39 protein-coding genes, 2 pseudogenes and 1 other annotated feature are annotated in these 51,557 nt (G+C 45.2%); of the genes and pseudogenes, 3 read left to right on the top strand and 38 right to left on the bottom strand.

The features are described 5' to 3' along the window. Positions 1-255 precede the first annotated feature (255 nt). From KVG29_RS09880 to KVG29_RS09915, 8 genes are all read right to left on the bottom strand, one after another. Positions 256-1,434 (bottom strand): THUMP domain-containing class I SAM-dependent RNA methyltransferase, encoded by a 1,179-nt coding sequence (locus KVG29_RS09880; RefSeq protein WP_252228271.1) that lies wholly within the window; start codon positions 1,432-1,434, stop codon positions 256-258. A 371-nt stretch (positions 1,435-1,805) separates the two neighbouring features. Further along, positions 1,806-3,257, bottom strand: a complete 1,452-nt coding sequence (gene gcvPB, locus KVG29_RS09885; protein ID WP_252228273.1) for an aminomethyl-transferring glycine dehydrogenase subunit GcvPB — start codon at positions 3,255-3,257, stop codon at positions 1,806-1,808. Next, positions 3,254-4,594 carry an aminomethyl-transferring glycine dehydrogenase subunit GcvPA gene (gene gcvPA / locus KVG29_RS09890; RefSeq protein WP_252228274.1) on the bottom strand — a complete coding sequence of 447 codons (1,341 nt, stop codon included), beginning with the start codon at positions 4,592-4,594 and terminating at the stop codon, positions 3,254-3,256. The genes gcvPB and gcvPA overlap by 4 nt, the downstream gene beginning before the upstream one ends. Before the next feature lie 2 nt (positions 4,595-4,596). Further along, entirely contained in the window at positions 4,597-4,980 is a 384-nt protein-coding gene (gene gcvH / locus KVG29_RS09895) for a glycine cleavage system protein GcvH (RefSeq protein ID WP_252228275.1), read from the bottom strand. Positions 4,981-5,160: 180 nt separating this feature from the next. Further along, complete coding sequence (gene gcvT / locus KVG29_RS09900; RefSeq protein WP_252228276.1) at positions 5,161-6,255, bottom strand: glycine cleavage system aminomethyltransferase GcvT; 1,095 nt, start codon at positions 6,253-6,255, stop codon at positions 5,161-5,163. A gap of 88 nt (positions 6,256-6,343) precedes the next feature. Further along, on the bottom strand, positions 6,344-7,555 hold the full coding sequence (locus tag KVG29_RS09905) for an MFS transporter (protein WP_252228277.1): 1,212 nt from the start codon (positions 7,553-7,555) through the stop codon (positions 6,344-6,346). Between the two features lie 192 nt (positions 7,556-7,747). Beyond that, positions 7,748-8,359 carry a hypothetical protein gene (locus tag KVG29_RS09910; RefSeq protein ID WP_252228278.1) on the bottom strand — a complete coding sequence of 204 codons (612 nt, stop codon included), beginning with the start codon at positions 8,357-8,359 and terminating at the stop codon, positions 7,748-7,750. Next, positions 8,356-8,868: an acyl-CoA thioesterase gene (locus KVG29_RS09915; protein ID WP_252228279.1), complete on the bottom strand. Its 513-nt coding sequence runs from the start codon at positions 8,866-8,868 to the stop codon at positions 8,356-8,358. Before KVG29_RS09915 ends, KVG29_RS09910 begins: the two co-directional genes overlap by 4 nt. 313 nt (positions 8,869-9,181) lie before the next feature. Between KVG29_RS09915 and KVG29_RS09920 the strand changes: the two genes are divergently transcribed. Beyond that, a complete protein-coding gene (locus KVG29_RS09920; protein WP_252228281.1) occupies positions 9,182-9,631 on the top strand; it encodes a GNAT family N-acetyltransferase in 450 nt (149 codons plus the stop codon). Positions 9,632-9,640: 9 nt separating this feature from the next. Here KVG29_RS09920 and KVG29_RS09925 read toward each other — a convergent pair whose 3' ends face one another. The 23 genes and pseudogenes from KVG29_RS09925 to KVG29_RS10035 all read right to left on the bottom strand — a co-directional run bounded on the left by KVG29_RS09925 (position 9,641) and on the right by KVG29_RS10035 (position 39,816). Then, a complete protein-coding gene (locus KVG29_RS09925; protein ID WP_420840552.1) occupies positions 9,641-12,304 on the bottom strand; it encodes a homocysteine S-methyltransferase family protein in 2,664 nt (887 codons plus the stop codon). A 75-nt stretch (positions 12,305-12,379) separates the two neighbouring features. Then, positions 12,380-14,170, bottom strand: a complete 1,791-nt coding sequence (locus KVG29_RS09930; protein ID WP_252228283.1) for a bifunctional homocysteine S-methyltransferase/methylenetetrahydrofolate reductase — start codon at positions 14,168-14,170, stop codon at positions 12,380-12,382. A gap of 117 nt (positions 14,171-14,287) precedes the next feature. Further along, entirely contained in the window at positions 14,288-14,806 is a 519-nt protein-coding gene (locus tag KVG29_RS09935) for a hypothetical protein (protein WP_252228285.1), read from the bottom strand. 44 nt (positions 14,807-14,850) lie between these two features. Beyond that, a complete protein-coding gene (locus KVG29_RS09940) occupies positions 14,851-15,939 on the bottom strand; it encodes a protein-glutamate methylesterase/protein-glutamine glutaminase (RefSeq protein ID WP_252228287.1) in 1,089 nt (362 codons plus the stop codon). 1 nt (position 15,940) lies between these two features. Continuing rightward, positions 15,941-16,720, bottom strand: a complete 780-nt coding sequence (locus KVG29_RS09945; RefSeq protein ID WP_338084640.1) for a CheR family methyltransferase — start codon at positions 16,718-16,720, stop codon at positions 15,941-15,943. 134 nt (positions 16,721-16,854) lie between these two features. Further along, a complete protein-coding gene (locus KVG29_RS09950) occupies positions 16,855-18,765 on the bottom strand; it encodes a methyl-accepting chemotaxis protein (RefSeq protein ID WP_252228290.1) in 1,911 nt (636 codons plus the stop codon). A gap of 107 nt (positions 18,766-18,872) precedes the next feature. Then, positions 18,873-21,008 carry a chemotaxis protein CheA gene (locus KVG29_RS09955; RefSeq protein ID WP_252228291.1) on the bottom strand — a complete coding sequence of 712 codons (2,136 nt, stop codon included), beginning with the start codon at positions 21,006-21,008 and terminating at the stop codon, positions 18,873-18,875. 15 nt (positions 21,009-21,023) lie between these two features. Further along, on the bottom strand, positions 21,024-21,449 hold the full coding sequence (locus tag KVG29_RS09960) for a chemotaxis protein CheW (protein WP_252228292.1): 426 nt from the start codon (positions 21,447-21,449) through the stop codon (positions 21,024-21,026). Then, positions 21,434-22,906, bottom strand: a complete 1,473-nt coding sequence (locus KVG29_RS09965; protein WP_252228293.1) for an HD domain-containing phosphohydrolase — start codon at positions 22,904-22,906, stop codon at positions 21,434-21,436. The genes KVG29_RS09960 and KVG29_RS09965 overlap by 16 nt, the downstream gene beginning before the upstream one ends. A 741-nt stretch (positions 22,907-23,647) precedes the next feature. Continuing rightward, positions 23,648-25,054 (bottom strand): cysteine--tRNA ligase, encoded by a 1,407-nt coding sequence (gene cysS / locus KVG29_RS09970; protein WP_252228294.1) that lies wholly within the window; start codon positions 25,052-25,054, stop codon positions 23,648-23,650. Further along, positions 25,041-25,724, bottom strand: a pseudogene (gene cysE, locus KVG29_RS09975) (serine O-acetyltransferase); the annotation flags it as partial. The gene cysS and the pseudogene cysE, both read right to left, overlap by 14 nt. A 44-nt stretch (positions 25,725-25,768) precedes the next feature. Further along, positions 25,769-26,005 (bottom strand) — a binding site (T-box leader). Positions 26,006-26,345: 340 nt separating this feature from the next. Continuing rightward, positions 26,346-27,224, bottom strand: coding sequence for a DUF1002 domain-containing protein (locus tag KVG29_RS09980; protein WP_252228296.1), 879 nt, complete (start codon positions 27,222-27,224; stop codon positions 26,346-26,348). A 183-nt stretch (positions 27,225-27,407) separates the two neighbouring features. Continuing rightward, a complete protein-coding gene (gene ispF, locus KVG29_RS09985; protein ID WP_252228297.1) occupies positions 27,408-27,875 on the bottom strand; it encodes a 2-C-methyl-D-erythritol 2,4-cyclodiphosphate synthase in 468 nt (155 codons plus the stop codon). Beyond that, positions 27,853-28,578 carry a 2-C-methyl-D-erythritol 4-phosphate cytidylyltransferase gene (gene ispD, locus KVG29_RS09990; RefSeq protein ID WP_252228298.1) on the bottom strand — a complete coding sequence of 242 codons (726 nt, stop codon included), beginning with the start codon at positions 28,576-28,578 and terminating at the stop codon, positions 27,853-27,855. The genes ispF and ispD overlap by 23 nt, the downstream gene beginning before the upstream one ends. Positions 28,579-28,798: 220 nt before the next feature. Beyond that, on the bottom strand, positions 28,799-29,896 hold the full coding sequence (locus tag KVG29_RS09995) for a PIN/TRAM domain-containing protein (protein WP_252228299.1): 1,098 nt from the start codon (positions 29,894-29,896) through the stop codon (positions 28,799-28,801). A gap of 158 nt (positions 29,897-30,054) precedes the next feature. Continuing rightward, complete coding sequence (locus KVG29_RS10000; RefSeq protein ID WP_252228300.1) at positions 30,055-30,549, bottom strand: CarD family transcriptional regulator; 495 nt, start codon at positions 30,547-30,549, stop codon at positions 30,055-30,057. Positions 30,550-30,870: 321 nt separating this feature from the next. Continuing rightward, positions 30,871-32,235 (bottom strand): DNA repair protein RadA, encoded by a 1,365-nt coding sequence (gene radA, locus KVG29_RS10005; protein WP_252228301.1) that lies wholly within the window; start codon positions 32,233-32,235, stop codon positions 30,871-30,873. Positions 32,236-32,252: 17 nt separating this feature from the next. After that, positions 32,253-33,671 (bottom strand): TolB family protein, encoded by a 1,419-nt coding sequence (locus KVG29_RS10010; protein ID WP_252228302.1) that lies wholly within the window; start codon positions 33,669-33,671, stop codon positions 32,253-32,255. 55 nt (positions 33,672-33,726) lie between these two features. Further along, on the bottom strand, positions 33,727-34,926 hold the full coding sequence (locus KVG29_RS10015; protein WP_252228303.1) for an MFS transporter: 1,200 nt from the start codon (positions 34,924-34,926) through the stop codon (positions 33,727-33,729). Positions 34,927-35,091: 165 nt separating this feature from the next. After that, the gene (locus tag KVG29_RS10020) at positions 35,092-37,533 is read right to left on the bottom strand and encodes an ATP-dependent Clp protease ATP-binding subunit (protein WP_252228304.1); all 2,442 of its coding nucleotides are present in this window, start codon (positions 37,531-37,533) and stop codon (positions 35,092-35,094) included. A gap of 199 nt (positions 37,534-37,732) precedes the next feature. Continuing rightward, complete coding sequence (locus KVG29_RS10025) at positions 37,733-38,764, bottom strand: protein arginine kinase (protein ID WP_252228305.1); 1,032 nt, start codon at positions 38,762-38,764, stop codon at positions 37,733-37,735. 14 nt (positions 38,765-38,778) lie between these two features. Continuing rightward, positions 38,779-39,285 carry a UvrB/UvrC motif-containing protein gene (locus tag KVG29_RS10030; protein ID WP_252228306.1) on the bottom strand — a complete coding sequence of 169 codons (507 nt, stop codon included), beginning with the start codon at positions 39,283-39,285 and terminating at the stop codon, positions 38,779-38,781. Between the two features lie 66 nt (positions 39,286-39,351). Beyond that, on the bottom strand, positions 39,352-39,816 hold the full coding sequence (locus KVG29_RS10035) for a CtsR family transcriptional regulator (RefSeq protein WP_252228307.1): 465 nt from the start codon (positions 39,814-39,816) through the stop codon (positions 39,352-39,354). Between the two features lie 327 nt (positions 39,817-40,143). Here KVG29_RS10035 and KVG29_RS10040 point away from each other — a divergent pair, with 327 nt between their 5' ends. Together KVG29_RS10040 and KVG29_RS10045 are read left to right on the top strand one after the other, a co-directional pair. Beyond that, a complete protein-coding gene (locus KVG29_RS10040; protein WP_252228308.1) occupies positions 40,144-40,893 on the top strand; it encodes a sugar phosphate isomerase/epimerase family protein in 750 nt (249 codons plus the stop codon). 18 nt (positions 40,894-40,911) lie between these two features. Then, positions 40,912-41,958, top strand: coding sequence for a Gfo/Idh/MocA family protein (locus tag KVG29_RS10045; protein WP_252228309.1), 1,047 nt, complete (start codon positions 40,912-40,914; stop codon positions 41,956-41,958). Positions 41,959-42,208: 250 nt separating this feature from the next. Here the strand turns inward: KVG29_RS10045 and ebgA are convergent, their stop codons facing one another. From ebgA to KVG29_RS10080, 7 genes and pseudogenes are all read right to left on the bottom strand, one after another. After that, positions 42,209-45,340: a beta-galactosidase subunit alpha gene (gene ebgA / locus KVG29_RS10050; protein WP_252228310.1), complete on the bottom strand. Its 3,132-nt coding sequence runs from the start codon at positions 45,338-45,340 to the stop codon at positions 42,209-42,211. 336 nt (positions 45,341-45,676) lie between these two features. Next, a complete protein-coding gene (locus KVG29_RS10055) occupies positions 45,677-45,817 on the bottom strand; it encodes a hypothetical protein (RefSeq protein ID WP_252228311.1) in 141 nt (46 codons plus the stop codon). A 301-nt stretch (positions 45,818-46,118) separates the two neighbouring features. Continuing rightward, positions 46,119-47,000, bottom strand: coding sequence for a carbohydrate ABC transporter permease (locus KVG29_RS10060; protein ID WP_252228312.1), 882 nt, complete (start codon positions 46,998-47,000; stop codon positions 46,119-46,121). Positions 47,001-47,026: 26 nt separating this feature from the next. Beyond that, the gene (locus KVG29_RS10065) at positions 47,027-47,995 is read right to left on the bottom strand and encodes an ABC transporter permease (RefSeq protein WP_252228313.1); all 969 of its coding nucleotides are present in this window, start codon (positions 47,993-47,995) and stop codon (positions 47,027-47,029) included. Positions 47,996-48,112: 117 nt separating this feature from the next. After that, a complete protein-coding gene (locus KVG29_RS10070) occupies positions 48,113-49,849 on the bottom strand; it encodes an extracellular solute-binding protein (protein WP_252228314.1) in 1,737 nt (578 codons plus the stop codon). A 399-nt stretch (positions 49,850-50,248) separates the two neighbouring features. Then, the gene (gene istB / locus KVG29_RS10075; RefSeq protein WP_252228315.1) at positions 50,249-51,019 is read right to left on the bottom strand and encodes an IS21-like element helper ATPase IstB; all 771 of its coding nucleotides are present in this window, start codon (positions 51,017-51,019) and stop codon (positions 50,249-50,251) included. Next, positions 51,016-51,429: pseudogene (locus tag KVG29_RS10080) on the bottom strand (Mu transposase domain-containing protein); the annotation flags it as partial. The gene istB and the pseudogene KVG29_RS10080, both read right to left, overlap by 4 nt. Positions 51,430-51,557 lie beyond the last annotated feature (128 nt).

Here is a 51,557-nt window from a genome sequence, read left to right on the forward strand (position 1 = left end):
TATATCCATTCACAATCACCCCTGCATCTTTCTACAGGGGATATATATTCGACAAAAAATCCAAAAATCCTTTTGGTAATATATGTAATTTAATTACCTGTTTTTGACATGCGGAGACTCGGTTAAATGAACAACCGTGAAAACCATACGGTTCCACACCGCTCAGCAATTTTTACTGCACTTTCTTAAATTCATAATTTTTTCATAAATTCCTTGCCCAGCCATTTACAAGAGCCACGCTAGAATGCCCCAATTTCAATCTTGGGATGTCACACCTGAACCATCCTCAGACTCAGAATGCAGTTCCGGAGGCTTGGGGCCAAAAAACTGATAATAGTGCACCTTTATCCTGCCGTTGTACAGCTTTCTCTTGCGGTCGGCTTTACGCCCAAAAAGGCGTTCAAAGCCTTCATAAGGTGACAGTATATACAGCGACCATGTATCAAGGGGTTTGAAGACCTGCCCCATCTGCCTGTACAGCTCCTCCACCCCTTTTCTGTCGCCCAATCGTTCTCCATAAGGAGGATTCGTTATAATGCATCCGTACTTCCTTTTTGTGCTGAACTTACACAGGGGCTGAGTATGGAAGTCTATATACTCACCAACGCCTGCCAGCTTTGCATTATGCCGTGCCACCTTCAAAACTTTCCCATCTATGTCATAGCCCAGCAGTCTAAAGCGCAAATCGTGGCGTATGGCATCCTGGGCTTCTTCCCTGGCCCGTTTCCAGATATCAGCAGGAATCCATGGCCACTTCTCCGAATCAAAACTCCTATTGAGCCCCGGCGCTATGTTAAGGCCTATCATCGCGGCTTCAATTAAAATAGTACCCGAACCGCAGAACGGATCCACCAGCATCCTGTTGGGATTCCAAAAGCTGAGCTGCACCAGCGCAGCAGCCAACGTCTCCCTCAGCGGCGCTTTGCTTGCCAGCTGGCGGTAACCGCGCTTGTGCAGGCCGGAACCGCTGGTATCTATGGCCAATGTGGCTACATCCTTCAGGAGTGCAACTTCTATGACAAACCTGGGTCCATCCTCTTCAAACCAGCTCTTCTTGTATTTCATTTTCAGCCGATCTACAATGGCCTTCTTCACTATAGCCTGACAGTCAGGAACGCTAAACAGCTTCGATTTCACCGATTTGCCTATAACGGGAAAACAGGCATTTTCAGGCAGCACATCTTCCCAGGGCAGGGCTTTGGTCTGTTCAAACAGCTCCTCAAAAGTTAGGGCTGGAAATTCCCCCATTTTTATAAATACCCTGTCCGCTGACCGCAACCACAGGTTTGCACGGCTAATCCCCAATGCATCAGTCGTAAAAGTAACCTTCCCGTTGTCCACCCTGACACTTTCATAGCCCAGAGCCCTTACCTCCTGGGCTACGACAGCCTCTACTCCAAAAGCAGCCGTCGCAATGGCCTCAAATGTATCCATGCACCATTCTCTCCTGCGTTTCTAATGCTCTATAATTTATTTTTTGGTATTTTCTGTATATTCTTCCCTATATTTCGTACACTCAATGATAATTTTGCTGCAAATTTAATTTGATTAAATATAGCTTGATAAAGCAACGTTTACGTATGCATTTTTTACACGCAGCAATTGAGCATCCGCTTGCATACCGCCAAAATGATGTCTTCTCATTTTTATTTCAACATAGCTGCAGTATTAATCTGCTTGCTTTTGCAGCTACACTTTTGTAAATATTTCGTTTTGAACAGCAAAATAGACTTTCTACACTAAAATCAAGGATATCACCTGCTTCACTCAATGGAAACTTCATCATTCCAATATGCTGCATTCCTTCATGGATTCCACCTCAGCACAGGATTTCGTGCAGCCTTAGCCTCGTCAAGCCGCCTGACGGGCGTGGTGTGGGGCGCACCTTTTACCTTTTCAGGTTGTTCCTCCACTTCCCGCGCAATCTCAATCAAAGCATCGGCAAAGGCATCCAGAGTTTCCTTGCTCTCGGTTTCGGTGGGTTCAATCATCAACGCCTCCTTTACAATAAGCGGGAAGTACATGGTAGGTGGATGAAACCCGAAATCCATAAGCCGCTTGGCGATATCCAAAGCAGACACTCCCTTTTCCTTTTGCCTCTGTGCCGATATGACGAACTCATGCATACACCTACGGTTGTAAGGCACAAGGTAGTGCTCCTTTAGCCGCTCCATGAGATAATTTGCATTCAGCACAGCAGACTCGGATACCCTTTTAAGCCCCTCTGCACCCATGGACATGATATAGGCATAGGCCTTGACCACAACGCCAAAGTTGCCGTAAAACGACTTTACTCTCCCTATGGAGAGAGGCCTGTCATAATCTAAATAATACCTGCCATCTTTAAACCCAACCATCGGCACCGGCAGGAATGGTTCGAGCTCCTTCTTAACGCCCACAGGACCTGAACCAGGTCCGCCACCGCCGTGGGGCGTGCTGAAGGTCTTGTGCAGATTGAGGTGCACTACGTCAAACCCCATATCGCCCGGCCGCGCTATTCCAAGTATAGCGTTCATGTTAGCCCCATCGTAATAGAGAAGGCCTCCGGCCTTGTGGACGATATTAGCTATCTCCAGTATATTCCCCTCAAACAGCCCCAAAGTATTGGGGTTGGTCAGCATCAGCCCTGCCGTGGTATCGTCCACTACAGCTTTAAGCGCTTCTAAATCAACTTCTCCCCTATCGTTGGATTTTACCTCCACCACATCAAAGCCTACCATGGCAGCCGAAGCCGGGTTGGTACCGTGAGCCGAATCGGGCACGATAATCTTATTACGCTTTACATCACCGCGGTGCTGATGATACGCCTTTATTATCATGAGGCCCGTCATCTCGCCGTGTGCCCCGGCAGCCGGCTGAAGCGAAAACCTGTCCATGCCGGTGATCTCCGACAAAAGCCTATCCATCCTGTACAGTATCTCTAGGCATCCTTGAACGGTCTCAGCCGGCTGAAGGGGGTGCACCTGAGTAAACCCTGCCAAAGCGGCCACATCCTCGTTGACCTTGGGATTGTATTTCATGGTACACGATCCCAGGGGATAAAAACCCGAGTCCACGCCGTAATTGAGCTGCGAAAGGCGCGTGAAATGCCGGACAACATCGACCTCGCTGACTTCCGGTAGCCTGGCGTCCTCTTCCCTCAAGCACTCCCTGGGCACCATCTCTTCTAGCGCCAGCTGTGGCACATCACAATGGGGGAGGGAATAAGCTTTGCGCCCGGACTTACTCATCTCAAATATTAGAGGCCTTTCTTTCACAGCCTACCCACCTCCCTGATCAGCGCATCGATTTCTTCCCTGGTTCTCTTCTCGGTTACCGCTACCAGCCACCCACCTTGAAGCTCCGGATAATCTTTCTCCACCGCATAGCCACCAATGATACCGTGATCCAGCAGCGCTCTGTTTAATTCTTCCACCGGGACAGGGACTTTTACCAGAAACTCATCAAAAAACGGCGCTGGAAACATAGAGCTGCAGCCCGCTTCCGAGATCAGCTTTTCAAAAGCGTAATGAGCCTTTCGCATGGAGAGCAAGGCCACCTCTTTTAATCCCTCTCGTCCCAGCACAGACAGATATACGGTTGCCGCCAGAGCATTCAAAGCTTGATTGGAACAGATATTGGATGTGGCCTTTTCCCTCCTGATGTGCTGTTCCCTTGTCTGAAGGGTAAGCACGAAGGCCCTGTTACCTGATAAATCCACCGTCTGCCCCACAATTCTGCCCGGCATCCTGCGCATCAATTTCTGCGTTGTGGCCATAAATCCAAGATATGGGCCACCAAAATTGAGAGGGTTGCCAAGGGACTGACCCTCTCCTACCACAATATCAGCCCCGCAACTCCCCGGGGATTTAAGAACAGCCAGTGAAACCGGATTTACGCTGACAACCAACAGACCACCAAAGTGATGGACCACTTCGGCGATTTCGCCAAGCATCTCTATAATTCCAAAGAAGTTCGGGGTTTGCACCACCACAGCCGCCACATCGTCGGACACCAACCGCTTGAGTTCCTGAATGTCCACCATACCATCGTCATAGCCTACCTCGTGTACCTTTATGCCTCTAAATCGGCTGTAAGTGTAAACCACTTCTCTACTTTGTGGGTGAACAGAACGAGCGATCAATACTTTTTCCCTGCCCGTGGCTTGGCAGGCCATGCAGACCGCCTCAGCCAGTGTCGAGGCCCCATCGTACATGGAAGCATTTGCTACATCCATGCCTGTCAGCTCGCACATCATAGTTTGGTACTCAAAAATCGCCTGCAGCGTCCCTTGGCTTATCTCAGGCTGATATGGCGTATAGGCGGTATAAAATTCCTGGCGTACCAGCACGTGCTTCACCACGCTGGGAATATAGCGGTCGTATGCTCCGGCTCCAAGGAAACATATATACTCATCCACCGTTTTATTCTTGGCCGCAATATCCTTCATGTGGCGCACCAGTTCCATTTCGGATAAGGCTGCAGGGAGGTCAAGGTCATCCTTTAATCGCACCTGACATGGAATGTCCTCATAAAGCTGCTCAATGCTATGTAGCCCCAGCTTTTCAAGCATTTCCCGCCGATCCTGGTCCGTATTGGGAATGTATCTTCCCATCCCTACGCCTCCTCTTCACAAAACCGCTCATAGCCCTCAGCATCCATCAATGAGTCCAGCTCGCCTGGATCTGACATTTCCAATACCAAAATCCAGTTCTCATACGGGTCCTGGTTTATAAGCTCTGGAGAAGCCTCAAGGTTGGTGTTGACTTCTACAACGGTACCTGAAACCGGCGAATACACATCCGATGCCGCTTTCACCGATTCCACCACAGCCACAGCATCCCCTGCCTTGACGGTACGTCCCACCTCTGGCAGGTCAACAAACACTATGTCACCCAGAGAATCCTGGGCATAGTCGGTAATCCCGATTATGGCCCTATTGCCCTCCACTTTTACCCACTCGTGGTCTTTGGAATACTTCAATCCATTTATAACTTTCACCTTAATCAAACCTCCTATTATATAATAATGACCAAAATGCATCCCATAAACGCAATGTGCGGGCACTATGCCTTCGCCGCAAAAAAGTTTAGCCCTCTATGGTCCTTTGGATATAATAAAGCAGACATTTTAGAGGATGCCCATCTATAATTTAACATTTAATGCATACTTGAGCAACTTTTATTTTTTATATTGTTTTGCATAAAAAGGAATTTTAACCACTTCAGCCTTCAAAGCCTTGTTCCTCACAATTACATCTACCTGAGAACCCTGTGCTGCATACAAAACATCAATAAGAGCCAAAGCAATATTCTTTTTTAGGGTTGGAGAAAAGCCGCCCGATGTAATATACCCTATGCTCCTACCCTCCACCTGAACCTCATAGCCCTGCCGCGGAATCCCTTTATCTCTCATTTCCAGGCCCACCAGCTTTCGTGAAATGCCGCTTCCCTTTTGCTCAATCAGCGCCTCCTGCCCTATAAAGTCCGGTTTATCAAGCTTGACAAACCTGTCCAGTCCGGCTTCCAGTGGTGAAATATCAGCAGAAAGTTCATGGCCATAAAGCGGCAATGCGGCCTCCAGCCGCAGCATATCCCTGGCACCCAACCCTGCCGGCATGACATGGAATTCTGCCCCCGCATCCACAATGGTGTTCCACACCTTACAGGCACTATCTGCTGGTATATATATCTCAAACCCATCCTCACCGGTATAACCAGTACGCGAAATCAATGCAGATACACCGGCGATGCTCACACCGTCCACAAACCTGAAGAATTTAATCTTATCAAGCGGGGCATCCACAATTCTTTGCAAAACCTCCTGAGATTTTGGCCCCTGAAGGGCCAGCTGCGCATACTGCTCAGATAGGTCTTCAACCTCCACGTCATGCGGTTTGTGGCTCTCTATCCACTCAACGTCCTTCTCGATGTTGGCAGCATTGACCACAAGCAAATATCGCTCAGCATCGAATTTATAAACCAGTAGGTCATCTACCGTCCCACCATCGGGATAGCACATGGGCGAATAAAGAACCTGAAATTCGCACATACCTGATATATCGTTGGTTATGAGCTGTTGAATGAACTCGGTGGCACCCCTTCCTTTTATCATGACCTCGCCCATATGGGACACATCGAACAGCCCTGCCCGCTGGCGAACTGCCTCATGCTCCTGCAAAATACCCGTATATTGAAGCGGCATCATCCAGCCACCAAACTCGATCATCTTTGCTCCCAAAGATACATGTTTTTCATAGAGCGGCGTCTTTTTCAATTTAATACCTCCTTAAAACGCAAAAAAAATAATTTGCCGGCTTAGCTTTATTGTAGCACAAAATGCATGTCTTAAAAAATTTAAATTTTCAATCGGAATCAACGCTCTGTGCGCTCTGCACATAGCGCTTTTCCTTCTGCTTGTGCCTGTAAATATAAACCCCTACAGCGAACAGCGCGATACCCCAGATGACAAGGGACCTCATTCCCCGTTCCAGACCTATGGCTTGGGAAACCAAACCCGTCATTGCTGGTACAGTCATGCTCCCCAGCGCTGCCGTCATAACAAGCATCCCGGTGATAAATCCTTTTTGTTCAGGATACATACCCCCCGCTATAGCAATAGCGGTAGGAAACAATCCTCCGAAGAAAAACCCTGTAAACCCAAGTCCCGTTATCGTCAAAACCACAAACGGACTAAACAGGGCCACTACCATAGATACAAGGCCTCCCAGCGCGCTTAAAAATATCACCCTATGATATCCCAGCTTCTCGGCTCCTATGCTGCACGCAAACCTGCCTAATGCCAGCCCCAAGTTGTACACAGCAAGAGTCCCCGAAGCAAAAAACACTGGCAGCCTTACCACATCACCCATATACTTGTTTATCCAGGTATTGATGCTGTGCCCAGCCCCTGAATACAAGAACATCACCATGCTCAATAGCCACAAATAACTTGACGTGAACAGCATCCTATACGGCCATGAACCGGCTTGCTTCACATCGCCATCTGAATGCGGAAAAGTCTGAAACACCAGAAACAAGGTAATAATCACGCCTATTGCGGCGTTAATATAGTAAACCACACGCCAGTATTCAGTATAGCTCAAAATTATTCCCGAAACCAAAGGACCTATGAGGCATCCCACGGCAAAAAACATGTTTGCCTTATTGAGCATGCCGCTGGACCTGCCAGGATACATATCCATAATGGTCGAGCTCCCCGCGGCATCAACCGCTCCATGGCCTATGCCGGCAATAAAAGCAAATGCAAGGGCAACAGAAAAGTGGGACAGGCTGCCCACCCCTATAAGCCCAAGAGTAAGGCATAGGGTCCCCAATATTACCACCCATTTAGCGCCAATGCGATCTGTCAGCAGGCCACACAACACAACCAACAGCATCCTACCCATGGCCATGAAACTGGCAAACAAACCTGCCTGTGCAAGGTTAATGCGGTAATTCTCTATCAAGAAAGGCATGGTGGCTCCAAAGACCGTGAAAGTCAGCCCAATGAGAAAAAACGCACCATAAATCGCCAGGGTAATAAACCGCTTACTTATGTCAACTGTGCTTACCAAAATCTGATACCCCCATTTTTCATCATCATATGCTCTCGAAAAGTCTTAGAGCTTTATTTTAGCTTGTTTGCAGGTTCGGTCTTGGGACTTCACCCCATAATTATTCTGCAAGGTTGCCCTACAAAATCAATCGTTGTGCCTATGTTGCTCAGCTACTTTTCGAGAGTGTTCATCATCACCAAAATATTACGACTAGATGATATAAGAGATCAACAATGCGATGCACAAAAAAATTAAAATTATGTATATCAAAGGCAAGGCCTTCTTGAAAACGCGTTTACAGAAGCGCAATACAAGAAGAGGGTGATATACCTGCAAAATATAGTACAATGCTTTGCTGTATTCTTTATTCTCGGGCGCCATGCTAGCGGCCTGCTGAATGCTGCTGTAACCCTCAGCATACAGCCCCTTTTCCCACAACACCACGCCATTGAGATAGTACCACTGCGCCGTCTTTATCGGTAGAGCAGCCAATGCAGCTTCAGCCTCTTCAATTCTCCCAAGCAATATGAGGTCACGTATATTCTGATATGCACCTGCCTCGGTATCATAGGTCCAGAGCCGCTGCCAGCGGTTACCCAATTTATTTTTGTCATTCACCTTTGCATCGCTTAAAATAAGGCCAGGCGCATCTATCGGTTCAAATCTCCTTAAAAGCTTGCCCTTTACCATTATATTTAAATTGCCTTGATTTAAATCACCTTGTTCAACGCTATAACTTTTTTGTTGCGCTTCATCTTGAGTATTCGTCGTCCTATAAGCCGGTGCTTTCCACAACGGCCCCGGCATCTTATCGATCTTCATCCTTCATACCCCGCCCCCGTACATATTGCCATATTACGCTTCTTTTGCCTCTTGCGTTTATACAATTCATATCTTCTCTTTCCTTCCTCAAAGGCCTTCTTCTCCTCTTCAGTTTCCAGTATGAGCCTCGGCACCTCTACTGGATGCCCGTGTTCATCCAATGCCACCATGGTGAAAAAAGCTGTAAGAGCAGTTACGGGCGGCTGATCGCTGCTTAAATCCTCTACCTCCACACGCACAGCCACTTCCATAGAGCTCCTTCCCACGAATACCAGCTGACCCCTGCAGGTCACCAGCTGCCCTACAAATATAGGTTGATAGAATTCCAGCTCGTCCACCCGCGCCGTCACCACATTTCTCCTGCAGTGCTTCCTGGCCACCACATATGCCGTGTTGTCCATCATTTTCATTATTTCGCCGCCGTGGATATTGCCGGCAGGGTTGGCCTGCTCCGGCAATACGATCTGCGACATCACGGTCTTTGAATATGAGACAGTTCTAGCCTCCACCACTATCACCTCTGCATATCAGTTTGTTTAATGCTTATCATAGCGCTTAGTTTGTATCATTTTCATTTTGTTAAATAGTGCTAAGCATAAAAATCTTTCCTCGCTGCAAAACTTTAAATATTGAGTTCGCCTATGCTAAGAATTATATAACATGGAGATAAAAATTTAAACGGGCATTTGCGTTTTAACGTCATTGACATGGCCCTTTACATGGTGTATCTTAGATTTTGCATGCTTGAAGCATTCAAATAAATAGTTCAAACAACAGAAAGCATACTGTAACCATTAAACGCACAGGGAAGGTGGGGGCAGATTGCAGATTAAATGGCTAAAGGGTACCGATGACCTTACAGACGCCTACAAGATACGCTTCAAGGTGTTTGTAGAAGAACAAAACGTGCCTGCCGACCTTGAGGTAGACGACATCGATGGAATCGCGCATCACGTCGTAGTATATCAGGATGGCATTCCAGTGGGAACGGGCAGGGTATTTGAACAGGGCGGCCGGTATTATCTGGGACGAATCGCTGTTTTGAAAGAATACAGAAAACAGCACATAGGCTCCCTCATAGTCAAGCTGCTGCTCGAAAAAGCCTTTGAATGGGGTGCAGAGGAAGTGCACATCCATGCGCAGATCGCCGTGCTGGATTTTTATAAAAAATTAGGTTTCATCCCTTACGGTGAACCCTATGATGAAGCCGGAATTGAGCATATCAGCATGGTGATTTATAAACGTGCGGGTAAAAAAGCGATCAAGCCTTAGAAATCCACGTCACCCCTCCTCCACCAGCCTCTTTGCCAGCTTGACCGCACCGTTGGCGTCTTCGGCATATCCATCTGCTCCTATTTCATCGGCAAACTGCTGGGTGACAGCCGCTCCACCCACCATAAACTTGCACTTGAGCCCTTCCTTTTTGGCCAGTTCTATCACTTCTTTCATCTGAACCATGGTGGTGGTCATGAGGGCTGACAACCCAATTATGCGTGCGCCGGTCTCCTTTGCCTTCTCGATTATGGTCTCAGCGCCCACATCTTTACCAAGGTCAATGACTTCAAAACCATGATTCCTAAGCATGAGCGCCACTATGTTCTTTCCTATGTCATGTATATCACCCTTAACAGTGGCCAGTATCACCTTCATCTTTTTCTCTTTCGCACCGGCGCTGGCAGCCTCTTCCTGGAGCAGGGGTTCAAGGTGCTCAAAGGCCTTTTTCATAGCCTCAGCGCTCATAAGCAACTGCGGGAGAAAGTACTCTTTCCTCTCAAACAGCTCCCCCACATGGGTTATGGCGGGTATAAGATATTCATCCATCAGGATCCGCGGAGCTATGCCGAGGGCCAAAGCATCCTTTACTATAGGCACAATGCCGTGATGGTCGCCCTTAACCACGGCATCAAAAACCTGCTGCGCGGCTTTTTCCTTCTCTGCAGCTCCGTTTAGCGTGCTCTTGCCAACATCATCCCTAATGGCAGCCCTACTTTCTGTTTCTTTCAATATACCCCCTAATACATCCTCAGTGATATGGGTAGCGCTATCATCAACACCTTGTTTCACATTTTTTCTGCCATCTCGGCCGCCTTTGTCAGCACTTCCAGCAGCGCCATCCTGATACTGCGACCTACCCTTCTCGGCGTTATACTCCACTGATCTCGGCTTGTCATCTTGTACCTCTATCCGGTTCTCGCCTTGGCTCCTGCCAACCTGCCTGAAATACTTTATATATCTCTGGCTGTACACATCTCTACCCAGCAGCACTTCAGAGGCCATCTTAACGTTCATCACCGTCTGGCTCAAGGGATTGACTATGGCCATGGTAAGCCCCTTACCCATTGCCATGGCCAGAAAAGCCGCATTCAGCCATCCCCTCTCGGGCAGCCCAAAGGACACGTTGGATAGGCCAACTATCGTATTGCATCCAAAACTGTTGCTGCACCAGCCTATTAAATTCAAGGTCTCAACTGCCTGTTCCTGGTTGGATGAAACCGCCATCACAAGCCCGTCAACCACTATGTCTTCCTTTTGATATCCTAGCAGCACGGCACGCTCAAACACCTTTTCGACGACCCTTTGCCTCTCCTGAGCCGTCAATGGCACACCTTCATCGGTAAGCGGCAGGAGTATGAACATGGCGCCGTATTTGGCTGCAACAGGCAGTAGCTTCTCTATCTTGTCCTTTTCAAGGGATATGGAATTGACAAGAGCTCTACCCGGATAGATTCTGAGCCCCCTCTCCAGCGCTTCAATATTGGAAGAATCCAGGCACAGCGGAGCATCCACCGCTGTAACCAAGGTGTCTATGACGTCCACCATCGTACCTGGCTCGTCAATGCCCGGCATGCCTACGTTGACATCCAGCACATCAGCCCCTTTTTCAACCTGTTCTACTGCAAGCTGGCGGACGTACGCATAGCGCTTTTGCTTTAGAGCCTCCTGCAGCGACGGCTTTCCTGTGGGGTTTATCCTCTCGCCAACCACAACAAAGGGATTACCTGCTCCAATGAATACCGTCTTCCTGGCCGACGTGATCGCTGAACCTTGATGTTTTGATGGAGGCAGCGGCTTTATCCCCTCTACGTTTCTCGCAACCTCGGCCACATACTCAGCCGAGGTGCCACAGCATCCGCCTATCAAGTTGGCCCCTACCTGTGCCAACAGGCTGGCGTACCGTCCAAACTCCTCAGGCTCCATGTCAAATACCGTCATACCATTCACCAGCTTTGGCAGCCCTGCATTGGGCTTTGCCAGCAATGGCACCTTGGCGTAGGGCTTCATATGCTCTATAATGCTCACCATCTTATCAGGACCGGTGGAACAGTTACACCCCACCACATCTGCACCCAGGCTTTGAAGAGTAATGAGCGCTGTCACCGGATCGGTACCCGTCAGCGTCCTCTCCCCTTCCTCAAACGTCATGGTGACCCACACTGGCAGGTCGCAGCTTTCCTTCACCGCCAGCAAAGCCGCCCTGGCTTCCTGGATATCGGTCATGGTCTCTATAATAAACAGGTCAACTCCTCCCTCGAGCAATCCCCTTACCTGTTCCTTGTAAACCTCTACCGTCTCTTCAAATGAAAGGTCACCGATAGGATGGATGTACCGCCCTGTGCTTGACATATCTCCAGCAACAAGGGCATGCTGTCCGGCCGCCTGCCTTGACAGCCGTGCCAACCGGCAGTTTATCTCTGTCACTCTATCCCCTAAGCCAAACTCTTCCAGCTTTATGCGGTTGGCACCAAAAGTGGCTGTATATATAACACGAGCACCGGTCTTTACATAACCTTGTTGTATATCCAACAGGACATCAGGATGCTCCAAAGCCCACAGCTCGGGGCACACCCCCGGCGGCATCCCTTTTTTCTGAAGCTCGGTACCCATAGCCCCGTCCAGCACTATAACCTTTTCATTCATCAACTGCTTCAAAGTCGTCCAATTCATGCTCATCCAACCTTTCTTTAATCCATCATCTGGCATCCCAGTTTTGATTCTAGCATCTCCGTATCCTTAGACTTCTTAAAGTAAGCTTTCCTTTAAAATCCTGACCACCATGTTGACTCTGTTAAAGGGCGTTACCAAATACAATCCGTCGACATACCGCTTTATGCTGTTTATTAGCTCAACCGCTATCTCAATCCCCGTCTCCTCAGCCTCTTCCCTGTCCATATCCGGCCTAAAACGTTCAATATAATAGGAAGGTATGGATATCCCGGGTATCTCGTTACTCAAAAACAGAGCATTTTTGTAGCTAACTATGGGCATGACCCCTCCCAAGATTTTTACCTTTTTCCTGGCCTTAAGCCCGGCCAGATACTCTATGACCTCAGAAGCAAAAATAGGCTGCGTCAGGAAAAACAGGGCCCCGTTTTCCATCTTGCGCTCCATTCTGGATATCTCGGCATCCCTGTTTTGAACATTGAGATTCAACGCCCCGCCTACTATATAAGGGTCCTGGCTGAAAAACTCGCTGTTCATCTCCTGTATAAGAGCCATGAGCTTAAATGAGTTTAAATCAAACACGCTTTTTACAGAGCTCCTTTCGGCTTCCGGTATAGGATCGCCGGTCACAACCAGCAAATTGCGTATCCCTTCCGAATATCCCGCAAGTAGCAACGACTTTAGGCCAATTAGGTTATGGTCTCTACAGCAAAGATGGGGTATTACCTCTATGCCCACTTCCCTCTTTATCTTTGCAGCCAACATCATGGAATTAAGGCGAGGCCGAGCCAGGGGCGAATCAGCCACGGTAACGGCAGCAACGCCGTTTTGCTTTAAAATCGCGGCCCCCTCCATGACCTTTTCCACGCTCGCATCAAAAGGCGGGTCAAGCTCGACCACTACTGGGAATTTCTCCTCATCAAGCCTTGGATAAAAATCATTTTTATGCACAGCAATATGCCAGACCTTGCGTGCGGGTGCAGATGCCTTGCGCTTCTCACCCGTAAACTCAGCCAGCTTATCCCGCATCCTGCTTATGTGCAGCGGCGTTGTCCCGCAGCAGCCACCCAGTATTTTTACGCCCAGCCTGGCCACATCCATTATCACATCCGAAAAATATTCTGGATTTTGCGTGTACACCGTTCTCTGGTGTACGATTTCTGGATAGCCGGCATTGGGCATGGCCGACACTATATCGCCCGAAAAGTCCACAGACTTTATGTTTTGATAAAGATGCGCAGGCCCGACACCACAGTTAAAACCATACGCATCGATATACGGTATGGCCTTTACCTCTTTAATAATCCTGGAAATGCTTATCCCTTTCCTGGTATAGCCGTCAACCGTTGTGGCAAACTGAACCAAAATAAAAGCTTGATCGTTTTTGCTCTTTATATACCGGCTAACCTCGCCTAAATAATCGGTGTTGCTTAAGGTTTCCAGTATAAATATATCGGCTCCCACCTCAATAAAAGCGTCCACTATGAAGCGGTACTCATCCAAAATGAATTCGGGGTCCATTTCCTTTTTACCGACAGTCATCTCTGGTATGGGCCCCATATTTGCAGCAATAAATACCTCTTTCCCCCGGGTAGCCTGCAATGCAATCTCATAACCCTTGGTTATGATGCACTTTAATTGCTCTTTTGAAACATCCAGTGCCAGGGTATTTGCAGAAAAGGTATTGGTCCGTATCAACCTTGCCCCTGCCTGGATATACTCCTCATGGATAGTCCTAATGACCTCCGGCTCAGCCTCATTGGCCAGCTCGGAAAAAGCAGCATCCTTGCCTGTTATCTGGGAATAATAGGTCCCCATGGCACCGACAGCGAGGAGTATATTGCTCTGTAAATAATCCTTTATCCCCATCTACTTCATACTCCCTCTTGCCGTTATATCCAGCATATACATTCAGGCATTTACCATTATATTTATTCATTTTACTTAAAAGGTTTAACAAATACAAGTACAAAAATCATTTCCTTATTAACCAGCGTTTAACCCAGGAATGCTCAAAATTGTAAACAGAACATCATCTGACTCCAAATTCATCTTTAAACCATACTCAATTAAACCTTCAATAATCTTAGTGCTTACAGTTTTGGACAATCTAACTTTAAACAGTTTGTGGTTATAGCTTACCAGTTCGTATTGTGAAAGATCTTCTTTTACCTTATCTTTTGAGGCTTCTGAATCTATTTCTTTGATATTTCCTATACAGGCCACTATTAATAGCGTATTTAAACCACAATCAGGGCCAAGAAAATAAAAAATGTAAGGATATCTCTCTATTAATCCTTTAACCCACTTTTTTATAGAAGGTACCTTGTATATTTCTTCAAGATTTTCTATATATCCTTCAAAATTTAGCATCAATTTATTTCTCAAAACATTTCCTTTTTCCTCTGCTTGTTTTATAAATGAATCTATAGCGCTGTAATCCAATTTTTCAACTTCATCCCTCGTTATGACCAAATTAGTCACGTCATCATACAAAAGCTTCATTTTTAATCACCCATCTCCTCATTGTTAAACCATTTTTTTACAGCTTATATGTAAAGCTTTATACTGTTTAAAATATGCGGTAAAGGCACCTGAATATCCGCCAGGCCTGCTTCATACACAGCTTTTGGCATACCATAAACCACGCAAGATTCTTCGGCTTCAACAATCACATGGCCATTATATCTCTTAACAGCCCTGCAACCTTCAAGCCCATCATTACCCATGCCCGTAAGAATAACCGCCAGTAATCGCTCCTTATAAATTGGTGCTGCCGAATTAAGGGTGATATCCACAGACGGTTTATACAATATCTTTTCATCAAAGCTTTCCTGTACCTTTAAGCCAACTTTACCATCTTGCCTTCTATACAGCGTCGTTTGAAAACCAGCAGGTGCAATATAGATTTTCCCTGGTTCCAAAATATCGCCATTTTCAGCTTCTTTTACCCGTAAATTGCAGAAAGTATCAAACCTCTCCGCTAAAGCCCTGGTAAAGCCTGGTGGCATGTGCTGAATGACCAGAATTGGCACGCGTGTATCTTTTGAAAAATATGGAAGTGTTGACTGCAGCGCAGCTGGCCCCCCCGTAGAACAACCGATTATCAGCAAATCAACAACGTTTTTGGTGGTAGGCTCTTTTTCTATTCCTGGCGATTTTAAAATGTCGTCTATCATTTTAGAAACGCTTTCAGAATTCACCTTTTTTAGCCAACCGCCCTCGCTTTTCTTTCTGGCATTCTCAGCTACGGCCTTCAATCTTTCCAAAAAGTCCTTTACTACTTCTGGTTCAGCATCATTGCTTAAAAGTTGACCTTTCAAGTAAAAATCCACAGCCCCCAATTCCATGGCCTTAAAAGCCAATGCAGGGTCTTTATCAGTCTGATTGCTCAGCATTATCACTGGAACCGAGCAAATTTTCATGATTTCTTGCAGGGCCGTCATTCCATCCATCTCTGGCATTTCGATATCCATAGTCACAATATCCGGTTTTAGCATCTGAACCTTTTCTATGGCCTCAATGCCGTTTCTGGCAATTCCTGCAACAAAAAGCTGCGGATCCTTCTCAATCAATAAACCTATATACTTTCTCATGACCGCTGAATCATCCACTACTAAAACTCCGTATCGCTGCATTTTATACTTTTTCTCCTTTCCTATAATAAAAAGTGGAAGGGGTATAGATGACTTTAAAACCCGTTTTCAAGTGAATTATAGATTCAGCATGGCCTAAGAACAAATAACCGCCTGGATTCAATATATCGTAAAACGCATCAATTATTTTCTTTATAGCAACATCGTCAAAGTATATCAAAACGTTTCTACAAAAAATAATATCCACCTTACCCATTTTTTCCCTCAATTTATCATCCAAAAGATTCATATGTTTGAACTCAACCATTTCCATTATTGATTCCTTAACTTTGTAATAGTTTTCAAACTCGATAAAAAACTTATCATAAAATTCAGGGGGCATCCTTCGAAAGGACAATGATTTTTTCTTGTACAAGCCACTTCTCGCCTTGTACAACGCTTTCTTATTAATATCAGTAGCTATTATCTTCACAGCCCCTCTACTGAACAGTCCACTTTGCTGAACTAATATTCCAATAGTATATGGTTCTTCACCTGTTGAACAAGCTGCCGACCATATTAACAAGGGATTTTGAGGAGTATGTCCCACGTACTGAGGAAGAATTACCTTTTGAAACTCTTCAAGCGAATTTTCTTCCCGGAAAAAATATGTCTCATTAACAGTTATTAACTCAATAAGTGCATCCCATTCATTTGGCTCTACTTTAAGATATCCGCAGTACTCCCATGAAGACAACCCAAGCGCATTTAATCTTTCTTTAATTTTTGATCCTAAAGCCGAAATATCTCTCCTGTAATCAATTCCACAATAACTATATATCATCTCCGCCAATTTAGTTAGGCCAAACTCTTCTACCTTCAAGATTGTTTAGACCCCTTCCCAACCAAAATTTGTAAGATAGATAATTAGCGGAGGAAGAAAAGTTCCCCCCGCTAATTATCGTTTATTTTTATATTTTATTTGTTTATACTTTCCAGTATATCCTTTATTTCATCTACATACCCAACAAGTTCTCCAGCCGCGGAGGCTATTTTCCCCATTTCACTATTGCTGGCACCCACAACATCACTTATGTTAGACACAATCTGCATAATCTGCTCAACTTGGCCAATCTGAGCTTTTGTCAATTCTATAATATACCCAAGTTGTTCAACAAAGCTCTTCATATTAACAAGTACACTTTCGACATTTGCGCCCTGATTCTTAACAATCTCGGCAATCTGTTTTACCTGTTCTCGAGAATTGCTTACTCCCTGCACAATCTCATTCACACCTTTTGCCTGATCTTTAACCGCAGCAGCAATTTGATCAGCCTGTATTGTGACATTTTCCACTTCCTTCACTATGTTTTGCCCTTGCTTGGCCTGCTCCTTCACCGCTACCGTGATCTGCCTTACCTGCTCACGCGCATTGCTCACCCCCTTCACTATCTCCTCTACTCCCCTGGCCTGCTCTATCGTCGCCTGCGTCACCTGTGCCGCCTGGTTTGCCACATTGTCCACCGCCTGCACTATGTTTTGACCCTGTTTAGCCTGCTCCTTCACCGCTACTGTGATCTGATTTATTTCCACATCTATATCTCCAATCCCGCCAATAATCTTTTCTATCACTCTCCCCATCTCATTCCCCAGTTTAGTTCCCTGTTCTGCTTTTTCTTTACCCAATTCGATTGTTTTTATCGCCTGCTCCGTTTCTTTTTGAACGCCTTTAATCAAAGCTGCAATTTCCTTTGTAGCAGTGGCGGTCCTTTCAGCAAGCTTCCTCACTTCATCAGCAACAACAGCAAAACCTTTTCCGTGCTCTCCCGCCCTTGCAGCCTCAATGGCAGCATTAAGTGCGAGTAAATTGGTCTGCTCGGCTATATCATCAATTACTTCCGTTATGCTTCCTATCTTCTCTGAACTTTCTCCTAGACTATTCATCACATTACCAGCGTGGGCAATAGCCTCCGCAATTTCTTTGAGTGCAGACAAGGTATCCTGTACAGCTCTCTGTCCTGTTTCAGCCTCTTCTCTCAAATTACTACTTAGCCTACTAACATTCTCAGCATTCCCTGCTACCTGGTTGATGGATGCCACCATCTCCTGGATGGCTGCCGCCATCTCCTCTGCTGAGCCCTTCAGGCTCTCCGCATTCCCAGCTACCCCCTTTATCGATTTGCTCATCTCCTCTATCGATGCCGATATCTCCTCCACCGAACCAGCTGTGCTCTCTGCATTCCCTGCTACCTGATTGATGGATGCCACCATCTCCTGAATAGCTGCCGCCATCTCCTCTGCTGAGCCCTTCAGGCTCTCCGCATTCCCAGCTACCCCCTTTATCGATTTGCTCATCTCCTCTATCGACGCCGATATCTCCTCCACCGAACCGGCTGTGCTCTCTGCGTTCCCCGCTACCTGGTTGATGGACGCCACCATCTCCTGAATAGCTGCCGCCATCTCCTCAGCCGATCCCTTCAGGCTCTCCGCATTCCCAGCTACCCCCTTTATCGATTTGCTCATCTCCTCTATCGACGCCGATATCTCCTCCACCGAACCGGCTGTGCTCTCTGCATTCCCCGCTACTTGGTTGATGGTATCAGTCATGCCTTTCAACAATCCAGTGGTTTGTTCCAAAAACTTATTTAGCTGCTGAGCGTTCTTATTCAACTCGTTAATTGACTCCAAAAGTTTCGATAGCATTTCAGAAGTAGATTCCACTGTAGCAGATTGGTCACTCACACCTTTTACAAAATGCATAAAATTACTTGATACTTCTCTAAGCTTTTTCTCCAATACATTAGCTTCATTAACTGCAGTGTTTAGCTTTTGAAACACTCCAGAGTTTTTCATAAACTTCAAGGCAAGATTTTTAGAAATATTTGCCATTTACATTACCTCCTTTGTTGTAAATTTTTTTATAATCTTTACTCAAATTGGTGTATATGTTATTAAATGTGGTATAATTTATATTGAGTTTTTCAATACAGTGTTTTCTATTCATTTACAGCAATCAACTCATGATTGCTGTCTTTTTTGCATTCATCTTCCTTCATGTCCCTTTTAACTTTCCTTTCGCTTACCATCTTCATGATGCCTGCAACATCCAATATACAGGCCACGCTTCTATCGCCCAGTACCGTCGCTCCAGATATCCCTTCAACTTTCCCTATATAAGCTCCCAGATTTGTAACCACCACTTCTTGATTGCCTATAAGCTCATCAACGACAAGACCTAGGCGCTTTTCAGCCATTCCAAGCAAAACAATTAAGATATTTCTTCTTTCTTTAACTCTTGGAATTCCGAAGTAGTCATGCAACCATACTAGAGGAATGGCCTTGTTTCTTATAACCGTCACAGCCTGACCGTTAACAAATTCAATCGCCTTTCGTGGTTGCCTGACAATCTCAATCACATTATTCATCGGTATAGCGTAGGTCTCATTGCCAATCTTAACCAGCAGACCTTTAAGTATTGCTAACGTCATAGGGAGTTTTATGGGTAATTTTATCACAAATTTTGTGCCAGCTCCGGCATAGGTTTCAATATCGATCACCCCCTTCAACTTTTCAACGCAGTTCTTCACAATATCCATTCCCACCCCACGTCCTGAAATATCATTCACCTCGTTAGAGGTCGAAAATCCAGGCTGGAATATGAGATCGATGAGCTGCTGGTGAGTCATCGTATTTGCTTCTTCTCCCGAAATTATTTTCTTTTGAATGGCTACCCGTTTTATCTCCTCGACATCTATACCTGCACCATCATCCTCTACTGTTATGATTACATTGCTATCTTTGGGCAATGCTGATATGCGCAGCGTACCCTTTTCAGGTTTACCCAACCTCTTGCGGACTTCCGGGCTCTCAATCCCATGGTCTACAGCATTTCGGATGAGGTGAATCAACGGATCTGCAATATCCTCAACTATGGTTCTGTCTATCTCAGTCTCACCCCCCTCAAGTATAAGCTCAACTTCTTTGTTCAATGAACATGCCAAATCCCTCACAATCCTAGGAAACCTATTGAAAAGCTGCTGCACTGGAATCATGCGGGTCTTCATAATAGCCTCTTGCAACTCATCTATGAGCACCGATACATGGTTTGAAATGCTTATCAGATCATCTACTGTTTCATCGGCAGGATATTTGTTATGTAAATCATTTCCTGCTTGAGCAATTCGTATCTGCTCAATAACCAGTTCTCCTACTAAATCCATCATCCTCTCCAAGCGTTCCACTTCTATCCTTACCGTACGGCCCGACATCCTCTTTGCGTCATCAACTACCTTGGCATTCATTGAGACATCAAGATCAGAACATAAACTTCTATCCTCATTTTCAGACAACTTCATTATTTCGGGGGAATTGAATGAATAAGGAAATACATTAACCTCTTCTATATCCACCAATCCATTCCTTACTTCCCACTCCATCTCATCGGCGCCCATTTGTGTGATGACCAAAAACCAGACTTTATCAATCTCTTCATCCCCCATATCAAGCACATTAGGAACCATGCCTATAACAGTACCACGTTCATTAAGAAAATTCCTAACTATATAAGCCCTGGCCAACTTCATCTGACAGTCCCTAGCAATCTCCACTTGGCACACCAAGACATTCTGCCCTATATCCAGTGCCTGTTTTATCTGTTCCTCCTGTTTAGCATTGAGCACAAATAATTTCCGTGAAATATCAACCCCTTCTGTACCTTTTTGAGCATACGTATCGCTGCTTCCCGCTAAAATCCCTTGTAATTTTGCCATAATTGGACGTATGTCGGTTTTAATACAAAATCTATCGGCAACAAATTCATCCTTCAAAGCCTTTAAACAGTCCAGGCATTCTAAAAGAACATCAACCACAGGTCTAGAAACCTTAAGCCTATGGTTTCTAATCCTGTCCAACACGTTTTCCATTTCATGGGTAAGGACTTTCATCTGCTCAAACCCCACAGCTGCAGAAGAACCTTTAAGGGTATGAGCGGCACGGAATAACTTCTGTACTATTTCAGGGTCATCAATATTCTTCTCTAGTTCCACGATTCCATTTTCGAAAAGAAGAATCTGTTCCTCTACTTCACCAATAAACAGATTTATGATTTCAGGACTTTCAAATATATCACTCATATTACACCTCCTTTCTCACTCATGAAGCACCTTATCAATCTTTAAAATGCTTATCACACCCTCATCGGTTATTCCCATACCTTCAAAATAGGCACCATCAATTCCCGCTACCATCTCCGGAGGAGGTTGTATGTTAGAGAATCTCAGTACTTGATTTACCTTATCAAAGACAATACCCACCATCTCATCCCTGCTCTTTACCACGACTATACGAGTCTTTTTAGTAGTAGCATAGTTGGGCAGGCCAAATTTCTTATGAAGGTTAACCACTGGTATGATCTTCCCCCGGAGATTTATAATGCCCTCCAAAAAAGGCTTGCTGTTATGAACTGGCGTAATAGGCTGCATCTTGATAATCTCGTACACATCACCAATCTTTAATGCATATTTCTCATTTGCCAGCTCGCAAACAACATACTGGCTGCTCAAAAAGTCCCCCATTTCTTTTCCCCTCCTTCCACACAACTGTTCAGTTTATTATTCATTACTAAATTACAGAAAACATTCACAATCTCAGGGTCAAACTGTGTTCCACTATTCTTTTTTATTTCAGCAATAGCTTCACTATCGCTCCTAGCTTTGCGATATACCCTGTCGTGAGTCATAGCATCGTACGCATCCACCACAGCCAGGACACGACACGAGAGCGGTATCTCCTTCCCTTTCAATCCCCTAGGATAACCTTTGCCATCCCAGCGCTCGTGATGGAATAATATATATTCTGCTACTGCTGATAATTCCGGAATATTCTGGACTATACGGAAACCAATCTCACAATGCTGTTTCATTTCCTCCCATTCTTGAGGAGTTAGAGGGCCCGGCTTTTTTAATATATTTTCTTTTATCCCTATCTTACCAATGTCATGCAGCACCGCCAAAAGCGCCAATTCATCCAAATCTTTATAGGACAGATTTATTTCCTTTCCAATCATAAGTGAATACTTCTTAAGGCGCTCAGCATGTTCCTGTGTCTCGATACTTTTAACATGCAAAGTGGTAAGAAGGGTATTAATGACGGTATAATGATGGCTCTCGGCAACCATCAATTTTCGCCGGTACATAAACTCTTCAGCTTCTTTTATAACTTCTTCCAAATTCTCCTTCTGGCTTTTCTTTATTGCATACCCCATGACTAAACTCAACTGTACCTTTGTATCATTATCTATAGAAAAAGAGTTACTTTGTATTCTGCTAATCACCTCCTTAACGACATCCAAATCAGCGTGCAGCAAAATAATAAGGAATTCATCTCCTCCCCAGCGAGCAATTAAATCATTTTGCCGCACGCTTTTTTTCAAAATCTCGGCAGTCTTCTTCAGGAGTTTATCCCCTTTCTCATACCCGAAAATGTTATTAACAAATCTTAAACCATTAACATCAACCATAATCACTCCTAAAGGAAACTCATTCGAATTTTCTAATCTTTTAATGTGCTCTTCCATCATCTTACGGTTGTAAACACCCGTCAATAAATCATAGGACCTCAAACCCTGATCTCTATACCAAACTCTTTCGTCAACAACACTGCGAAATACTGCTATAGCGCCAAAAAGTTTTTCCCTATCATTTTTTATTGGCACCACTCGATTAATTATCACTGCCTTAGGTCCCTGTTTGGTATAAACTACAGCACGTCCAACCCGTTCAACAGGTTTTCCAGTTTTTAAAACCTTTGCTACCGGATTTTCTATCACCTCCTTGCCCGTCTCTTCGTCTACTATTCTAAAGAGTTGGTAAAAAAGCTTTCCTTTTACCTCTTTCTCAAATCCTATAATTTGCTGAGCTGATGGATTCAAATCCACTATCATACCTGTCTTTTCAATGATAACAATACCCTCATCAATACCCAGCATTGTTGTCTTATACACCAAGAAATCAACGACTTCCCTTTTACTCACCCCATGATTCCCTTCCTGACCTATATTTTCGAAGTGATTTTAAAATATCCCAGTTTAAGCAACTTACACGGCTTTTCACCCTCCTATCTATCATTGGCGTTTTGATAATCAAAAATGAAAAGACCTGTTTCACCGATCACCTAATGCAGCCCACGTTACCTTTTGAAGACACAGTGAAAACAGGTCTTTATACGTATAATTCCATATGTACAATATAAACAAATTTAACCATAATTTTACATTTAATACATTAAATACCCCCCCCCCCCCATGCGAACACACGTTCTCTATTGCATTGCATGCATAACTATGCAACTTTGATATCCCCATCTCACCTTTTATCTTATTGATCGAGATTTTTTTCAAACTACACACTACTATCATCTACCTATATCTCCCTTTTGTAAAATATTGTATATATATACAAACATAAAGAATAAAACTCTTCCCGCTAAATGCGAAAGAGATTTCATCCTTAATTAACATTTTTCATATTTAATTGTCAAATTATTGTCATAGTTCGACATCTCCTCAATTCTAGTCATAATATTACATCCTACGGAACCATATTGCAACAAGGAATAATTTACTATATTTTTGGTATTATATTCCTACTTTAATTATTCTAAGTAGTATCATATCCATCTTATACCATATATTGCATCTACCGTTTTCACAGCATTCGACAAAATTTTCGCTCAATTTACCCAGTTACTCCTTCTCTTTATCTCTCCTTACGGGTTAATCCTTGTGCTTAAAAATCACCCTTACCCCTTGCGGCGTATCTTCCAGTATAATTCCGCGGGCCTTAAGCTCATCCCGTATCTGGTCAGCCAGTGCCCAGTTCTTTTCCTTGCGCGCCTGTTGCCTCTTTTCAATCAAGGCTTTAATCTCCGGATCAAGCTCTTGCCTTGGGTCCTTCCTCAAAAGCCCCAGCACCCCTGTCAGCTCATCCAAAAGCACATAGGCTTTCTCCACAGACTGCCTTGAACTGCTGGCACTCAGATGAGAATTTATATACCTTACCATATCGAAAATGGTAGCCAGAGCATCGGCAGTATTTATGTCATCGTCCATTGCCTCCTCAAACCTGGCCTTATACCCCGCAAGCCTTTGGACGAAATCCCTTTCTTCCTCCGAGAGCTCCTTTTCAGCGACGTTTTCCATCATGTGTAAGAGATTGGCCTTACAATTGTACAGGCGTTCCAGGGCGCTCTGAGCCTGCCTAAGCATATCCTCACTAAAGTTTATAGGATTGCGGTAATGGGCCGAGAGCATGAAGAATCGCACCACTTCCGGATCAAACCGCTCCAGAATCTCACGAACGGTAAAGAAGTTGCCAAGCGACTTTGACATCTTCTCATTGTTGACATTGATATATCCGTTATGCAGCCAGTACCTTGCAAAAGGCTTACCGGTAGCCGCCTCACTCTGAGCAATCTCGTTTTCATGATGTGGGAATATGAGGTCCTGGCCGCCGGCGTGTATGTCAATGGTCTCTCCCAGGTACTTCATGGCCATCACCGAGCATTCTATATGCCACCCAGGCCTTCCCTTGCTCCATGGGCTATCCCATGCAGGCTCGCCCGGTTTCTGGGCCTTCCACAGGGCAAAATCCATGGGATTTTTCTTGCCCTCTTCCACCTCTACGCGTGCACCTGCCTCCAATTCCTCCAGCTTCTGGCCCGACAGCTTACCGTACTCCGGGAAAGCTGATGTATCGAAATATACGTTGCCATTTACCTCATAGGCCACGCCCTTTTCAATCAACTTCCTAATCATAGCTATCATATCGCTAATGTGCTGGGTAGCCCTGGGATGGAAGGTTGCCCTCTTTATGCCAAGAGCATCGGCATCTTTGAAGTATTCATTGATAAAGCGATCCCCCAGCTCCTTTACGGTAATACCCTCTTCATTGGCACGCTTGATCATCTTATCGTCTATATCGGTAAAGTTTTGCACAAACAGTACCTTATAGCCCTTGTATTCCAAATACCTTCTCAAGGTATCAAATATGATAAAAGGGCGAGCGTTACCTATGTGGAAATAGTCGTACACCGTAGGCCCACAGGAATACATGCGCACTTCCCCTTCACGCAGGGGAACAAATTCCTCTTTCCGCTTTGTAAGCGTATTATACAACCTCATTTTTCCACCTACCCTCCAATTCCTCTACTTTCTTTTCCAATGCGCTGATTCTATTCAATATTTCTTTAATCTGCTCAGCCACCGGGTCAGGCAGGCGTACCTGATCCAGGTCAATCTCATCTCTGGCGGATGCAACGCGCTTGTTATCCTTTTTTACTATCCTGCCCGGCACACCCACCACCGTGCAATTTGGCGGCACCTCGCTTAAAACCACGGCATTGGCCCCAATCTTTGAATTATCGCCTACCTTGAAAGGCCCCAAAACTTTCGCTCCGGCGCTTATTACCACGTTGTTCCCTATGGTGGGATGGCGTTTCCCGGTCTCCTTTCCGGTCCCACCCAAAGTGGCGCCCTGATATATGGTCACATTATTCCCTATTTCGGCAGTTTCTCCGATCACCACGCCCATTCCGTGGTCTATAAATAATCCCTCGCCGATCTTTGCGGCGGGATGTATTTCTATACCAGTGATAAATCTGTTAAACTGCGAAATGAGCCGCGCTATAAGCTTAAAACCCTTGCCATAAAACCAGTGCGCTATTCTATGCAATAGGATAGCATGAAACCCCGGATAGCACAATATGACCTCCAAAGCGTTTCTTGCTGCAGGGTCCCTTTCAAGTACGGCCTGGATGTCCTTGCGAATTCGGTCAAACATAAGTCTCCCCCTTCTGTAGAATTCTACTGTTAAAAATAAAAGCCTTCATCCCTGGATTCAGAGACGAAGGCTTCCGCGGTTCCACTCTGATTGGGCATGCTAGTTCACGCAATACCCCACCTCTATCGCCGTAACGTGGCATAGACGGTACCCCCTACTCGGCTACGACGCTTTCGGGGATACAGCTCCCGGGCGCACTTTCAGCACGTCCTGTATCCAGGGCAACTCTCAGCGCAGCCATTGCCCCTCTCTGTGGATTTGACATGCCTACTCTTCCCGTTCACCGCCGTTGTCATTTTTATTTATACCACACTTGATCTCCTTAAAACTATTTTATCGTGGTAATTCATTATATTACATTTCCTCTAAAGAAGTCAACGATAACATCTCTCCAGCCAACAATTAACTTTACTGAAAAAATTTTACTAACAGAATATTTGCTCGATAAAACAGCGTCTCCCCTTGAAATTTCCAGCTTACCACTATTATTTTATTTGTGCTTCAAAATTGATGTCAGTAACAAACACAGCCGATTTTAGCAACTTACATCCAAACAAAATTCCGTTTTAAGCAGAAAAAAGGCTTTTCTTATAGCAAAATCACAAATTTAAATTTATGTATACGGCATAACAGCTATGCACCGAACTTTTTAATGAGACTTTGAAACCATTTTATAAACTGGCCGATAGCTTCCCATATGCGCTGAAGTATACCCTTGTTTTCCTCCACAGTCCTTCGTATATCATCTAGACGCTGCGTGATGTTTTCCAGCTGAGAGGTTATCCTGTTTATATCCAAATCCAGCTTGCTTATCTTTTCCATGAGTTCAATGATCCTATTGATTTGATCCTCAGTAAGCTCTATGTTGAGCTCTTTGGCAATCTGCAGCACTATCTTCTTGATGTCCTCTGGGTTTTTGACCTTCTCTCGAACTACCCTCTCCTTTATTTCTTTTATAAGAGCCGCAGCCTTGTCCTTGCCGATGTCCTCGCCCAGCTCGCCGGTAGTTACCAGCTCCTCATTTGCAACCTTCTTGGCCTCTTCATCCAGCTCCTTCCCCGATACCTCTTCAAAAGCCTTCATTATGCCGGTGAGCGCCGCAGTCCCCGACACCATAAACGGGGCCGCAGCCACTACCCGTGCGTTTTCTACGCCGGCCGTAGCCATGGCATTGGCATACATCTCCTTTGTGACCCACCTTATGTTGTAGGTCTCAACCACCAGGCCTTCTCCTTCGGGCAAAGGTTTGACATAGGCACAGGATATAGCCCTGGTTCCTATCTTATCGCCTGAAACAAGCCCCTCCAAATAATCCCGCTCCTCCTGGTTGGTCACCTTTATTATCTTTACCTCATCGGCCTTCACGCCAAACAGCTCCAGCATCTGTTGCTGCTGTTTTTCGTTTAAATCCGCTCCCAGGCTCACCACTTCTTCCACTTGAGCCTGCACACAAGCCAACTGACCAATCAGCAAAGCCACAGCACAAAAGCACGCCGTTATCCACCTTTTCATATAAAACCCTCCCATCGGCATTATTGAAAATATGCCCTCACAGCTTGTGATCTGCAAAGCATATTTGTCCGCAAGTTCAAACCGTACACGCTTTAATATCCCAAACAAATCCAACCTGATATATACTTACAAATATTATACGGGTCAGAAGGCGAAATAATTCAGCCCAATATTGAACAGGATTTAAGCCAGCAGGGCTACAGCATAGGCAGCTATGCCATCCCCAGCACCTATAAACCCCAATCCTTCTGTGGTAGTGGCTTTAACGCTGACCCTGTCGGGCTGAATGTTAAGCTCGCGGGCTATATTCTCCCTCATCTGTTCAATATAGGGTGCTATTCTGGGCCTCTGGGCCACCACGACCGAATCGATGTTCTCTATACGGTATGACCTTTGCGCTATGAGCTCGCCCACCGAGCGCAGCAAAACCAGGCTGGATATTCCCCTGTATCTTTCATCGGTATCAGGAAACAGCTTACCTATATCCCCCATTGCTGCTGCACCAAGCAAAGCATCCATTACAGCATGGACCAAGACGTCGGCATCTGAATGCCCTTTGAGCCCTTTTTCAAAGGGGATAAAAACCCCGCCCAGAATCAAATCCCTGCCTTCCACCAGGGGATGCACATCATAACCCATTCCTATCCTCATATACCAACCCTCCAGCAATAAATTCGCGTGCCAAAATCAAATCCTCCCGCGTCGTAATCTTTATATTGCAATAGCTGCCCATCACCATTTTAACCGGATGCCCCAACCGTTCCACCAGCATCGCATCGTCGGTTCCACAAAATCCATCCTGCAGGGCCTTCTCATGGGCCTCCCATATGAGGTGATACTTAAAAGCCTGAGGCGTCTGCACAAGCCACAGCTCACTCCGCTCAGGGGTACACACCACAAACTGTTGCCCATCCACCTTCTTTATCGTATCCTTGACTGGGACGCCCACCACAGCAGCCCCATATCTATCGGCTGCACAAATGCTGTCCTGTATCATCTGACCGGTGATAAACGGCCTGACCCCGTCATGGATTACCACTATCTCAACATCCCCAAACCTCACAAGAGCTTTGAGGCCGTTATACACCGACTGCTGGCGTTCCTGCCCGCCTTCCACCACCAGTACGGGCTTTTTAAACTCATATTTTCGTACTATGCCATTTTTAACATGCTCAACGTCGTGAGGCGCCACCACCAGTACCATGGCCTCGATAACTGGCTGCTCATCAAACGCCTGAAGTACGTGTACAACCACCGGCTTGTCACCCAGCATCAAATACTGCTTGCTAACACCGGTGCCCATTCGCTTGCCCTGTCCAGCTGCTGCTATAATGGCATAATTTCTTCCTTTCATGTTTTTAGATTCATTCCTCCCCCTGCTATATACAGCAGCCTGCTAAATTGTCATTTGGTTAATACAGCCTATTATTAACCTATCTATTAAAAGACAAAGTTTCATAGAAACACGGCAAAAATTGGACAACTTCCTTTGTCTAATACAGTATACAAAAAAAAGCAACGGAATACAACCCGTTGCTTGAGAATTAAACCTTATTCTCCCTTTGACCATCCTATTAGCTTACCTTATCCACCGGTTTAGGCTTGGCAAATATCATCCTGCCTGCTGCCGTCTGAAGCACGCTGGTCACCAGCACTCCTATGGTCTCGCCTACGTGCTTCTTGCCTCCATCCACCACGATCATTGTACCGTCGTCCAGATAGGCAACACCCTGACCCACTTCCTTGCCGTCCTTGACAACCTGTACCACCATCTCTTCGCCGGGCAGAACTATGGGCTTCATGGCGTTTGCCAGCTCGTTAATGTTAAGCACAGCCACGCCTTGAAACTCGGCTACCTTGTTCAAGTTGTAGTCGTTGGTGATGATTTTGCCGTTCAAAATCCGGGCCAGCTTAAGCAGCCTGGTATCCACTTCAGCCACGTCATCAAAGTCCTTTTCATAAATCTCCACCGGAATGTCCAGCTCTTTCTGAATGCGGTTAAGTATGTCAAGGCCGCGCCGTCCGCGGTTACGCTTTAAGACATCCGAAGAATCGGCTATATGCCTCAGCTCCTCCAGCACAAAGCTGGGGATAACCAGCGGGCCTTCTATAAACCCGGTTTTGCATATATCGAATATCCTGCCGTCGATTATGACGCTGGTATCCAAAATTTTGGGTTGACTGCGATAGCCGTCAAGCATGTCCTTATCCTTTGACACCTTTTTCTGGGGACCCAGCCAATTAAACTCATCCCTTCTCTTTATAGCGACGCTTATCCCTAGATACCCCAGCAATATGTAAATAACCACCGTAAGGGGTATTGAAACCCCCGGCAGAGCAATTTGATTTATGGGGAAACTGATGAGGTAGGCGATCAACAGCCCCACAATCAGCCCGGCAGCACCCAATATCACATCGGTTAAAGGCATCTCCTGCAGCTTTTTCTCTATCGCTTTTGTAAATCTCACCGTTAAAGATATAAGCTTGTTGGACGAAACAAAGAGAATAATTGCAAACACAAAACAGCACAGCAAATACACAACAATATCCTGATATATGGGCAAAAACGTTATTCTTTGGCTGTTGAGCAAATTCGTCATCCACCAGGCCACCCCTGTACCTATGACGGCCCCGCATGCCGTCAACGCTCCTCTAACAACCTTTACCAGCACATCTCCACCTCCTCTTCGGTCATGCCATCCCCCAGAGACTTCACCTCTCCCCTGCACAGCAGGCCTTAGAAACCAGATATACTCTTATCATTATTATTGACATTCTGCCAAATTTTATAAGACCAAAATACAGCTTATTATATTCTTGCCCAAGATGCTCACTCGGTCGCTTTTTCTAAAATGATGCTGTCCACCAGTGCAGCAACCTCATCTTCGCTCACATTTGTAGATAGCATCAGTTCGCTGATCAGGAACTGCCTGGCACTGCTGAGCATCTTCCGTTCAGCAGCAGACAACCCTTTTTCTCTATCCCTTAGGGTAAGGTTTCTCACAACATCGGCAATCTCGTAGATATCCCCACTTTTTATCTTATCCATGTTTAACCTGTAACGCTTGTTCCAGTTGGCAGGCATGCTGGTCTGGTCACCATTTAAAACATCCATCACTTTATCGACTTCATCTCTGGATATAACCTGCCTTAAACCCATTTGTTCAACATTTTTGGTGGGGATCATCACCTTTATCTTCATTACGGGGAAATACAGCACATAGTACTCCTGCTTTTCTCCCAGTATCTCCCTCTCTTCTATGCTCTCCACAATACCGGCACCGTGCATCGGATAAACCACCTTATCCCCCACCTGAAAAACCATAAAAAAGCCTCCCTTTTAATGCAATATTTTCTTTATTATACCACAAGTTTCTGATATCGTCAATAAAAGTGATATTTTAACACACAGGGAATAGACTTGTCAATATCAACAAAAAATAAAAAATTTCTGTAAATAATTTACAAAAAGATTTAACAGCCAGTATGTTCACCAGACTAATATAACGAAATAATGGAATGAAGAATAATAGATGAAAGCAGGAGATGGTTTTGTCAATGAAACAGACAATGGCAGCTAATGGGGAGCCATACCCATCACCTTACAGCTTCAATTACACCTTAAAGCGGATGAATGTATTTTTATTCAAATGCCCAAAATTACTTCGAGGGCTTCAGAGATGGTCTCGACGCCGATTACATCCACGCCCTTTGGGATGGCAAGGCCTTTCAAATTATCACGTGGTATCACACACTGCTTGAAGCCCAGCCTCAAGCTCTCATTGATCCTCTTGTCGATATGGCTTATCCCTCTGACCTCGCCCGTCAGACCCACTTCACCCATCACCACCATCTCGGGGCTTACCGGAATATTTCTGAAGCTGGAAGCAATGGCGGTAACGACAGCCAGGTCAGCAGCCGGCTCATCTATTTTGAGCCCTCCTACCACGTTGATATAGGCATCCTGGTTATACAGCTGCATTCCAACCCTTTTCTCAAGGACCGCCATGAGCAGAATGACGCGGTTGTAGTCAATCCCGGTGGACATGCGGCGCGCCATGCCAAACACCGTGGTGCTCACCAAAGCCTGCACCTCCACCAGCACCGGCCTGGTTCCCTCCATGCTGCACAGCACCACCGACCCAGGCACCCCGTGCGTTCGCTCGGAAAGCAAAATCTCAGAGGGGTTCAGTATCTGGACAAGCCCCCTGTCCCTCATCTCAAAAACGCCAATCTCATTGGTAGAGCCAAACCTGTTTTTCACTCCGCGCAGTATCCTATAGCTGTGGTGCCTATCCCCTTCAAAATACAAAACTGTGTCCACCATGTGCTCCAGAACCCTTGGTCCTGCAATCGCCCCTTCCTTTGTCACGTGCCCCACTATAAATACTGTGACCCCCTGGTTCTTAGCCAGCTTCATGAGCACTCCCGTGGCCTCGCGAACCTGCGTTACGCTACCCGGCGCAGATGACAGCTGCGGCAAAAATACCGTTTGAATAGAGTCTATAACTAAAAATTCTGGGTTCAGGGTCTGGACGTGGGAGAGTATCACGTCCATGTTGGTCTCGGAGACTAGATACAGATCCCTGGCCGATATATTAAGGCGATTTGCCCTCATCTTTACCTGCTTAACGGATTCCTCACCCGAAACATAAAGCACTCTTCCATGCCTGTTGGCCAGCGAGCTGCACACCTGAAGGAGCAAGGTCGATTTGCCGATACCCGGGTCACCGCCTATCAATATGAGGGACCCTTTTACGATCCCTCCGCCCAGCACATGGTCCAGCTCTTCAAGATCGGTGGTATATCTTTCCTCGTCCTGCAGAGTTATTTGCTCCAGCGCTTCAGGCCGTGAGTATGCCATCATGTGTATCTCATCAGTATCACGGCCTCTGAGCTGTATCTCCTCCACAAACGTATTCCACTGCTCGCAAGAAGGACACCTGCCCATCCACTTGGGGGACTCATACCCGCATTCCTGACATACAAACACCTTTCTCGGTTTAGCCATAACTCCTCCACGCATTTTTATATATCCGGTTGTTCAACGATGCTGACCTTCACTTTATCTTTCCTTTGTGATGGATCACTTATATCATACCAGATTACCACGTTGCCCGACACACATGCTTTGGACAGCATCCCCTTTTCACCGGGTTTGGTAAGCCGTGCATAACGATCTATCGCCCAGAAATACAGCATTATAGAATCATCCTGGGTATAGACGATGAATTTGTCTCCCACTCCAAATAGCCTTCCCACACCCTGTGCAACCACTTTTATGGTCTTGCCATCGTCCCTGGTCATCAGCAACCTGGCCCTGGAAGGGTCAAGGTTGTCCAGCCAGGCTATTACCTCTCCGTTGGTCTGGGGATAGATGGCAAACCCCTGTGGGTCTATTATTTGCGGCTCCACCCCTTGAGCCTCTACCTGCTCAGCTGTCACACCATCCTCGCCTTCGCCTTGCACAGACATACCCTCGCTTTCAACAGCCGCGGTTTTGGCTTGAGCAGCTGCGTTTTCTTCCTGCAAAGGCATATCATTTGTAGACATATCGGCAGGCTCACCTGCAGGCTCACTTCCAGCCGATTCTATCACCGCATCCTGTCCTGTAGCTGCCCCTGCCGTCAATGCCTTTTTAAGGTCGAGCTTTTTGATAATGCTCCTGCTGGCATCCTCCGGCGATGGATATACCCATACCAGGACATCATCGTACAATGCAGGTGGACATGTCCCGTATGTGGGATTGTTAAAGCTATCCAGGACCACCGGCTCCCCTGACTTAAAATTATACAGATACAGTCTGTCATTCTCTTCGTCCTTTTGCTCTACCCATACCAGGTTATCGCCATACAGCACCAGCTGAGGCTTGTTCAAATCACAGCGTTTAACCTGGGATACTTCACCCGTCTTCCTGTTCAACGCGTATATATAGTTAGTACCGCTTTGATTGGTATCCAGCCACACAATCCAATATGCGTTGAACCTGCCTTCATAGATCTCGCCAAACTTAACCTTGGTCTCGGCAACCTGAGTTTCCTGCCTGGTATCCAGGTTGTACAGAAAAAGCCTGGTAAGCACAGGGCCATCGATGCTGGAAGCGCTGCCCGCCGAATAGAGGAGTTCCCTGCCATACGGGGTAGGCTCATTTATCTGCAACATCTCGGTCTCCAAATCCACTGCACTGCCTGACAGGTCTATTATAGGAAGCTGCTTCGGTTCTTGTTTATCTTTCTGATTAGTTATCGGCTCTGCAGGAAGATTGGACACCACCTCATCCGATGGACTCTCAATCCCCCTCCTCACAACATTATTCTTGGAAACAACCTTAGGCAGCAACAGCCCTAGTGTAATAAGCACCACACATAAGCAGACGATAACCACCAGTTTATATAAAATTCTGTGCCTTAGATTCTTAGCCAATTCCACAATATTTTTAAAATACATAATACACTCTCCTTCATGAACCTTTGAGTACAAATATAAAAACAACTACCATATTCTAAATATCTATAGAGTGACGTCTTAATATTCTATTTATATTCAATGAGAAGAAGAACAAAACTGATATCGCAATGCTGACAAATACACCTATCCAATATATACTCCTTAACCCATAACTATCAATCATCCAACCCCCAACATAACTTCCTATTATCCCACTTATACCAAAAAACATGGAAGTAGCAAAGGTTTGAGCGGTAGCTTTTAACTCGGGCGGTGCCAATTCATCAATGTAATACACAGCGCCATTAATAAACAACGCAAATGACGGACCTTGCAGGAGTTGTATAGCAAGCACATGAAAGGGAGTAGTTGATACAAGGTATAATGCTTGACGGAGAATAAAAAATATAGTAGAAAACAGTATTAAGTTTAACGGTTTAAATTTCCTAATGAGGATTTTAGAATACAAAAAAATAGGGATTTCACTTATAGCCATTATGGTAAAAACCATTCCAAGCTCTCCATCAGACCCTCCTACCAGCTCCATGAGATTTGGAAGAAAAATAAATGCACTTCTATGAGGAATAATTATGACCATGGCAAAAATCAAAAAAGACATATATGCATAATTTTTAAGCAACCCGTTAAAATTTAAATTATTTACACCATCAGATGATACAGGTCTATCAGTTTTAATCCCTATACACACAATAACAGTCAAACAGCCCATTAACAACAAGATCGGGAATAGCACATCAGTTGAAAAACTATCTATTAACCTTCCGTATATGTATACCATAACAGCAAAACCAATTGAGCCCCACAGCCTGATACTGCCATAATAAAGATTCTTTTCTGTTTTGATACCCTGTATAACCCAGCTGTCCAGCAAAGGTACGAGGGGCGATTCAAAAGCTGTAACCAATGCTAAAACTATACCTACAAATACAGCTGATGAAATAAATGGGACAGGTTGTAGTAATATTATCGCCGCAGTCAAACAAATGATAAAGACCTTTTTTACAGACTGCATCCAATCACTTACTATACCCCAAAACGGTTGGGCAAAAACAACAATCAGAGAATTTATAGCTACAATCGTTCCGATAATTGTATTGCTAAAGCCCTTATTTCTCAAAAAAACCACTACAAAGGGATAATATGCAGCAAAAGTTGCCCAGAATATAAATTCCAAAACAGAATATTGTAGTTGCTTTGGATGTATACTGCGAATTTTTATTAATAAATTCTTCATAAAAACCCCCATCTTTTAAAACAGGTTCGGATTTGCCTAATTAATAAATAAAGCATCATAAATCCAGAATCATTATACCACCAACTTATAAAAAATCCAATATTAAGTCAAAATGAAGCCTGGTGAAACAAAAATGGCCAGGCTTGCTGCCTGACCCTTTTGGTTTTACACCGGCAACTGCTTTTTAAACACCAGCTTGCCATCCTCAACGTCCAGGAGCACTTTATCTCCCATTTTGACGCGCCCAGCAAGAATCTCCTCGGACAGACTATCCTCCAGGGTCTTTTGTATAACCCTGCGCAAAGGCCTGGCGCCGTATACCGGATCAAACCCTTGTTTGATCATGTATTCTTTGGCTGCCTCACTGACCTCCAGGAATATGTTCTTCTCCGCCAGGCGCTTGGCAACATTCTGTATCATCAAAGACGCAATCTGCCTCAAGTGTACATCCTCCAACGGATGGAACACTATGATCTCGTCCAGGCGGTTGAGAAACTCCGGCCTGAAGGTCTTGCGCAGCTCCTCCATTATGTTATCCTTCATCTTTTCGTATTCGGTGGCAGCCATATCGCCTGCTGTGGCAAAACCAAGGGTTTTCTGTTTCCTTATGGTATGCGCTCCAACGTTAGAGGTCATGACTATGACGGTATTTTTGAAGTCCACCGTCCTGCCTTTGCCGTCTGTAAGCCGGCCGTCTTCCAATATTTGAAGCAATATATTGAACACATCAGGGTGCGCTTTCTCGATCTCATCAAGCAGCACCACCGAATACGGCCTTCGCCTGACCCTTTCGGTGAGCTGACCGCCCTCTTCATATCCCACATAGCCAGGAGGTGCACCGATCAACCTGGACACAGTATGCCTCTCCGAATACTCAGACATGTCTATACGTATCATTGCGTTTTCATCGCCAAAGAGGGCTTCTGCCAGGGCCTTGCACAACTCGGTCTTCCCTACACCCGTCGGCCCCAGGAACATGAACGAGCCGATGGGGCGTTTGGGGTCTTTAAGCCCTGCCCGTGCCCTTCTTATGGAGTTTGCCACCGCACTCACTGCCTCATCCTGGCCAATGACGCGCTTGTGGAGTATCTCCTCCATTTTAAGCAGCCGTTCGGCTTCGGCCTGTTCGAGCCTTTGAACGGGTATCCCCGTCCAGCTCGACACTATTTGTGCGATGTGCTCCTCCGTCACTACCTCGGTATTGGTGGTGTTTTGCGTGGCCCACTTCTCCTTCTCCTTCTCGATCTGTTCGCGGATCCTTTGTTCCTCGTCTCGAATCTGTGCGGCTTTTTCAAAGTTCTGGTTCATGACGGCCTCTTCTTTTTCCTTTCTCAGGTTCTCCAGCTTTTCCTCCAGCTCCTTTATCCTGGAAGGCGGTGTAAAGGCCTGCAGCCGTACCCGGGATGCCGCTTCATCGATCAGGTCAATGGCTTTGTCGGGGAGATACCTATCGGTTATATACCGTGCCGACAGCTCAACAGCCGCCTTTATGGCCTCATCAGTGATCCTCACCTTATGGTGCGCCTCGTACTTGTCCCTCAACCCCATCAGTATTTGAATGGCCTCCTCTTTGGAGGGTTCCTCCACCATCACCGGCTGGAATCTTCGCTCCAGAGCCGGGTCTTTTTCCACATGCTTCCTGTACTCGTCCAGCGTGGTGGCCCCAATCACCTGTATCTCGCCGCGGGCCAAAGCCGGCTTCAATATGTTGGAAGCATCAATGGCTCCCTCCGCAGCACCGGCACCAATAATGGTGTGCATCTCGTCTATAAAGAGGATCACATTGTTGGCCTTCCTTATCTCTTCCATCACGGTCTTGAGGCGCTCTTCAAATTCTCCACGGTATTTGGTACCCGCCACCATAGCCGACAGATCCAGGGTAACCACCCTCTTATCGCGCAAAAGCTCGGGGATATTGCCGTCGACAATCCTTTGAGCCAGCCCTTCAACGATGGCTGTCTTACCCACTCCCGGCTCGCCTATCAAAACAGGGTTGTTCTTGGTTCTCCTGGTCAAAATCTGGAGAACCCGTTCTATTTCCTTCTCCCTTCCTACCACTGGATCAAGGTTGCCTTCACGGGCCATTTCAGTAAGGTCCCTTCCAAACTGATCCAGCGTAGGAGTATTGCTCTTCCGCCTCTTAGCGGTTCTACCGGGTTCACCGCCTTCCTCCTTCAGAACTTTCAGCAGCTGGTCCCTGACTGCCTGGAAATCCACCCCCAGGTCTTTGAGAATTCGTGCCGCCACTCCTTCCCCTTCTCTGAGGAGTGCCAGCAACAGGTGTTCTGTCCCTACGTAGTTGTGTCCCAGATTGCGTGCCTCATAAAAGCTGAGTTCCATAACCCGCTTAGTACGCGGGGTATATCCAAAACCCTCGTTGAAATTGAAGGTACCTCTGCCAATCAATGTCTCTATTTGCCTTCTGACCTTGTCTGCATCGGCGCCCAGCTGTCTGAGAACCTGCGAAGCAACCCCTTCCTCTTCTCGAATCAGCCCCAGCAACAGGTGCTCAGTACCTACATAGTTGTGCCCCAGAGCCCGTGCCTCTTCCTGAGCATACATCAAAGCCCTTTGAGCCCGCTCGGTAAATCTTCCAAAAAACGCCATTTTTCACCCTCCCTTTCTTTTGCTTTTTTATTTTTTTATTATTTTCCATTATCCAACTCTTCTCTGAAAAAACCAGTATCCAATTTTTGTAATACATTTTTATTCTTTAGTATAAAACAAAATCTGATTTTTAGTCCCTCGTTTTAAAACTTCCCTCGTTCCTATTTATACCCTTGGTGCCATAGATAAAAACGCCACGTCAGGTAACTTTGCTCAATTCGTTTCTGACCCTATCGGCCCTTGCCACATCCAATTCTTCTGCGCTTGCCTCACTGCCTATATAAGCCTGAAGGTGCGCCGGCTGGCATTTAACCATCAACTCGTTCAGTATCACAACATCTATTCCGTTGATGATACCCATGTCCACCCCCAGCCGCACCTGTGACAGCAGGGACATAAACTCCTGCAGGCTCAGCTTTCTGGCATGCTTCAGTATACCCAGAGTTCGCCATATGCGGTCTTCAAACTCCAGCCTGTTGGACTGCATCAATGCTTGTCGGGCCATCCTTTCATTCTCCATTATCTGACGGACAGCAATATTGATATTGCTTATTATCTCCTCCTCAGACGGCCCAAGTGTGATTTGGTTGGATATCTGGTAAATGTCTCCTAGCGCTTCACTTCCTTCACCATAAAGCCCCCTGGCGGTTAAACCCACCTTGGAGATGGTATGCAAAACGCTGTTTATATAATTGGTAGCCACAAGCCCTGGCAGATGCATCATCACCGAGGCCCGCATGCCTGTACCCACATTTGTGGGACAGCTGGTGAGATACCCCAAATGCTCATCAAAGGAGTACTCTATGCTCTCTTCTACGATGTCGTCCACTCTGTTTAAGAGTTCCCAAGCCTTGTCAACCTGAAATCCAGGAAAGATGCACTGCATGCGTATATGGTCCTCTTCATTGACCATTATGCTTATCTGCTCATTGTGATTGATGAGAGCAGCAGCTACCTCTGCACGATCTATCAGGTCCGGGCTTATTAAATGCTTTTCAACGAGTATATATTTTTCCACATCGCTCAAGTTCCTCAAAGGAACGAAATCAAAATCTCGGCTCAGTATCGAGTTGCTCTCCAGGATGCTTTTTCTCACCATATCCACAATTTTTTGCGACACTTCTAGGCTTGCTATAGACGGAAAAGGCAGTCCGGCTATGTTTCTTGCAATCCTTACCCGGCTGCTCATGACTATACCGCTGTAAGGCCCGCTCTCGTTTATCCAGCTCATTCAAAACTCCCTCCTTATAACTGACCTAGCTGCCTTTCAAGTTCCCGTATCTGATCCCTTAACCTGGCAGCCTCCTCAAAAGCCTCGGTCTCGATGGCCTTCTGAAGCTGGGCTTTCAGCTGCTGAATCTGCCGCTCAATGCGCAAGCCTACCCCCGCCCTTCTGGGCACCTTACCGTTGTGCTTTATACCCCCCTGCACCCTCTTAATTACGGGGGTGAGCTCCTCAGCAAAGTACTTGTAGCAGTCCTGACATCCCAGCCTTCCAATCTTCCTGAACTGCATAAAATCCATGCCACAGGTCTTACACCTGAGCAAGCCCTCGCTCTCAATGGGAACTGCAGTCTTATCCATATCCAGGAAGCCAGTTAAAAGGTCGTTTATGGAAAAGGGAACAAACACCTTGAAATCCCCTTTTTGCCTTGCACACTCCTCGCATAAGTAAAGCTCTGTCTTATGGTTGTTCACTATTTTTGTAAAGTGAACCGTAGCAGGGCGTTTTTGGCATTGTTGACATAGCATTGGATTTCACTCCTTTTTGAATTAAAATCAGGAACGGGCTTTCACCCATTTCGTTTCCCTCGAATATCAGTTACGCAGCTTTAAAATGGTGGTAAGCATTGCCTTCATGATACTGGCACGAACGTTATCTTTTAAACTTGTTGGGATTCCTATCCCCTTATCCTGTATAGCCGCTTTCATTATGAGCGATTCCCTCTCGGTTATAATGCCCTTATCGAGCATATGATGAATTATGTCTTCAGCGGCCTGCTGCGATATGCGGTTGCCTATCCTTTCCTTAAGTAGATACATTATATAATCATTACTATCCATATCTAAACGTATAATGCGGATGTATCCTCCACCGCCCCTTCGGCTCTCTATATAGTACCCACGATCGAGCGAAAAACGCGTGGCCAATACGTAGTTGATCTGCGAAGGGGCGCACTCAAAATAATCCGCAAGCTCGTTCCTTTGAAGCTCCAGCTGTCCGTTGCTTTCTTCCAACAGCGCCTTTATGAACTCTTCGATCATATCGCTCAATCGTGCCATCCACATCACCTCTTTGGTTATTGACTTTCTTTGACTTTCATTTTTAATTATAACCAACTATAACAAAAAAATAACATTTAATATTCAAGTAATTATCTCTATTTTGGGCCTTATTTCAAAATTACATCAATTTAACTTAAAAAATTAAAGAGTTAAGCCGTTTTTTACCTAACTATTGCTTTATTTTGCGCATTTTAAAACCTTGTATTCTCTCTTAAATTTACTTTTCATTTTTTGTGAGTTTTTTGTCATTACCATATATACAAAATCATACAATCGTGATAGACTAAATAGTAGGAACAAGGTAAAAAGAGGGGGTTAAACGCCATGAAAAATTTAGGTCTACAGCTCTACTCCGTAAAAGAGCTAGCTCAAAAAGACTTCATTGGCACTTTAAAGGAAGTGGCCGAAGTTGGCTATGACGGAGTAGAATTTGCAGGCTTTTTCAACACGCCCGCCAAGGAACTCAAAAAAGCGCTGGACGATTTGAATCTCACTCCCTGCGGCAGCCATACCGGGATCGACCTGCTTCAAAACAGCCTTGACGAGGTGATAGAATACAACCTTGAAATAGGGAACCGGTACATAGTGTGTCCCGGCATTCCTCCACATATGCGTGACAGCGCCGATGCTTACAAAAGGCTAGGGGAGTTGTTTAACAAGATCGGTCAGCGTTGCAAGCAACACGACATTCAGTTTGCATACCACAACCACGCTTTTGAGTTTGAAAAATTCGATGGTGAATATGGGCTGGATATCCTGATGTCCAACACCGATCCCGAGCTTGTACACTTAGAGCTGGATACCTTTTGGGTAGAATATTGCGGCTTAAAGTCGGTGGATTTTATGAGAAAGTACCCGCAGCAGTGCTCTTCTCTCATCCACATAAAGGACCTTAAAAGCATGGATGAAAAGGTGAGCACGGAGATAGGCAGCGGCATAATGGACTTCATTGAGATCGTCAGAGTCGGCAAACAGCTGGGGATCAAATGGTATATAGTAGAACAGGAAGAATTCGAGATACCCCAGCTTGAGAGCATAAGACAAAGCCTTAATTATATGCGAAGCATATTATAGGGGAAGGGGTAGATGAGGATGAAAGACGGTAAGCTGTGTATAGGCATAATTGGAGCGGGAAATATAGCTCAAAACGCTCATATCCCAAATTACAAAAAGCAAAAGGATGTTGAAATAATCGGGGTATGCGACTTCAACCTCGATAGGGCCAAAGAGGTTGCCGGCAAGTTTGACATAAAATACGCGTCCAACAACTTCCAGGATATAATCAATATCGAAGAAATCGATGCAATAAGCATTTGTACCCCCAACAGCTCCCATGCTGAAATCGCCATTGCGGCAGCCAACGCCAAAAAGCATATACTATGTGAAAAGCCCATGGCCATGAACGTAAAAGAGGCAGAGGAGATGTGCAAGGCTGCCAAGGACAACAACATCATATTCATGATGGGCTTTGTAAACAGATTTCGCGCCGAAAGCAAGCTCATAAAAGCTCTGGCCGATGCTGGCAGGTTCGGAGAGATATATTATGCAAAAACAGGGTGGATGAGAAGGCGTGGCACACCCCTGGGTTGGTTCACTGACCTGTCCAAATCTGGTGGCGGCCCCGTCATCGATATTGGTGTCCACGTCATCGATTTGACATGGTATTTTATGGGTAAACCAAAGCCAATAAGCGTAAGCGCCGCCACATATAGCAAGATAGGCAACTATCAAACCAAAGGCGTAGGCCGGTGGGTAGCTTTGGACGCTGACAATATCGTCTTTGAAACTGAAGATTCCGCTTCGGGTTTTATCAGGTTCGAGAACGGCGCTTCCATGACATTTGATGTAAGCTGGGCCATCAACGGAAAGGACACAGGGGTATACAGCTACATCTTCGGCACAAAGGCAGGAGCCAGCTTCAATCCTCTGATGATCTACGGCGAGGAAGAAAACTACCTCATGGACTCCTCACCCGTCATCAGGCAGGAGGACAGCTTCGCCAATCAAATAGAACACTTCATAGAGTGCATACGTGAAGGCAAGGAACCCATAGCACCAGCAGAGGACGGCCTTGAGGTCCAAAAAATGCTCAACGGTATCTACGAATCGGCAAAGCTTGGCAGAGAAGTGATGCTGTGAAATAGGCTTTTGCTAATTTATTGCCATCACGATTTATACTACTGTGATTTGTACTGCCATGATCGCCATCTTAAACATGCTAAAAGCAATTGTATGATTTACACATAAATAAAAGGCGGAGAGATGACAGCTTCTCTGCTGTTTTGTCTGCTTGCGAACAGCAGAAACTAAGCTTCATAGGGAAACAATAAAAAACCTCCTACAGGGCTGCCATGCGATGTGCCCCGTAGGAGATTTTTGTTTAAAAAGCTCAGTCTTCAATTACCTGTTTGGCCAGCTCTACTGGCGATATCGCATCCTTGGAAAATGGCCTAAGCCTAATCCTAAAATTGAATTCATGAGGCAGCAACCTGTACTGTGGCAGCTGGCCAGGCCCACAGCTCGCACTGCCCAGCCCATGCTGTCTGTAATCCAGGTTCACGGTGATGAAACCGCGCCTTGTCAGCTCATAGGTATGCGAAGCGGCATCCAGGTCCTGCGTGGTAAACCAGTGCGCACTGAATTCCATCTGCGGCATTCCTACAGCCAGCAGGCCCATACCGCGGGTGTTGGTGAAGGACACCCACCGCACATCGGTGCGGTTCCCATTCTCCTGCGGGCGCACATAGGGCGTGTACAGGTCATCCACCTTGCGACTGTATACGCCAAAGCGGTTGGCCTCCTTGCTGTCACAATAGCTCTCGCCGGGACCGCGCCCATACCACGATACCGCATCCATACAAGCCGGTATCGCAATCTGCAGCCCTATTCTAGGCAGGGTATCCGGCAGCTTGCCCTGAGGTACACCGTGAACCTCCACAACCACATCTCCGCTGCCATAAATGTTATAGATATACTCGCATAGCATGCCCCAGTCATACACTGGTGGGGCTATGCGCGAGGTGACCCTTACCTGGATAACATTTTCATCGCATACCTTGCATTGAAAGCTATCTATACGGTGCTGCATCCTGTCAAGGCCAGCCTTGCGCCACATGACAGCCTCATGCACATCGTTGTCAGTGGGCGCCCTCCAGAAATTCATCCTGGGCCCTTTCACCAGCATATCCATCCCTTGATAAATCCAGGACTGTATGACACCCCTTACCCTGTCGAACACCAGTTCAAAATCGGCACCCAAAATCAGGAGCTTATTCCCTTGTGGCTCACAAGACACCGGAGGCATAGATGCCACATGCACTTTAGGAGCAGGGGACTCAACAGGGAGCTTAAACTGCGCCCAGGCAACCTCATATCCTCTCTCGGCCCATGGGGTATCAGAAGCCAAGGTAAAATGCAGGTTCAGCCAGTAGTCGGTGCCGGGCTTAACCGTTTGAGGCATTTGCATGGGTATGGTCACAATCCGGCTTTCGCCAGCTTTAATATGAGGCATATCAAGCTGACCGCCTTGCAGCACCTGACCGTCGGCAACTACATTCCACGATAAGGCCAGGTGGTCCAGCGAAATGAAGTCATACCGGTTGATAATCCGCACCTTGCCGACTTTCAAATCTACCGCCTCAACCTTTACAGGCTCCAGTACCTTCTTGTATTCTATCAACCCAGGGGAAGGAGTCCTATCCGGAAACAACAGGCCGTCTATAACGAAATTCCCATCATTGGGCTGGTCTCCAAAGTCGCCGCCGTAGGCAAAGTATTCTTTCCCATCGGCCGTCCTTCGCCTAATGCCATGGTCCAGCCACTCCCACACGCAGCCTCCCTGCAGCCTCTTATATGTATAGAAAACTTCCCAGTACTCTTTCAGATTGCCCGGCCCATTACCCATGGCATGGGCATACTCGCAAAGTATATGAGGCCTCTTCATGTTGGTCTTTTGCCCCAGCTCCATCATCTTATCAACAGAAGTATACATCGTGCTGTATACATCTGCCACTTTGGGCTCAACCTCTTCGTTGTCGAATATGAGCCTGGTCTCCCCTTCATAATGGATGAGGCGAGTGGGGTCTATCTCGCGAGCTTTCTTGGCCATGGCCTCATGATTTCGTCCAAAGCCCGATTCGTTGCCCAGCGACCACATGATAACGCAGGGATGATTTTTGTCGCGCTGCACCATCCTCTCCATCCGATCCACATAGGCTTCTTCCCATTCGGGGTCATCGCTCAACCTTTCCCAATCCTTTAGCACCGCAAAGCCGTGACACTCAAGGTCAGCCTCGTCTATAACATAAAGCCCGTATTCGTCACACAGGTCATAAAACCTGGGGTCATCGGGATAATGGGAGGTTCGCACAGCATTTATATTGTGTCGTTTCATGAGGATAACGTCTTGCACCATCGCATCAAGTGGAACTGCCCTGCCAAGATCAGGGTGGTGCTCATGGCGATTTACGCCCTTGAGCTTTATAGCAACACCGTTGACCAGGAAATTCCCATCTTTCAACTCTATGGACCTGAACCCAACTCTGGATGGTATGACTTCCAAAATGCGCCCATCAGCGTCCTTCACGGCAAGCAGCAATTTATATAGATAAGGCGATTCGGCCGACCACTTCTCGGGGTTGGATACAGGGATCTCTATACCCAATGTGGTCTGGCCGGCAGCAGCTATAGAAAATTTCTCTTTAAGCGGGTTTTCCATAACCGGACAGCCATGCGCATCCAGCAGCTTAACTTCTAATTCACCGCTTACTTCTTGCTGAGATGCGTTATTCAAAACAGCCTTGATATGGAGAACCGCATCCTTGTACTTTTCATCCAGCTGAGTATGGACAAAATAATCAAACAGGTGCACCTTAGGCCTGGCAAGAAGATACACATCCCTGAATATGCCGCTCAGCCACCACATGTCCTGGTCCTCAAGATAGCTCCCGTCACTCCATTGGTACACCCTAACGGCCAAAGTGTTCATGCCCGTACGAACCCACGGCGTTATGTCAAACTCGGCCGGCAAACGGCTGCCCTGGCTGTATCCCACCTCGTTGCCGTTTACCCATACATGGAATGCGCTGTCCACCCCCTCGAATCTTAAGGCTATCTGGTATCCCTGCCAGCTTTCGGGTATGTAAAAATTGCGCCTGTAGCAACCAGTGGGATTCTCACTGGGCACCCGTGGGGGATCCACCGGAAAAGGATATATCACATTGGTGTAGTGCGGCCGCCCATATCCCGCCATCTGCCAGTTTAGAGGTACCTGAATGTCATCCCAAGACGTCACATCATAATCCTCCCGGTAAAACCCTTCGGGCACTTCCACCGGCGACTCAGCGTAATAGAACTTCCATACTCCATTGAGCAGCTTAAAACGCGCAGAAGCACCCCGTTGCCCTGTCAAAGCCGACGCCTCATCATGGTAGGGAATAAAGTAGGCCCTACCGAGCATGCGGTTGCGCTGGAGCACCTTCAGGTTTTCCCAGTCATTCAGGGGTTTGGCCATTTCATCCATAATAAAATCGCCCCTCCTCGGAAAATAAATTTTAGACTTTGGTATAATCATAAGATTTTCCTTATACCTTGTTTTTATTTAACCTTTCAAAGAGGAATAACCTGCTGTGACCTCCTCCCCTCAATAAATTGAGCGGCATCCTCAAGCGGATGTACGCAAAAGTTTATCCTTGCGTTTCGGTTCAGTGACACCGTACCACCTCAACAGGAACGACACAGCCACGGGCCGCGCCACCTGGCTACTACTCCCCTTCACAGGAGATACCTGGAAAGCTCTTTCAAAGATATTCAAGGCACCGTTTACATCTCCCTGCCCCTTCCAACCACACGAACATACCTACCCGGTTTCTTCGTACTCTTTCCGTAGATGCCACGGGAGACCATTGTATACCTTGGTGGCACACAACATGGCATCTTTTAGAATGGCTTCAGTTTGAGAATCTGTATGGGTTTGCGCCTTGAGAGTAATTAGAGGCACTTATTCACCCCCTTCCTCTGCTTTCTGGGCTTCGATGTACCGCTGTTCTGGTTGATTCCCATCCTTCTTTCTTCATACCATTATGGTATCACATAGGTAAGATGATGTAAACAACAGGGCGAGGGAGTCCGTGTATCCCCTCAATGAATTGAGGGGGATTACTGCCCCCTCGCGCTCCCCCCGATTTTCTAAACCACATGGAATTCACACTATAACTACTATACATATAACAGTTCACCAATTAAATAAGATGCTTTTTTACTTATCTCAAAGAAATACTTCTTTTAAAATTATAATTCCTTCAACCTTTAAGACTCCCGATCATAATTCCATGTATAAAGTATCGTTGTAAAAATGGATAAACCAACAAAATCGGCACCGTTGCTACCATAATTGTACAATATTTAACTAACAATCTATAGCTTTCCTGTTCACTTTGCCCAACTACTCCTATTTGTGTCATGCTCTGTGTGCTATTTTTTAATAATATCTCTCGCAATATAACTTGTAACGGATATTTATTTTTGCTAGTAAAAAACAGTGAAGGATTAAACCACTCATTCCATCTACCAACTGCATAGAACAAAGCAATAACTGCGACAGTAGCTTGAAGAACCGGTACAGCAATAACCCATACTATCCGCCACTCACTAGCCCCATCCAATTTAGCTGATTCAATAAGACTATCGGGTACAGTAGTAAAACTAGTACGCATTACAATTAAGTTCCATGTATTAACAACAGTTGGAAGAATAACAGCCCATCTGCTATCCATTAATCCCATGTTTTTTACCATAAGGAAGAATGGAATTAATCCTCCTTGAAAATACATATAAAAAATAATTAAGCCCATCACTACTTTATTCCAATATAATCCTTTTCTTGACAATACGTAAGCTCCTAGGATGGTTACAACCATACTTAATGTTGTACCTACGCCTACATAAAAAAGCGTATTTAAAAATCCAGATACAATGTTTGGATTATTAAGAACCAGACTATATCCTTTTAAAGTTGCTTTTCCCAACGGCCACAAATAAAAGCCCCTTTTAGCGAAAACCAAGATAGGATCACTTATCGAGGCTACTGCAACATGCCACAAAGGATATAACGTTACTATACAAATAACAAAGAGTAATATATAATTAAAATAAGAAAATATCCTTTCACCTCTTGTTTGCATATACATTATCTATCATTCTCCCTTCATTACCATAAACTTACTTCAGTCATTTTTGCACTTATTTTATTTGCTAAAATAACTAATATAAAATTAACTACTGAATTAAACAATCCAACCGCCGTAGCAAAGCTAAAATTACTCTCAACAATACCTTTCCTATATACGTAACTTGAAATAACATCTGCTGTTTCATATATCAATGGATTATATAATAAAATCACTTTTTCAAATCCCAAACTCATTAAAGAACCTACTCGAAGAATTAACAATATTGCAATAGTAGGCATAATACCTGGAATAGTAACATAAATAACCTGTTTAAATTTCCCAGCACCGTCAACTATTGCGGCATCATACAATTCTGGGTTTATTCCTGTTAATGCAGCAAGAAAAATAATACTATCCCACCCTAACCTCTGCCACAACTCCGAAACTACATAAATTGTACGAAAATATTTGGGATCAGATAAAAGATTTTTAGGTGCTCCTCCCAGCATTTTTGTAAGCTCACCCAAAACACCATCAGATGCTGTAAAATCCACTATTATACCACATACTACAACCAAAGAAACAAAATAAGGCATATAAGTAATAGTTTGTACAGTCCTCTTATAGAAAGTATTCTTCACTTCATTAAGTAACAACGCAAAAATGATTGGTAGAGGAAATGCAAAAACCAAATTCCAAAAATTTATCATAACAGTATTACGAATAAGACGAAATGCAAATGGACTAGTAAAAAACTCTTGAAAATATTTAAAACCAGCCCACGGGCTACCCAAAATACCTTTACGCGGGGTAAATTCTTTAAAAGCTATAATTATTCCATACATAGGACCATAACCCCAAATTAAATAATACAATACAGTTGGCAAAAGCATCAAATACAATGGCCAATGCTTGGCCCAATCTTTTGCTATCATACTCCTCCAATTACTGGATAAAGGGAAATATGATGCCTGTAATTGACTTTTATTAGATAGATTTATTTTCATAAACTGTCTACCCCTTTATCAACTTAACTTTTATTATTCAAAGCCATAAGATGTGTAATCATGAGAGGAAAGAAATCTTCCCTCTCATGATTACACATCTCAAACATCTTTTAGAATTTATTTTCGCGCCAAGTATCGCTGTAAAGCCGCATTTATAATTTCAGTCGCACGGTCTATATTCATATTTTTAAGGTTCGTTACAAACTCATCGTATTTTGATAATGGTTCCTGTCCCATTATAAACTTAAGTGTCATTTCGTCCACATAAGTCCTAATATCTACCATAATATTATTAAACTCGGTAGATTCTTCTGGAGTAAAGCTTATATTATCCGGCATTACCCAACTAGCATCCTGAGTACTCCATAATTCAATACATTCATACACCTCCGGTCTAAATTCATATGCTGTTGAATCACGCAAATAACCCCAATTATGCAATTTGAAGAGAGGATAAAGTGTCCAAAAATCTAAGCCCTCCTTTTCCCTATCCTTCAAACGCGGATAAATCCATTCATACGAGCCATCCTCTTTCCATCGATAAGAAACCCCTTCTGGCCCTCGCGAACAAAGATCTCCTCCATCCTGACTATACCAATAATCCTTCCATTTAACCGCAATCTCATCTAAACCATCCTCAACCAATCGAGTTGTGAAAAAGTCCCGATCTCCCCTAACAATTGAATTGTTTTGACGCAAATGTATCACTTGACCATCATAAGAAGTTGGTTGAAGAACCGGTTTAAGACTAAAATCAGGGTCCAAAGAACGGCCTGTCTCAAGAATCTGTCCTAGTTCACCATACGCCAAACCGCAAGCTCCAACTTTACCATTGGCAATATTAGCGGTATAGGATTGAGGATCACGTGTTGCAAAGTCAGGATCGATTAATCCCTCTTTGTACCACTCATTCATTTTAGTTAGCCAATCTTTAAATCCCGGCTCAAGTGGACCATAAACGGCTTTACCGTTTTTATTGATAAAATCGTAACCCGTATCATAGGCGGCAATAAACATATAGTTAGTTTTTACACCATACCACCTCGTAATATCTAACGCTAAAGGAGCTACTCCTTTTGCTTCCTTCATTTTTCTCAACATATTATCCCAATCTGCAATCGTCTTGGGCATATCTAATCCTAGTTCTTCTAGCCAATCTGCTCGCACCCACAAGCCACTCCATGGATGCGAAGGTACAATATCAATCATTGGCCAGTAAAACATACGACCTTCATCATCTACAATATCTCTATCAATTTCTTCGTAATTTTCTCGTAACCATTTAATATTAGGCATTAAACCTTTATCATAGTAAGGAGTTAGCTCAAGGTAAATCCCATCTTCGACTGCTTTACGATATCCACCAGGATATTCCGGAGGCGTCGAAAACATATGAGGTAAATCATTTGTTGCAATCCTTAAATTAAAATTATCCGCTTCTTGCCCCACTGGTGGATAAACAAACTCCACCTTTACTCCTGTACGCTTCTCTAATTCTTTAAAAACTTCACACTCATCCAATCCTTTCATTACAGTAGAATTAAACGCCCGCCACACAACTAGCGTTACAGGTTTATCTGTTACAGGTAATTTTGTTGCGTTAATACCATACAAGTAGCGGTCATCGCGTGAATCCCACTTCACTGGTTTAAGATTATAAGGTCGTCCATTATTAGTATTTGGCCCTTCTACAACTTCACCTTTTTCATCTACTTGTGTTTCTCCTGGTTCATTAGGAGTAACTTCATCATTCTCAGTACCGGTATCTTGAGAACCTGTTGAACAACCTACTAAAGAAATTAACAACAATAAAACACATATAATTGATAAGACTTTAGTTAAACTTTTTAACATTAGCATTAAACCTCCTTTTATAACGATGTACGCTCTCGAAAAGTCCAAGAGCTTGATTTTTATATGTTTCAGGGTTCAGCTTATCCAGGTAATACCATATGAATTTTTCAAGGTACATCTCTTTTATTTCCTCATAATACCTGCAATTTTGTTAATATAACCCATTTTCAAAATCTTGGTGACTATTCCCAGTTACTTTTCGAGAGAGTTCATTACCGAATTACTTCTTTTCAGTTCCTTAGTCTCGACAGTACAAATATATATTCTCCTCTCTTCGCCATTATAACCTCATAAAAAACTACCTCCCTTCTTCATCAAAAATTCAAATTTGTCAATAGCGGATTTAAATTGACCCATTTTTAACAGATAAAATTTGACCCACCCTGGCTTTTTTAAAAACTAGACGTTATTACGCGGGCTAGCATATAGCCCGGTTTTTAACCTGTCCTTTAGGCGGTAGCTGTTGCCCCTTATGTTGATTATATGAGCATGATGTAATAGTCTGTCCAATACCGCTGTCGCAAGTACAGGGTCGCCCATTAGCTCGCCCCATTCCCCAAACCCTTTATTGCTCGTAAGAATTACGCTTCCTTTCTCATAACGGGCACTTATTAGCTGGAAAAAGAGATTCGCACCCAGACCATCTAAGGGAAGATACCCCACTTCGTCAATCACAAGAAGCTTTGGCCTCGTATATATCCTCATACGCTTCTCCAATCGATTCTCTTCATAAGCCTTCTTGAGGTCCTCAATAAGCCTCGTAAGGCTGCTGAAATAAACCGATATTCCCTGCGACAGAGCTTCTATGGCAAGCCCTATAGCCAGGTGCGTCTTCCCCACTCCAGGCGGACCAAGAAATATTACGTTCTCAGCCCGGCAAACAAAAGCCATCGTTGCCAGTTCCTTTATCAGCTTCTCGTCAATACTGGGTTGAAAGGCAAAGTCGAATTCATCCAGAGTCTTTCTATACGGAAGCCGGGCAAGCTTTGTCCTTACCTCCATATTACGCCTTTGCCTTTCAACAATTTCTGCTTCAAGAAGGTCGTTTAAAAAGTCAACATACGTACTGTTTTCTTGCTGGGCCTTCTCAAGGAGGGCATCAAGATAAATTGCAGCATTTGAAAGCCCTAACTCTTCAAGATGCACTCGTGCCTTCTCAAGTTCTATCATAACCTATCTACCTCCAAAAGACTCTGATAAACCCCCAGAGAACGCTTCTCCACTTCTAGAGAAGACACCTTAATTGCTATCGGCTTTGGATATATCATGCCCTCCGCTTCCTTAAGCCCCTTATATTGGTCTTTGAGAAAAACAATGCCCCTTGAGCGATATCGCTTTTCGTGAGTTGCTATCACCTTCCCTTCGTAAAGAATTTCTATCTTGCCATTTCTCTCCCTTACAACCACCTCTTTCCCACTGTATTGCCATGGTACACCATACCTCACACCACCAAAGCTCAGCAGGCCATCCTTGTGAACTTTCCTCACCTCTTCCATGAATCTCTGGTATTTATCAGGTGCAGGCAGGGGTTTAAGGTTTTCTTCCTTTAAACGGTCAATAGGTCTTTCTCCAGTTGTACCGTCAGCCATGAGGAGTAAATTTTTTAACAATACCATATAATAACATTTTGCCTTAATTTTCTATGTTAAATATTTCCAGTATATTTCTCTCTCTTTTACGCCAAAAAGACCGGCTAAGGTTCATCCTC

The sequence above is a fragment of the Caldicoprobacter algeriensis genome, from assembly GCF_023838525.1.
GTDB classification, from domain to species: Bacteria; Bacillota; Clostridia; order Caldicoprobacterales; family Caldicoprobacteraceae; genus Caldicoprobacter; species Caldicoprobacter algeriensis.

Excerpts from the sequence above, each read along its gene's own strand:
- KVG29_RS09880 (WP_252228271.1), bottom strand. The coding sequence starts at position 1,434 with ATGGATACATTTGAGGCCATTGCGACGGCTGCTTTTGGAGTAGAGGCT.
- gcvPA (WP_252228274.1), bottom strand. The coding sequence starts at position 4,594 with ATGGGAAGATACATTCCCAATACGGACCAGGATCGGCGGGAAATGCTT.
- KVG29_RS09910 (WP_252228278.1), bottom strand. The coding sequence starts at position 8,359 with ATGAAGATCGATAAGATGCCGGGGCCGTTGTGGAAAGCACCGGCTTAT.
- KVG29_RS09925 (WP_420840552.1), bottom strand. The coding sequence starts at position 12,304 with ATGAATTGGACGACTTTGAAGCAGTTGATGAATGAAAAGGTTATAGTG.
- KVG29_RS09930 (WP_252228283.1), bottom strand. The coding sequence starts at position 14,170 with ATGGGGATAAAGGATTATTTACAGAGCAATATACTCCTCGCTGTCGGT.
- KVG29_RS09935 (WP_252228285.1), bottom strand. The coding sequence starts at position 14,806 with ATGAAGCTTTTGTATGATGACGTGACTAATTTGGTCATAACGAGGGAT.
- KVG29_RS09940 (WP_252228287.1), bottom strand. The coding sequence starts at position 15,939 with ATGCAGCGATACGGAGTTTTAGTAGTGGATGATTCAGCGGTCATGAGA.
- KVG29_RS09945 (WP_338084640.1), bottom strand. The coding sequence starts at position 16,720 with ATGATATATAGTTATTGTGGAATTGATTACAGGAGAGATATTTCGGCT.
- KVG29_RS09950 (WP_252228290.1), bottom strand. The coding sequence starts at position 18,765 with ATGGCAAATATTTCTAAAAATCTTGCCTTGAAGTTTATGAAAAACTCT.
- KVG29_RS09955 (WP_252228291.1), bottom strand. The coding sequence starts at position 21,008 with ATGAGTGATATATTTGAAAGTCCTGAAATCATAAATCTGTTTATTGGT.
- KVG29_RS09960 (WP_252228292.1), bottom strand. The coding sequence starts at position 21,449 with ATGGGGGACTTTTTGAGCAGCCAGTATGTTGTTTGCGAGCTGGCAAAT.
- cysS (WP_252228294.1), bottom strand. The coding sequence starts at position 25,054 with ATGAGGTTGTATAATACGCTTACAAAGCGGAAAGAGGAATTTGTTCCC.
- KVG29_RS09980 (WP_252228296.1), bottom strand. The coding sequence starts at position 27,224 with ATGAAAAGGTGGATAACGGCGTGCTTTTGTGCTGTGGCTTTGCTGATT.
- ispF (WP_252228297.1), bottom strand. The coding sequence starts at position 27,875 with ATGAGGATAGGAATGGGTTATGATGTGCATCCCCTGGTGGAAGGCAGG.
- ispD (WP_252228298.1), bottom strand. The coding sequence starts at position 28,578 with ATGAAAGGAAGAAATTATGCCATTATAGCAGCAGCTGGACAGGGCAAG.
- KVG29_RS10000 (WP_252228300.1), bottom strand. The coding sequence starts at position 30,549 with ATGGTTTTTCAGGTGGGGGATAAGGTGGTTTATCCGATGCACGGTGCC.
- radA (WP_252228301.1), bottom strand. The coding sequence starts at position 32,235 with ATGGCTAAACCGAGAAAGGTGTTTGTATGTCAGGAATGCGGGTATGAG.
- KVG29_RS10010 (WP_252228302.1), bottom strand. The coding sequence starts at position 33,671 with ATGTATTTTAAAAATATTGTGGAATTGGCTAAGAATCTAAGGCACAGA.
- KVG29_RS10015 (WP_252228303.1), bottom strand. The coding sequence starts at position 34,926 with ATGAAGAATTTATTAATAAAAATTCGCAGTATACATCCAAAGCAACTA.
- KVG29_RS10020 (WP_252228304.1), bottom strand. The coding sequence starts at position 37,533 with ATGGCGTTTTTTGGAAGATTTACCGAGCGGGCTCAAAGGGCTTTGATG.
- KVG29_RS10025 (WP_252228305.1), bottom strand. The coding sequence starts at position 38,764 with ATGAGCTGGATAAACGAGAGCGGGCCTTACAGCGGTATAGTCATGAGC.
- KVG29_RS10030 (WP_252228306.1), bottom strand. The coding sequence starts at position 39,285 with ATGCTATGTCAACAATGCCAAAAACGCCCTGCTACGGTTCACTTTACA.
- KVG29_RS10035 (WP_252228307.1), bottom strand. The coding sequence starts at position 39,816 with ATGGCACGATTGAGCGATATGATCGAAGAGTTCATAAAGGCGCTGTTG.
- KVG29_RS10040 (WP_252228308.1), top strand. The coding sequence starts at position 40,144 with ATGAAAAATTTAGGTCTACAGCTCTACTCCGTAAAAGAGCTAGCTCAA.
- KVG29_RS10045 (WP_252228309.1), top strand. The coding sequence starts at position 40,912 with ATGAAAGACGGTAAGCTGTGTATAGGCATAATTGGAGCGGGAAATATA.
- ebgA (WP_252228310.1), bottom strand. The coding sequence starts at position 45,340 with ATGGATGAAATGGCCAAACCCCTGAATGACTGGGAAAACCTGAAGGTG.
- KVG29_RS10060 (WP_252228312.1), bottom strand. The coding sequence starts at position 47,000 with ATGCAAACAAGAGGTGAAAGGATATTTTCTTATTTTAATTATATATTA.
- KVG29_RS10065 (WP_252228313.1), bottom strand. The coding sequence starts at position 47,995 with ATGAAAATAAATCTATCTAATAAAAGTCAATTACAGGCATCATATTTC.
- KVG29_RS10070 (WP_252228314.1), bottom strand. The coding sequence starts at position 49,849 with ATGTTAAAAAGTTTAACTAAAGTCTTATCAATTATATGTGTTTTATTG.
- istB (WP_252228315.1), bottom strand. The coding sequence starts at position 51,019 with ATGATAGAACTTGAGAAGGCACGAGTGCATCTTGAAGAGTTAGGGCTT.